This window comes from Chryseobacterium sp. PMSZPI, from assembly GCF_002835665.1.
Classification (GTDB): domain Bacteria; phylum Bacteroidota; class Bacteroidia; order Flavobacteriales; family Weeksellaceae; genus Chryseobacterium.
In genome coordinates this window covers 1-57,671 of sequence record NZ_PIZV01000004.1, presented here as the reverse complement: position 1 = coordinate 57,671, position 57,671 = coordinate 1, and the positions used below count along the sequence as shown (strand labels likewise).

At 35.0% G+C, this 57,671-nt stretch carries 50 protein-coding genes (1 of these 50 running past the window's edge); 27 read left to right on the top strand and 23 right to left on the bottom strand.

Annotation, left to right across the window (positions count from 1 at the left end; genetic code table 11):
* Positions 1 to 504: the 3' portion of a BtrH N-terminal domain-containing protein gene (locus tag CW752_RS01315; protein ID WP_101238001.1), read on the top strand. Its footprint begins 477 nt before the window's first position; 504 of the gene's 981 nt are visible here — the last part of the coding sequence; the start codon falls outside the window, past its left edge; its stop codon occupies positions 502 to 504.
* Positions 505 to 842: 338 nt separating this feature from the next.
* Here CW752_RS01315 and CW752_RS01310 read toward each other — a convergent pair whose 3' ends face one another.
* The 8 genes from CW752_RS01310 to CW752_RS01275 all read right to left on the bottom strand — a co-directional run bounded on the left by CW752_RS01310 (position 843) and on the right by CW752_RS01275 (position 11,256).
* Positions 843 to 2,258 carry an efflux transporter outer membrane subunit gene (locus tag CW752_RS01310; RefSeq protein WP_101238000.1) on the bottom strand — a complete coding sequence of 472 codons (1,416 nt, stop codon included), beginning with the start codon at positions 2,256 to 2,258 and terminating at the stop codon, positions 843 to 845.
* Between the two features lie 91 nt (positions 2,259 to 2,349).
* The gene (locus CW752_RS01305; RefSeq protein ID WP_101237999.1) at positions 2,350 to 5,496 is read right to left on the bottom strand and encodes an efflux RND transporter permease subunit; all 3,147 of its coding nucleotides are present in this window, start codon (positions 5,494 to 5,496) and stop codon (positions 2,350 to 2,352) included.
* Positions 5,496 to 6,680: an efflux RND transporter periplasmic adaptor subunit gene (locus CW752_RS01300; RefSeq protein WP_101237998.1), complete on the bottom strand. Its 1,185-nt coding sequence runs from the start codon at positions 6,678 to 6,680 to the stop codon at positions 5,496 to 5,498. The genes CW752_RS01305 and CW752_RS01300 overlap by 1 nt, the downstream gene beginning before the upstream one ends.
* Position 6,681: 1 nt before the next feature.
* A complete protein-coding gene (locus CW752_RS01295; RefSeq protein WP_101237997.1) occupies positions 6,682 to 7,137 on the bottom strand; it encodes a transcriptional regulator in 456 nt (151 codons plus the stop codon).
* Positions 7,138 to 7,253: 116 nt separating this feature from the next.
* Entirely contained in the window at positions 7,254 to 7,766 is a 513-nt protein-coding gene (locus CW752_RS01290; protein ID WP_101237996.1) for a GNAT family N-acetyltransferase, read from the bottom strand.
* 210 nt (positions 7,767 to 7,976) lie between these two features.
* Positions 7,977 to 8,204, bottom strand: a complete 228-nt coding sequence (locus tag CW752_RS01285) for a DUF2007 domain-containing protein (RefSeq protein ID WP_101237995.1) — start codon at positions 8,202 to 8,204, stop codon at positions 7,977 to 7,979.
* Between the two features lie 61 nt (positions 8,205 to 8,265).
* Positions 8,266 to 9,591 carry an L-lysine 6-transaminase gene (gene lat, locus CW752_RS01280; RefSeq protein ID WP_101237994.1) on the bottom strand — a complete coding sequence of 442 codons (1,326 nt, stop codon included), beginning with the start codon at positions 9,589 to 9,591 and terminating at the stop codon, positions 8,266 to 8,268.
* A gap of 114 nt (positions 9,592 to 9,705) precedes the next feature.
* Positions 9,706 to 11,256, bottom strand: a complete 1,551-nt coding sequence (locus CW752_RS01275; protein ID WP_101237993.1) for an aldehyde dehydrogenase family protein — start codon at positions 11,254 to 11,256, stop codon at positions 9,706 to 9,708.
* Between the two features lie 136 nt (positions 11,257 to 11,392).
* Here CW752_RS01275 and CW752_RS16785 point away from each other — a divergent pair, with 136 nt between their 5' ends.
* Positions 11,393 to 11,542, top strand: a complete 150-nt coding sequence (locus CW752_RS16785; RefSeq protein WP_027375119.1) for a histidine kinase — start codon at positions 11,393 to 11,395, stop codon at positions 11,540 to 11,542.
* Positions 11,543 to 11,610: 68 nt separating this feature from the next.
* Here the strand turns inward: CW752_RS16785 and CW752_RS01270 are convergent, their stop codons facing one another.
* From CW752_RS01270 to CW752_RS01235, 8 genes are all read right to left on the bottom strand, one after another.
* Complete coding sequence (locus CW752_RS01270) at positions 11,611 to 11,799, bottom strand: Arc family DNA binding domain-containing protein (protein WP_101238054.1); 189 nt, start codon at positions 11,797 to 11,799, stop codon at positions 11,611 to 11,613.
* Between the two features lie 82 nt (positions 11,800 to 11,881).
* Complete coding sequence (locus CW752_RS01265) at positions 11,882 to 12,748, bottom strand: SPFH domain-containing protein (RefSeq protein WP_101237992.1); 867 nt, start codon at positions 12,746 to 12,748, stop codon at positions 11,882 to 11,884.
* A gap of 207 nt (positions 12,749 to 12,955) precedes the next feature.
* A complete protein-coding gene (ccsA, locus tag CW752_RS01260) occupies positions 12,956 to 16,216 on the bottom strand; it encodes a cytochrome c biogenesis protein CcsA (RefSeq protein ID WP_101237991.1) in 3,261 nt (1,086 codons plus the stop codon).
* Between the two features lie 355 nt (positions 16,217 to 16,571).
* Entirely contained in the window at positions 16,572 to 17,768 is a 1,197-nt protein-coding gene (locus tag CW752_RS01255; RefSeq protein ID WP_101237990.1) for a serine hydrolase domain-containing protein, read from the bottom strand.
* A 385-nt stretch (positions 17,769 to 18,153) separates the two neighbouring features.
* The gene (locus tag CW752_RS01250; protein WP_101237989.1) at positions 18,154 to 18,654 is read right to left on the bottom strand and encodes a hypothetical protein; all 501 of its coding nucleotides are present in this window, start codon (positions 18,652 to 18,654) and stop codon (positions 18,154 to 18,156) included.
* A gap of 30 nt (positions 18,655 to 18,684) precedes the next feature.
* Entirely contained in the window at positions 18,685 to 21,741 is a 3,057-nt protein-coding gene (locus CW752_RS01245; protein WP_117614357.1) for a hypothetical protein, read from the bottom strand.
* 684 nt (positions 21,742 to 22,425) lie between these two features.
* Positions 22,426 to 22,926 carry a hypothetical protein gene (locus tag CW752_RS01240; protein ID WP_101237987.1) on the bottom strand — a complete coding sequence of 167 codons (501 nt, stop codon included), beginning with the start codon at positions 22,924 to 22,926 and terminating at the stop codon, positions 22,426 to 22,428.
* An 11-nt stretch (positions 22,927 to 22,937) separates the two neighbouring features.
* Positions 22,938 to 24,623: a hypothetical protein gene (locus tag CW752_RS01235; RefSeq protein ID WP_101237986.1), complete on the bottom strand. Its 1,686-nt coding sequence runs from the start codon at positions 24,621 to 24,623 to the stop codon at positions 22,938 to 22,940.
* 538 nt (positions 24,624 to 25,161) lie between these two features.
* Here CW752_RS01235 and CW752_RS01230 point away from each other — a divergent pair.
* The 5 genes from CW752_RS01230 to CW752_RS01210 all read left to right on the top strand — a co-directional run bounded on the left by CW752_RS01230 (position 25,162) and on the right by CW752_RS01210 (position 33,274).
* Entirely contained in the window at positions 25,162 to 27,723 is a 2,562-nt protein-coding gene (locus CW752_RS01230) for an FtsK/SpoIIIE family DNA translocase (RefSeq protein WP_101237985.1), read from the top strand.
* A gap of 65 nt (positions 27,724 to 27,788) precedes the next feature.
* On the top strand, positions 27,789 to 28,436 hold the full coding sequence (locus CW752_RS01225; RefSeq protein WP_101237984.1) for a LolA family protein: 648 nt from the start codon (positions 27,789 to 27,791) through the stop codon (positions 28,434 to 28,436).
* A gap of 109 nt (positions 28,437 to 28,545) precedes the next feature.
* On the top strand, positions 28,546 to 30,003 hold the full coding sequence (locus CW752_RS01220; RefSeq protein ID WP_101237983.1) for an LptF/LptG family permease: 1,458 nt from the start codon (positions 28,546 to 28,548) through the stop codon (positions 30,001 to 30,003).
* Between the two features lie 139 nt (positions 30,004 to 30,142).
* Positions 30,143 to 30,928 (top strand): hypothetical protein, encoded by a 786-nt coding sequence (locus tag CW752_RS01215; protein ID WP_101237982.1) that lies wholly within the window; start codon positions 30,143 to 30,145, stop codon positions 30,926 to 30,928.
* Between the two features lie 381 nt (positions 30,929 to 31,309).
* A complete protein-coding gene (locus CW752_RS01210) occupies positions 31,310 to 33,274 on the top strand; it encodes a PEP/pyruvate-binding domain-containing protein (protein WP_101237981.1) in 1,965 nt (654 codons plus the stop codon).
* A 122-nt stretch (positions 33,275 to 33,396) separates the two neighbouring features.
* On the opposite strand, the gene CW752_RS01205 is transcribed toward CW752_RS01210, so the two are convergent.
* The 3 genes from CW752_RS01205 to pyrH form a co-directional block, all read right to left on the bottom strand.
* Positions 33,397 to 34,455, bottom strand: a complete 1,059-nt coding sequence (locus CW752_RS01205; RefSeq protein ID WP_101237980.1) for a 3-oxoacyl-ACP synthase III family protein — start codon at positions 34,453 to 34,455, stop codon at positions 33,397 to 33,399.
* Positions 34,456 to 34,683: 228 nt separating this feature from the next.
* Entirely contained in the window at positions 34,684 to 35,238 is a 555-nt protein-coding gene (gene frr, locus CW752_RS01200) for a ribosome recycling factor (RefSeq protein ID WP_101237979.1), read from the bottom strand.
* A gap of 94 nt (positions 35,239 to 35,332) precedes the next feature.
* Complete coding sequence (gene pyrH / locus CW752_RS01195; protein ID WP_101237978.1) at positions 35,333 to 36,040, bottom strand: UMP kinase; 708 nt, start codon at positions 36,038 to 36,040, stop codon at positions 35,333 to 35,335.
* Positions 36,041 to 36,206: 166 nt separating this feature from the next.
* Here pyrH and porQ point away from each other — a divergent pair, with 166 nt between their 5' ends.
* The 5 genes from porQ to CW752_RS01170 all read left to right on the top strand — a co-directional run bounded on the left by porQ (position 36,207) and on the right by CW752_RS01170 (position 39,274).
* A complete protein-coding gene (gene porQ / locus CW752_RS01190) occupies positions 36,207 to 37,199 on the top strand; it encodes a type IX secretion system protein PorQ (protein WP_101237977.1) in 993 nt (330 codons plus the stop codon).
* A gap of 63 nt (positions 37,200 to 37,262) precedes the next feature.
* Complete coding sequence (gene cmk / locus CW752_RS01185) at positions 37,263 to 37,937, top strand: (d)CMP kinase (protein WP_101237976.1); 675 nt, start codon at positions 37,263 to 37,265, stop codon at positions 37,935 to 37,937.
* 96 nt (positions 37,938 to 38,033) lie between these two features.
* On the top strand, positions 38,034 to 38,384 hold the full coding sequence (locus tag CW752_RS01180) for a YtxH domain-containing protein (RefSeq protein ID WP_101237975.1): 351 nt from the start codon (positions 38,034 to 38,036) through the stop codon (positions 38,382 to 38,384).
* An 80-nt stretch (positions 38,385 to 38,464) separates the two neighbouring features.
* Positions 38,465 to 38,773 (top strand): phage holin family protein, encoded by a 309-nt coding sequence (locus CW752_RS01175; protein WP_047496002.1) that lies wholly within the window; start codon positions 38,465 to 38,467, stop codon positions 38,771 to 38,773.
* Positions 38,774 to 38,776: 3 nt separating this feature from the next.
* The gene (locus CW752_RS01170) at positions 38,777 to 39,274 is read left to right on the top strand and encodes a phosphoribosyl-ATP pyrophosphatase (RefSeq protein WP_101237974.1); all 498 of its coding nucleotides are present in this window, start codon (positions 38,777 to 38,779) and stop codon (positions 39,272 to 39,274) included.
* A 70-nt stretch (positions 39,275 to 39,344) separates the two neighbouring features.
* Here CW752_RS01170 and CW752_RS01165 read toward each other — a convergent pair whose 3' ends face one another.
* Positions 39,345 to 40,070: a TrmH family RNA methyltransferase gene (locus tag CW752_RS01165; RefSeq protein WP_101237973.1), complete on the bottom strand. Its 726-nt coding sequence runs from the start codon at positions 40,068 to 40,070 to the stop codon at positions 39,345 to 39,347.
* On the opposite strand from CW752_RS01165, the gene CW752_RS01160 reads away from it, so the two are divergent.
* Positions 40,056 to 42,656, top strand: a complete 2,601-nt coding sequence (locus CW752_RS01160; protein ID WP_101237972.1) for a BamA/TamA family outer membrane protein — start codon at positions 40,056 to 40,058, stop codon at positions 42,654 to 42,656. The genes CW752_RS01165 and CW752_RS01160 overlap by 15 nt on opposite strands.
* Here CW752_RS01160 and CW752_RS01155 read toward each other — a convergent pair.
* Entirely contained in the window at positions 42,653 to 43,270 is a 618-nt protein-coding gene (locus tag CW752_RS01155; RefSeq protein WP_101237971.1) for a vancomycin high temperature exclusion protein, read from the bottom strand. The two genes, CW752_RS01160 and CW752_RS01155, sit on opposite strands and share 4 nt — an antisense overlap.
* Positions 43,267 to 44,391, bottom strand: a complete 1,125-nt coding sequence (locus CW752_RS01150; RefSeq protein ID WP_101237970.1) for a ferredoxin--NADP reductase — start codon at positions 44,389 to 44,391, stop codon at positions 43,267 to 43,269. The genes CW752_RS01155 and CW752_RS01150 overlap by 4 nt, the downstream gene beginning before the upstream one ends.
* 33 nt (positions 44,392 to 44,424) lie before the next feature.
* Here CW752_RS01150 and CW752_RS01145 point away from each other — a divergent pair, with 33 nt between their 5' ends.
* From CW752_RS01145 to CW752_RS01090, 12 genes are all read left to right on the top strand, one after another.
* The gene (locus CW752_RS01145) at positions 44,425 to 44,985 is read left to right on the top strand and encodes a TlpA family protein disulfide reductase (protein ID WP_101237969.1); all 561 of its coding nucleotides are present in this window, start codon (positions 44,425 to 44,427) and stop codon (positions 44,983 to 44,985) included.
* A gap of 26 nt (positions 44,986 to 45,011) precedes the next feature.
* Complete coding sequence (locus CW752_RS01140) at positions 45,012 to 45,983, top strand: FecCD family ABC transporter permease (RefSeq protein WP_185117545.1); 972 nt, start codon at positions 45,012 to 45,014, stop codon at positions 45,981 to 45,983.
* A 227-nt stretch (positions 45,984 to 46,210) separates the two neighbouring features.
* A complete protein-coding gene (locus CW752_RS01135; protein WP_101237967.1) occupies positions 46,211 to 46,588 on the top strand; it encodes a GxxExxY protein in 378 nt (125 codons plus the stop codon).
* A 72-nt stretch (positions 46,589 to 46,660) separates the two neighbouring features.
* The gene (locus CW752_RS01130) at positions 46,661 to 47,584 is read left to right on the top strand and encodes an ABC transporter ATP-binding protein (RefSeq protein ID WP_101237966.1); all 924 of its coding nucleotides are present in this window, start codon (positions 46,661 to 46,663) and stop codon (positions 47,582 to 47,584) included.
* A gap of 165 nt (positions 47,585 to 47,749) precedes the next feature.
* Positions 47,750 to 48,202, top strand: a complete 453-nt coding sequence (locus CW752_RS01125) for a MarR family winged helix-turn-helix transcriptional regulator (RefSeq protein ID WP_101238053.1) — start codon at positions 47,750 to 47,752, stop codon at positions 48,200 to 48,202.
* A 52-nt stretch (positions 48,203 to 48,254) separates the two neighbouring features.
* Positions 48,255 to 50,648: a 3-hydroxyacyl-CoA dehydrogenase/enoyl-CoA hydratase family protein gene (locus tag CW752_RS01120; RefSeq protein ID WP_101237965.1), complete on the top strand. Its 2,394-nt coding sequence runs from the start codon at positions 48,255 to 48,257 to the stop codon at positions 50,646 to 50,648.
* Positions 50,649 to 50,730: 82 nt separating this feature from the next.
* Positions 50,731 to 51,195, top strand: a complete 465-nt coding sequence (gene tnpA, locus CW752_RS01115; RefSeq protein ID WP_101237964.1) for an IS200/IS605 family transposase — start codon at positions 50,731 to 50,733, stop codon at positions 51,193 to 51,195.
* Between the two features lie 105 nt (positions 51,196 to 51,300).
* Positions 51,301 to 52,479, top strand: a complete 1,179-nt coding sequence (locus CW752_RS01110) for an acetyl-CoA C-acyltransferase (protein ID WP_066695279.1) — start codon at positions 51,301 to 51,303, stop codon at positions 52,477 to 52,479.
* 36 nt (positions 52,480 to 52,515) lie between these two features.
* Complete coding sequence (locus CW752_RS01105; RefSeq protein ID WP_101237963.1) at positions 52,516 to 52,872, top strand: four helix bundle protein; 357 nt, start codon at positions 52,516 to 52,518, stop codon at positions 52,870 to 52,872.
* Between the two features lie 50 nt (positions 52,873 to 52,922).
* A complete protein-coding gene (locus CW752_RS01100; protein ID WP_101237962.1) occupies positions 52,923 to 54,698 on the top strand; it encodes an acyl-CoA dehydrogenase family protein in 1,776 nt (591 codons plus the stop codon).
* Between the two features lie 140 nt (positions 54,699 to 54,838).
* Entirely contained in the window at positions 54,839 to 55,159 is a 321-nt protein-coding gene (locus CW752_RS01095) for a hypothetical protein (protein WP_101237961.1), read from the top strand.
* A gap of 31 nt (positions 55,160 to 55,190) precedes the next feature.
* Complete coding sequence (locus tag CW752_RS01090; RefSeq protein WP_101237960.1) at positions 55,191 to 55,523, top strand: YegP family protein; 333 nt, start codon at positions 55,191 to 55,193, stop codon at positions 55,521 to 55,523.
* A gap of 52 nt (positions 55,524 to 55,575) precedes the next feature.
* Here the strand turns inward: CW752_RS01090 and CW752_RS01085 are convergent, their stop codons facing one another.
* The gene (locus CW752_RS01085) at positions 55,576 to 56,391 is read right to left on the bottom strand and encodes a T9SS type A sorting domain-containing protein (RefSeq protein WP_101237959.1); all 816 of its coding nucleotides are present in this window, start codon (positions 56,389 to 56,391) and stop codon (positions 55,576 to 55,578) included.
* Between the two features lie 267 nt (positions 56,392 to 56,658).
* On the opposite strand from CW752_RS01085, the gene CW752_RS01080 reads away from it, so the two are divergent.
* Both CW752_RS01080 and CW752_RS01075 read left to right on the top strand, forming a co-directional pair.
* Entirely contained in the window at positions 56,659 to 57,105 is a 447-nt protein-coding gene (locus tag CW752_RS01080; RefSeq protein ID WP_101237958.1) for a phosphohydrolase, read from the top strand.
* A gap of 8 nt (positions 57,106 to 57,113) precedes the next feature.
* Positions 57,114 to 57,671: M48 family metallopeptidase (locus CW752_RS01075; protein ID WP_145957847.1), on the top strand; the 558-nt coding region annotated here is incomplete at its 3' end.

Sequence of the window (57,671 nt, the reverse complement as noted above, 5' to 3'; positions counted from 1 at the left end):
GCTGAGAAAGGACCAATGTCTTCAAAAAACCTATACTATATCCTACAGAAAAAAAACAAAAGCTTTGATTTAAAAAAAGCAATATCTATAGCCATCAGGAATAATACAACTGAATACCTAAATCCCCCAATCACCAATGTTGCTTACAAAGGGATTTTGAAAACAAGTCATGAAATTATAAAATGGTTTAACACCAGTAAAGACATCGAGGGAGAATTTAAACTATCCGCCATGATGATGGAAAAAGCAGGAACAGGAGGTGCTTTGTTCAGAAATTTATATCGCGATTTTTTGAAAGAAAGTCATGAATTGCTTCAATTTGATCAACTAAAAACAGGATATGAAGCATTTGCAGAAATTGCAGAACTTTGGACATCTGTATCACATCTATTCGAAAAAGTAAGTCAGACAAAAGAACTACAATATATTCAAAAAGCATCAGATATTTTAAAAACGATATCGGACAAAGAAAAAAAAGCAATGGAAATCTTGGCAACATTATAAAAAACTCTTGCTCTGCCTTCTTTCAATGTTAAACAAAAAAAAGACTGTCTCCTATGTTTAGACAGTCTCTAGATTAATTAACCTGAATTCGGGATAAGAACTTTCAATTTTAACCAGGATGGAAGCTGGGAGCTTGAAGAAGGAAGTTATTCAGGGTATAAAGAACAGCTTTTTCCGTATTTTCATCTTTTTTAAACAATGATGCTACTAATTTATGGTAACCATCTATAGATGATGGGACTGACAGTAACTTCCAACCTCCCTCTTCCAGCTTCTAATAACCTAAATCATATTTTCTTAAACCGAACACCGAACTCAGGTTAATTACAAAATACTGTTTATTTCCAGCCTCCGCCTAAAGCCTGATAAAGCTCAACGGCAGCTTTCATTTTGCTGTATCTTGCATTGGAAATATTAAGTTCTGCATTTAATGAATTTACACTGGCATTTAATACTTCAAGATAATTAGCCATACCATAGTTCACCAATTCCTGAGAATAATCTACCGATTTCTTGTAAGCATCTAATTCTTTTTGTTTCAATTCAATAAAAGAATCCTGAACAGAAAATACTCTGATTGCATCAGAAACTTCTTTTCCTGCAGTAAGAACTGTTTTTCTAAAGTTCAGATAAGCTGTTTCCTGGTTAGCAAGGCTTACGTCATAATTGGTCTTGATTGTTCTTTTATTCAAAATTGGTTGTGCCAGCCCCGCAACAACATTGGCAAATAATGAATTTACGTTGAACAAATGATCTATATCTACTGATTGAAGCCCACCAGTACCTGTAAGCTTTAATGTTGGATAAAACTGAGCTTTAGCAGCATTCGTCAATTCAAAAGCATTCATTAGATTATATTCCGCTCTCATAACATCAGGACGATTGGCTAATAATTGTGCCGGATATCCTAACTTTAAATCAATCGGAAGTTGTTGGCCTTCTAAAGTAGATCTTGCAATAGTATGAGAGGGTTCTCCCATGAGAAGACTCATTGTATTTTCAAGCAACTGAATTTGCGTATCAATATCGATCAATAAAGACTTTGCATTGAAAACAAGTGCTTCACTTTGCTGCACTGCAACCTCGGTAAGTGTTCCGGAAGCTTTTAAAGCTTTAGTAGTTTCTAGATTTTTCTCACGTACAGCAATAGTTTCCGTAATAATCTTTTTCTGGGCATCGAACGTCAGCAACTGATAGTATGCCGAAGCAATGGAAGAAACAAGACTGCTTTTTACAGCTTTATGTGCAGCAACTGTTCCTAAGTAGGTCGCCAACTGTGCCTTCTCTTGTGCTTTCATCTTACCCCAGATATCAGCTTCCCAACCAAGACTAGCTGTAATATCAAACTGATTCACATAACGTCTTGACCCGATAATCTGTCCAAACTGGGTATTAATTGACTGAGTCTGGAAAGTATAATTGGGCCCAATCGTAAGTGTCGGCTGGTAAGCAGCTTTACTTTGTTTCAGATAAGCTTCTGCAGAATTGATACTTTCCAGCGCAATTCTGATATCCAGATTGTTCTCTAAAGCTTTGGTAATATGTCCCTGAAGAATAGGATCTGTAAAGATCTCTTTCCAGGAAATATTGGCAATGCTTGTACTGTCTGAAGGAAGCATATCAGTACGGTACAGCTTTTCGTCCACAACGTTCTTCGGTCTTTCATATTCCTTTCTGGCCATACAAGATGTAATGGCTCCCAATATGAAAACTGAAAAAGTTATTCCTTTTATGATGTTTAATAAACTCTTCATTATGTAAAATTAGAAGTTAGAGTTTAGAAGTTAGAAGTTAGTCTTTAGATCCATCTCTAATTTCTAACTTCTAATTTCTTAAATCTTGATTTTATTCTGCTAAATTGATTTCTTCTTTTTTAATAGGTTTGATCTTTTCCTGCAATGTTTCAAAAATCACATACAATACGGGAATTACGAAAAGTCCTAAAACAGTTCCGATCAATAGTCCAATAGCCGCACCGGTTGCAATCGATCTGTTTCCTACAGCTCCGATTCCATTTGCCAGAACTAACGGTAATAACCCACAGATAAAGGCGAATGACGTCATTAGAATCGGTCTTACTCTGGCCTTAGCTGCATTGATGGCTGACATTACAATGGTTTCTCCATGATGTCTTCTCTGAACAGCAAATTCGACAATAAGAATTGCATTTTTCGCCAGTAATCCCACGAGCATGATCAAGGCGATCTGGAAATAAATATTATTTTCCAATCCCATAATCTTCTGGCCAAAATAGGCACCCATTACCCCAAGAGGAAGAGAAATAATAACAATTAGCGGAAGAATATAACTTTCATATTGTGCAGAAAGGATAAAGTAAACGAAGATTAAACTCAAAGCAAAGATCAGAAGTGTTTGAGATCCCGAATTTAATTCTTCCCTGGTTAACCCTGTAAATTCTACTGCGTAGTTCTGGTTCAGGGTTTCATCCGCCACCTGCTGTACAGCAGCAATTGCGTCCCCGGAACTGTATCCATCAGAGTTTGCTCCTGTCACCTTTACTGAAGTAAACAAATTATATCGGCTAACAGATTGTGGTCCGTATGCTTTCTTTAATGTTACAAATTGTGAGATCGGAGACATGACACCTGATCCTGTTCTGACATAAAGCTGGTTCAGATTTTCAATATTCTTTCTGTTTTCAGGAAGAGCCTGAACCATTACTCTAAACTGCTTACCATACTTTGTAAAGTCGGCAGTATAAATACCACCAATATACCCCTGCATAGTAGCCAGAATGTCATTCACAGAAACCCCAAGCTGTTTGCTCAGAGGAACATTAATTTCCATCTGATACTGAGGATATTTAGTATTGAATGAAGTCTGTGCAAACTGAATTTCCGGTCTCTGCATCAGCTTACCGATGAATTCATTGGTTTTGTTATCCAAATCCGCATATTCTCCACCTGATTTGTCCAACAATACCATTTCAAAACCTGCACTGTTACCAAATCCCGGTACACTTGGTGGTTGGAAAAATACCACTTTAGCATCAGGAACAGAACCTACAATTCCAAATAATTTTTTGGTGATATCTTCAGAAGTCTGTCCATCTTTTTTTCTTTCTTCGAATGGTTTTAGTTTAACGAAGGCAAGACCGTTGTTACTTCCGTTTCCTGATAAAAATCCTCTTCCTGTAGAAATCGTCACATTCTGTACTCCCGGAACTTTCAATGCTTTGGCCTGAAGTGTTTTTAAAGCATTATAAGTTCTTTCCATGGAAGCTCCCGGAGGAAGCTGAACATCTGTAAAGATAATCCCTCTGTCTTCTGTAGGTACAAAACCTTTCTTCATACTACTGCTTGCCCAGAATAAGATACCTCCGGTAACAGCAAAAATAATCAAGGTTACCCATTTATGTCTTAACAGGAAAACAAAACCTCTTCCGTAACGTTCAGTAGTTGTTTTAAAAGCAATATTAAACTTATAGAAAAACTTCTGTAACAGATTCAAATTTTTATACTCTTTATGATGTTCTTCGTGAGGTTTGAGGAATAATGAACATAAAACCGGACTCAGAGTTAATGCGTTAATAGCAGAAATGATGATTGCTATGATCAGGGTAATACCAAACTGCTGGTAGAATACCCCTGTAGGCCCCGTAATGAATGTCACCGGGATAAATACTGCGGCCATTACCAAAGTAATAGAAATAATCGCCCCTGTAATTTCATCCATTGCTTCAACCGTCGCTTTTTTAGCATCAGAAATACCATGTTCCATCTTCGCGTGTACGGCTTCGACGACCACAATAGCGTCATCCACTACAATACCAATAGCCAACACCAAAGCGAACAGAGTTAATAAGTTTAATGAGTATCCAAATAGGTTCAGGAAGAAAAAGGCTCCTATAATAGATACCGGAACTGCAATAGCCGGAATCAAGGTAGACCTGAAATCCTGAAGGAAAATATATACCACAATAAATACCAGGATGAACGCCTCAATAAGAGTATGTACTACCTTTTCAATAGAAGCATCCAGGAATTCATTGGTATCGAAGTTGAAAGTATATTTAATTCCTTTAGGGAAAGTACTTTCGGCCGATTTCAGATAGGCTTTGATATTTTTAATAATTTCCTGTGCATTAGATCCCGGTGTCTGGAAAATCCCCATACTGATGGATGGGTTGTTTCCATTCTCTCCAATACCCGTATAAGACTGTCCGGCTAATTCTACTTTAGCAACATCTTTCAACATTAGGTTTTGTCCATCTTTAAGTGCTTTAATGATGATATTATCATATTGTGCTTTATCGTTGAACTTTCCTACGTATTTGATAATGTATTCAAATGAGCTACCACTGTTTTGTCCGATAGAACCGGCAGCGGCTTCTCTACTCTGTTCATTGATAGCATTGGTAACATCGGTAGGAGTAACTCCGTAAGCAGCCATTTTTGCCGGATCCAACCAGATTCTCATTGAGTAGTTTTTCCCTCCGAAAACGTTGGCGTCCCCTACACCATTAACCCTTTTCAGGTTAGGAATAATATTGATATTCAAGAAGTTTTGAAGATACACGTCATTTAAATCCTTATTTTCAGAGTAGAAAGACATATACATCAAGGCACTTGTTTGTTGCTTTTGCGTTACAACCCCTGAACGGGTTACTTCCGCAGGCAGCAAAGGTGTAGCTCTGGCAACACGGTTCTGTACGTTTACTGCAGCAATATCCGGATCAATTCCTTGTTTAAAGAATACCTGAATATTGGCAGAACCATCATTTCCTGCAGAAGAAGTAATATAATCCATACCTTCTACCCCGTTGATTTGTTCCTCCAAAGGAACAACAACACTCTTCATTACAGTTTCCGCATTGGCTCCCGTATAGTTTGCGGTAACACTCACTGTAGGTGGCGCAATATCAGGATACTGTGTAACCGGTAACGAGACTAGTCCTAAAATACCGAGAATCACAATCAGAATTGAGATTACGGTAGATAAAACCGGTCTGTTAATAAAGTTTTTTATCATTAGAATTTCGGTTTTATTGATTGAACTAGACTATCCATTTTAATAGGTTTCGGTTTTACGGCAGTTCCCGGTTTTAATCCTCCAGTACCTGCCGCAATAACTGTTTCTCCTTTATTAACTCCTGATTTCACAAGAGCCATATTGTCGATTCTGTCGATCACATTAATCACAACGTTTTTAGCTGTATCTTTCTCCACTTTGTACACATAAACAATACCTTGTTGTTCGTAAGTAGCACTTTCCGGAACTACCAATACATTATCATATCGTTGTGGGAATCTGATGGTTCCACTGTTACCGTTGCTTAATAATTTCTGAGCATTGGAAAACCCTACTCTGAATTGAATGGTTCCTGTCGTAGGATCAATCTGGCCTGTAATGGCTTCTATTCTTCCTTTTTCAGGATATAGACTTCCATTCGCTAATTGAAGTTCAACCATTGGAAGGTTTTTGATCTTTTCAGGCATGGAAGCACCTGGTACTTTCTCAAGGAAATCAAAATATTCTTTTTCATTCATGGCAAAGTAAGCGAAGATCTGAGAGGTATCTGAAATCGTTGTCAGAGGAGTCTGATCAGAGGGTCCTACCAAACTTCCTACTTTCAACGGAAGTTTTCCAACAACCCCTGAAATAGGAGCACGAATGATAGAATATTCGATATTGGCTTCTACTCCTTTATAATTAGCTTCTGCCTGTCTTTTGGCAGCCTGCGCCTGTTGTAATTGGGCTTGAGCCTGGGCCAGTTGTGCCTGAGCAGTTTGAAGCTGTACATTACTGATGATATTTTTCTGAACCAAAGGTTTTAGTTTATTCACTTCAACCTGAGCAGCGTTTACAGAAGCCTGAGCAGCTGCAATGGTAGATTCAGCAGCGCCTATTCCTGCTTTGGAAGCGGCAGCATTTTCGTTCAGGATATTGGTTTCTAAACGGAACAAAGGTTGTCCTTTGGTAACATATTGTCCTTCATCTACCAATACCTGGGTGATATACCCTTGTATTTTTGCACGTACATCATTGTTTACCCTACCCTGAATGGTAGCCGGAAACATCTGATAACCCACTATATTTTTAGACTCCACAGAAACAACAGGGTACGGCTTGGCACCATCCTGTTTTGGAGCTTCTTTTTTGCAGGCAGTCAGAGAAAATGCCGCAATAGAAAGTATAACTAGCTTATTATTCATTTTATAGTTTATTAAGAGATTCCTGAATATTTTCTATGTTTTTATTTAAGAGTGCTTTGTAGTTTTCTATTCTTTCGTTGTATCCATCGTCGTTACTTTTTTTAAAATTGTTTAAATCATCTAATAGTTTTAGCTCGTCCTTCATCTTTTGGACAATTTTTTCGAATCGAATTTTCTTGTATTTATCATTGATGAAAAAATACCGTTTCCGCTCATCCATCTTGTTATGATCTACGATGAGTTGTGCATTTAATAATAGCGAAAGGCTTGTGGAAACAGAGCTTTTGCTCGCGGAGAGCACTTCAACAAACTCGTCAAAAGTAATTCCTACTTTCTCATAATCGAAAAGAAGATAGGAATAAATTTTTGAAGCTAAAGGAGGTAAGTTGAACACAGTGCCATAGAATTTTACGGCATCCTGGAAAATTTTTTCATCAATTTCTATACTTTGGTGCATAATATAAAAATTTGAACAAAAGTAAAAATTAGTTCAGAACCAAACGAACAAACCTGATAGAGTTTATAAATAAAGGCCGTTCTAAAAATTCAATGAAAGTTGATTTAACTTTTGGCTTAAATAATAATCTTCTCAAAAGCTTTTCTCATTCCGTCTCTTAAAAGTACTTCTCCACAATAAGAATATCCTTTGCTTTCAAGAATTTTTAACATGGCTATATTATCATGGTTGGTATCTACCTTTACACTTTGAATTCCATGAGATTTTGTAAAATCCTCGATATGATCAAATAATTTTTTCACCATCCCCTGCCCGGCAAACTTTTTATCTACAGCAACTCTGTGAACCACTACAAATTCGCCATTGCTCAACCAGGCTCCTTCTATTTTGCTATAGGCAGGCTCATCATTTAAAATTAAAGCCGCATAAACTCCTGTTTCTCCATCTATCGTAAGGACATAACCAAATCCTTTGGCGATATCACTTTCTACGGTTTCAAGATTCGGATATCCGTTTTGCCATTGTGTACTTCCATCCTGTTTTCTTCTTTCAATAGATTGTTGGAGAATTCCCCAAATAACGTCCCTGTCATCGATTTCCGCTTTTCTTAGTTTAATTTCTGAATTCATTGTTTGTTAGATTTTAGATTAAAAAATGGCAAAAGGTTAAAGCCGTAGCAATGGATTTAGAGAAGTTTTCTTCCTATCAAAAACCCTTCGCTATTTAATTCTTTAATCTTTAATTATTTAACGACTATTTGATCAATTAAAAAACCGAAAATTAATATGAATTAATTTTCGGTTTGAAGTAGTAAAATTTAAAATTATGAAATTGTTTTATTAATTTTCATTTTGTTGAAGAAATGCATCAATAATTTCAAATGCTTTCTTTTCATCTTCTAAATCTACCATTACCTTTAACGATGTTGCTGTAGGTGTTGTGGTAAATGTAAGATATCCATTTTCAACTGTATTTGTAATTTGTGCATCATCTAATTTAGACTTAACCAACTGAATCTCTGAAGGGTTATCACTTTCAAAAACCGATACTCTCGTACTTCTTTCCATATTCTAATTGTTTGAGTATCTAAATGTACAATGTTTTTTCGAAAATTACAAATCTTTAGTTTTAAATTTTATTAATATTATTTTCTATTTTGTCTAATGCTAATTGAATTTCTTCTTTAGAAACATTCAGATGTGGTCTGAAGCGTAAAGACTGATCACCACAAGGTAAAATAATCAATCCATCCTTGAAAAGTTCATTCATCAATTGATTTCTTTGTGCTGCAGTTGGCAAGTCGATAGCACACATTAAACCTCTTCCTCTGGCATTGGAAATTTTCTCAGGATATTTTTCTGCAAGGCTTTTCAGATTTTCTAATAAGAAGTCACCGACAACTCTTGCATTCTCAACAAGATTTTCTTTTTCAATAACTTCCATTGTCAATTGGAAACGAAGCATATCAATAAAGTTTCCTCCAAACGTGGAATTAATTCTTGAGCTTTCTCTGAAAACATTATTCGGAATTTGGTCAAACTTTTCTTTATTGGCCAATACTCCACAAACCTGTGCTTTTTTACCGAAAGAAATGATATCCGGTTTTGCCGTAAAGTGTTGGAAAGCCCACATTTTACCTGTAATTCCTATACCGGTTTGAACTTCATCGAAAATAAGTAAGATTTCGTTGTCATCACAGATTCTTCTTAATCCTAATAAGAATTCATCTCTAAAATGATTATCTCCTCCTTCGGCCTGAATTGGCTCAATAATGATACATGCCACCTTATCGGGATGCATCAAAATAGCTTCTTCAATCTGTACTAAAGCCAGGTTTTCATTTTTGATAGTTTCTTCCAGGTTCTCTTCTGTGATTGGGAACGTTAATTTCGGATTTAAAATTCTCGGCCAATTAAACATTGGGAAATATTGGTACTTTCTAGGATCGGAAGTATTCGTTAAACTTAACGTATATCCGCTTCTCCCGTGAAAAGCTTGTTTGAAATGAATACAGATTCCGGCTTCCTGCTGAATTCCTTTTTCAAAATTTTTGCGGGTCTTCCAGTCGAAGCATGCTTTCATTGCATTCTCAACGCCCAGAGTTCCGCCTTCGATAAAGAAAGCATATTGTAATTCTTCAGGAATCACCACTCTTTCGAATACTTCTAAAAAGTGAGCATATTCTTCTGAATAAACATCTGCTAAAGTAGGTTTGTTCACAGCCATTCTTCCCAACCATTCTGATCTTTCTACAAGATATGGGTGGTTGTATCCAACTGATGCTGATGCGAACATAGAAAACATATCCAGATACTCTCTGTCTGTAAGTTTGTCATACAGCCAAGATCCATGGGATTTTTCAATATCCATCACGAAATCGAAACCGTCTGCCAAAACATGTTTTCCTACCGTTTCTTTTACTTTATTTGCTTTTATATCTAGTGTTTGTTCCATAATAAATTGTTGTGTGATTTAATAAGTGAATGATTAAACATCAAGTGAATGACCTTTAATCATTCAGGTTATTAATTTTTATTGTTTTTTTGTGGGTGCGCTTCAATTAAAGCTTTATAAATCAAATTTAATTCCTTGTGCTAAAGGAAGTTGTGCTGTATAATTTATAGTATTTGTTTGTCTTCTCATATAGTATTTCCAAGCATCAGATCCGGATTCTCTTCCTCCTCCGGTTTCTTTTTCTCCTCCAAAAGCTCCTCCGATTTCAGCACCGGAAGTTCCAATGTTTACGTTAGCAATACCACAGTCTGAACCTGCATGAGAAAGAAATAACTCTGCCTCTCTAAGGTTTTGTGTCATAATTGCTGAAGAAAGACCTTGTGGAACATCATTCTGAATAGCAATGGCTTCTTCCAGCGTTTTGTATTTGATTAAATATAAAATCGGTGCAAAAGTTTCATGCTGTACTATTTCGTAAGCGTTTTTCACTTCGGCAACGCAAGGTTTCACATAGCAACCTGATTCGTATTCTTTTCCGCTTAGAACACCACCTTCAACAACGAATTTTCCTCCTTCTTTTTTACATTTTTTAATTGCTTCTTCGTATTGGTTTACTGCGTCAGTATCGATCAATGGGCCTACGTGGTTCTTTTCATCCAATGGATTTCCGATTTTCAACTGTCCATAGGCTTTTGCCAGTCTTGTTTTTACTTCATCATAAACGCTTTCATGGATGATCAATCTTCTTGTAGAAGTACATCTTTGTCCGGCAGTTCCTACAGCGCCGAAAACAGCGCCGATGATAGACATATCGATATCAGCTTCTTTCGTGATGATAATGGCGTTATTTCCTCCTAATTCAAGGATAGATTTACCGAATCTTTCTGCTACTTTAGAAGAAACCATTCTTCCCACTCTTGTAGATCCCGTGAAAGATACCAGAGCAACTCTTTTATCATCCACCAGTTTCTGGCCAATCTCGTGATCTGATACCAATACACTTGAAACTCCTTCAGGAAGATTATTCTCCTTCAAAACCTCCGTCATAATGTTTTGACATGCAATAGCACACAATGGTGTTTTTTCTGAAGGTTTCCAGATGGTAACATTTCCACAAATCCAAGCTAGAGCGGTATTCCATGACCATACGGCTACCGGAAAGTTGAATGCTGTAATAATCCCCACCACACCAAGCGGATGGTATTGCTCATACATTCTGTGACCAGGTCTTTCCGAATGCATTGTATACCCCTGAAGCTGTCTGGAAAGACCTACTGCAAAATCACAGATATCGATCATTTCCTGAACTTCTCCAAGTCCTTCCTGTAATGATTTACCCATTTCATAGGAAACAAGCTTTCCAAGGTCGTCTTTATATTCTCTTAATTTTAGGCCTAATTGTCTTACAATCTCTCCTCTCTTAGGAGCCGGAATCAGCCTGAATTCCTGAAATGCCTTTTGAGCAGTTTCAATTACTTTGTCATAATCACTTTCTCCGGAAGTCTTTACTTTAGCAATCAATTTACCGTCTACAGGAGAGATGCTTTCTATTGTCTTTCCTGAAGCGAAATATTTTCCGCCCACTGAAGTACCTTTATTTTCTTCTTTGATACCTAAATTTTTAAGTGTTTTTTCGATTCCGAAATCCTTTACTTTTTTTGACATAAAATCTTACTTTTCGTTCTCTCTAAAGATAAAAATATTATGCGAACCTCAAAACTTTAATTTTTTAACTTGTTTTTTATTTGGACTAATTATAAACATGCTTATCTTTGTAGGGTAATCTTTTTGATATTCACCAATGGAAAATTCACAAGAAAATAACTCAAAGCTTAAAAAATGGTTCAAACGTGTCGGATGGGCAGGGCTTGCTTTCTTTACCATCAAAGGCTTGGTTTGGCTTGTCATATTTTACTTCGGAGCAGACACTCTTCAGAGTTGTATTAAATAAAAAAGCAGAGAAAAAATTTCTCTGCTTTCTTTTTAAAAGTTAATTGAACGGTTATTGATTGTATCAAATTATTCTTTCTTTTTTCTCCCGGCATTTACTAAGCTTTGATGCAGCAGGTATTCAATTTGTCCATTCACACTCCTGAATTCATCATTGGCCCACTTTTCAACGAGCTTATAGGTAGATTCATCTATCCTTAAGACAAAGGATTTTTTTCCTTTGTTTTCCGAAGTGTTCTGAGCTTTTTCTGATTTCATTATTCTTGTTTTTGAGGCAAGATGCATTGATTATACTCCAGATTTTTTATTTCAATACATCCGGAATGCCTGATCGTTATGATTAATTATACAGTGTTCCTGCATTCAACACTGGTGTTGCTGCTTTTTCACCACAAAGAACCACCATTAAGTTGCTTACCATTGCTGCTTTTCTTTCATCATCAAGCTCAACGATATTTTCTTCAGAAAGTTTTTTCAATGCAAGGTCTACCATTCCTACAGCTCCTTCCACGATCTTAGTTCTCGCCGCTACAATTGCTGTAGCCTGCTGTCTTTGAAGCATTGCTCCGGCAATTTCAGAAGCATAGGCCAAATGAGATATTCTTGCTTCCTGAATGACTATTCCGGCCTTTGAAAGACGGTCTGTAAGTTCCTGTTCCAAAATAGAATTGATTTTATCACCACCTTCTCTCAAAGTAATAGGAGCATGATCATCTTCTAAATTATCATAAGGAAAACTCATTGCTAAATGGCGTACTGCTGCCTCACTCTGCATCTTTACGAAGTCCGAATAACGCTCAACATCAAAAGCAGCCTTGTAAGTATCTCCTACTTTCCATACGATAACCACTGCAATTTCAATGGGGTTCCCCATTTTATCATTTACTTTCAAAGTTTGTCCCTGCAAGTTTTCAGAACGTAGTGACATTTTTTGCGATGAATACAGGGGATTGATAAAAAACAATCCATTATCCTTTACTGTTCCCACATATTTCCCAAAGAAATTCAACACTCTGGAATGATTAGGCTGAATAATCATAAGTCCTTTTAAGAAAAAGCAAGAAAGTAAGAAGGATAGCATGGCAATGATAACATATACCACACTCTGGTCAACTCCGGTAATGAAAAAGTAAACCGAAACGACAAATAAAGCCAGACAAATCACCAAGGTAAGATAGCCTGACATGGGTTTTAATGTTTTTTCCATAATTTAATTTGATATTAATTTGATATCGTAAAGATAGTAATGAATTTTGAATTATGAAACATAAATGATCTGTTATTCATAATTTCCTTAACCCGAGTTAAGGTTATTTTAATTAGAAATCGTTTGTACGTTTCTGATATCCCCTTCAATCCACAAAAAAACCCGAAAAATGAATTCCGGGTTTTTATTATTATATGTTTGAAATTTTTATTTCTTCGTTAAAACTTTAAACTTGAAATATGAAACAGCTGACAGTGTAAGCATTGTTGCCAATCCGATATATACCCAAGCCGGAACCGGAACCGGATCTCCTGCTGCGTATGAGTGAAGTCCGCTTAAGTAGTAATTAACTCCAAAATAAGTCATTACCATTGAACAGAATGCAAACATTGTTGCTACGTGGAATGCCCATCTGCTTCTCAAACCAGGTACTAACCTCATGTGTAATACAAATGCATAAACCATAATTGAGATGAAAGCCCAAGTTTCTTTCGGGTCCCAGCTCCAATATCTACCCCACGATTCGTTGGCCCAGATTCCCCCTAAGAAGTTTCCTACTGTTAGTGCAAACAATCCGATCGTTAATGACATTTCAGAAACGATTACCAATTCTTTCAAAGTGGTATCATGATGAATTTTATACGTCTCTTTATTTGAAATAATATAGAATATCAGAGATAATACGGCAATGATCATCGATAAAGCAAAGAAACCATAACTTGATGTAATAATCGCTACGTGAACAATCAGCCAGTAAGATTTCAATACCGGAACCAGTGGTGTAATCTGCGGGTCAAGTGCTGATCCTCCGTGTGCAAATCCCATCATAATTACCGCTACCATAAATCCTGCAGCAGGAATTAAAGCATTGGCATTTCTATACAAAAGAAGACCTGCCGTGATTCCGACCCATGAAATAAAGATAATCGCTTCATATCCGTTACTCCAAGGCGCGTGACCAGAGATATACCATCTTGCCACAAGACCCAGGAAGTGACATAAATATCCCACAAGACCAAGTACAATAATAACCTTGATTGCTTTATTTAATGTCTTATTTGGCTTGAATAATTCTACAAAACCTAAGATCAAAAGAAGCCCCCCAATGATAGTATAGAAGATCAATAATTTGAAGTTAATATTCACCTTATTCATGAATACTTCAAGGTCTACTTTTGATTTTGCAGGAACAACTGCTTTCCCCCATTTTTGCTGATAGTCTGAAAGCTTTGCCAATTCTGCATCTGCTTTGCTCCAGTTTCCTGTTTTTTGTGCGGTAAGAGCTTCTGCAAAATATGGTCCCATTACCTGCTGGGATTCCATATCCGGTTCAAATTTTTGATCCAGCCAGGAGTGCCATGTATGATTCGCATCATTTTTCACAGGAACAATTCTCATAAACTGTCCGCTGAAAAATTCATTGAAAATTTGTACTCTTTCGTTTACAGCGATTACTTCTTTGTCGTAATTCGTTTGCTCAGCCGGTTTTTTACGAAATGCCGTATTGTAGTCATGCTCTAAAATATAAGTCAGATTTCCGTTGGCATCAGCAGGGAAAAGGTTCATCAATGATGTATACCCGTCTTCATCTGCTTTTGTTTTATTTTTTAGCTCGTCGCCACCTTTAGTCCCAACTTTAATAATCGGAACCATAGTCCAGCTCGGAGTATCAGTGTTGATAGAAAGGAACCATTGATTGGCTGTAAGAGACTTTCCATCTGTTCCTTTAAACTCATCTTTCTTATATAGTTTTCTTAAAATATCTAATGCTTCGGTGTTGATCGGAACAATTCTTCCTTCAAAATTTTGTACCAAAAGATATCCGAATTTGTCTGCATGCTCTTTGCTGATTTTGTTTCTTGCAATGATTTCATCAGGAGAGATTGATCTCATTTTACCCATTGGAGTCGCCAGTGAATTTTGCTTTGGAGCAGCACCGTCTAATGGCTGGGCATGTGTATGGTTTTCACCTTCTACATGAATATGTTCTCTGCTTCCGTCAGTGGTTCCGTGCGTTTCAATCTTCTGAGCGTTTAAACCTAAACTTAAGAACAATAGAAGTACTGTTGCGGCTTTTGTTTTCTTTTTATTGGCATCAATAAGCATTTTATTAAGTTTCCAGAAGTGAGTCCCTTTCCAGAAGAAGATCACAAACATTCCCAGGAATAATAATCCGTATCCGATATAAGAGATCAAAGTCCCCCAATAATCGTGGTTTACGGAAAGTACGGTTCCCATTCTATCCGGGTCAAAGCTTGATTGGAAGAAACGATATCCTTTATGGTTAAGAACGTGGTTCATATAGATTTTATAAGGAGTTTCTTTACCTTCATCGATGATTTTCACATGGCTTTCATAAGCACTTGGAGATGAACTTCCCGGATACGTTTCCATAACGAAGTCATCTAATTTTAATGCAAAAGGTGTATTGTATACTTTAGGTCCGAATCCAACCATAATGTTTAATCCGTCCATCGTAACCTGCTTATAAGCATTTGGGTTTCCTTTTTCAACAGAAAGATCAACAATTTGTTTTGTTTTTGGTCCCTGAAGCTCGATTTGAAGCATATCCGGAACATTCACATCTTTCTTTCTATCTCCTTCAATAGCCATTAGTCTTCCTTTTTTAAGACCTTCGGGAACAACTAATTTTAACTCATTGATGGTATATAAGCTTCTCAATGCCAAAGGCTGAAATTCATCTTTCTTTGTACTTCCGGTAGCTTGTGTTGCCATTGTCATAAAACTAGCATCTACAGGTGTTTTGATAAATAATTGCCCTCCTTCATTTTTAAATTCTACAGCTCCTTCAATCGCTCTGTTGAACGTTACCAAAGTTCCGTTGATAGATTTTGTTTCTCCCGGCTTGATATAAATATTCTGTCTTCCGGTATTTCCTGTAGAAACCAAGTGAAGATATTCAGTACCGTTAGGTTCAGCAACCAAGCTGTCTTTTTTTCTTTGAATATATTCCTTCGCAAAAACTTTTATTTCTTTTCCGTGGAAGTCATATGTTGCTTTAAAATCTTTGTGTAGCGGAGACATCAGATAAGGAACATCCTGATAATTAAGAACATCTCCTTTTTCCTCAACCTGGATCTTAAAGAAATTCTTATCCGTTACAATTTCATTGGAGGTCTCTCCTTCCCTGATGTGCATTGTACCTTCAAAACTGATGTATCTGGTAATGGCACCACCGATAAAAATGAATACAAAGGCAAGGTGAAAAACCAAAACCGGCCACTTGTCTCTTTTCCATAGCCGATATCTTCCGATATTTCCTATGAAGTTGAGAATGAGCAGCACCATGATTAATTCAAACCATTTTGCCTCATAAATTAATGCTTTTGCTGTAGGAGTTCCGTAGTCGTTTTCTAAGAACGTTGCATAGGCCATCGCGAATGCATACACCAGTAACAATACAGCCATTGTCCTGGTTGAGATAAGAATATCTTGGAGCTTCTTCATGATTTAATTATACTTGACTTGCAAAAATAAGGATGATAAACCACAAAGGCGGTAAAAAAAGCTGTTATTTGTCATTTTGGTCCCTGTTTTACTTATTTTGAATCGTTCTTAATAAAATAATAAACAATAGAAAAAAATCAATTTTTAAAACAAAAGAGATTCAGATTCATTATACCTATCTCCGTAATTGAAGCACTCTATTTCGCAATATTCATTTAACACATAAAACAGTCAAAAACAACAAGTTAAAAACATCTGTTTAATTTATAATTTTAAAATAAATAACGGCTTGAATTTTTAACCCTTTGAAAAACCTACTTTTTGGTTGGTTAAATATATACACATCTGTTTTCTCTTACTTTGTAAATTGAGGAACAAAAAACCGATCCCATTCATACACCCGGGCAACACTATTACAAATTTCAAGCATTAATTCCGGGTTATTGCTATTGGTCATAACTACTACTCCATATCCTTTATCCAAACTTCCATATGAAGCACAAGTAAAACCCTCATTACCACCATTATGATTAAAATAGTAAGCACCGTTTTTATACCGATGAAATACGCCTAACGCCACCTTACTTTCGTTATAATTGACCACAGGAGTAAATCTTTCTTTCATATACTTCCGAGATAAGACTTTTTCAGATTTACCTTGCAGTGTCAGTTGACACTCAATCATATATTTAGCCAGATCTTCAGGAGTTGTCCAAAGTCCGGCTGCTGAAAATTCCGGATACAGATGATACTTACCTTTCACTTTCTTTCCGTCACTATAATACCCTGAGGCAATATTCAAAGTATCATTTCTTACAGAATATGTGCTATGGCTCATTTGCAGAGGGTTGAAAACTTCTTTTTTCATAAATTCCTCATATTCTTGTCCACTGGTATCCGTAAGGATAAGCTGAGAAATAACAGTCCCACCCCCTGAATAATCAAAAGCAATTCCCGGCTCTTTTATAGAGCGAACAGCTTTAGAATTTGCGGGAAAAGCTCCGTTTAATACCTGAACAATATCGGGTATTACAACCGTCCTTTCATAGCCACCAAAACCGGAAACACCCAATCCTGCAGAATGACTCAAGAGGTTTCTTGAAGTAATGATTTTATTTTTAGAAATACTGTCGTAAGGAAACTTCCAGCTTTTAAGATAATTATTAATATTTTGATCCAGATCTATTTTTCCTTGCTGTACCAGTTTCATAAATCCTAAACTATTGATCGTTTTACTTATGGAAGCCGCCTGAAACAATGTATTAATATCCGCCTTTCTATTTTCTTCTTCATCGGCGTATCCATATGCTTTTGTCCATTCTATTGCATAGTTATTGATGACTGCGATACTTACCCCTTTTACATGAAGCTCTTTCATTCTTTCAAGAATATTAAAAGCCGGTACTTCTTTACTTCCCGAAATCACTGATGGGCTTAATGAATTTTCTACTTTTCCAATTTTATGTTTAACCTCATCACTCAGTTCCTGAGCAGACAACAAACCAAAAAAGGCGATAAAGCAGAATGTTGAAACAATTTGTAGAACTTTCATTATCAATAAATTAATTAAATTATTTCCATGCACAATTTAATCATTTCATCAATTCATAAATAAAAAATTCTATAAATATTACAAAGCAATTGATAGAAATTATTTTTCTAAAGAAATCTTTTTCCTGATTTTACTTAATACTGGAGTCTTTTCCATTTTTCTTTTTTGTTGTGCGTTAATAGATACTAGCGAAATCAAGCTGAGACATAAAATCAACATATTTCTGAATGTATTTTCCATTGATAAAATTGTTTAGGCTAAAATTGCAGAACTCCTACTTTCTGACCTTTGAACTAGTTCAAAAAACAACATCAATAAAAAAAGCCGGAAGAACATTCTCCCGGCTCGAATAGTCAATCAAACCAATAATTAAACTATTAATAAACTATTTCCAATAGCTCCATTTCAATCCATCAAAAACCGCCATACTTTTACTGACCGTATCATAGCATATCATCCCGGGATATGGACTCTTTACATTAGTATGAGGCGCGGCTATCTTAGGAAGAATAAGCGCTTTATTTGACGATTCTAATACCAAAACTCCCGGAGCAGTTGTTGTATTTGCTCCCATAATGATCCTGTTTTGTCCCGGAATTTCTTCCCCGGTATTGAACACGGCATTTGTAATTGACCCTTGGTCACTCAACAAAACCCATGAAGACTCAACATTCATTTTTAAAGTTTTATCATTTTTATCCATTAAAAGAGTTCCTCCAACGGCATCTGTAGGAAGTGTTTCCACAATAGGCAACAGAATACCTTTTGTTGTATTGGCAGGAAAGTCCAAAAGACCATCTCCATCTACCTGAGCTTTTTCAACAGCAATCTGTGCCGATACTACTCCCGTATAAAACAATGTTATTATTACAATAATTTTTTTCATTTCGTTTTTTTAAAATCATTATCGAAAATCCTAATCATTACAAGATCTCGTAATACATTTCCATACTGTCCCGTTGTACAGTTTAAAGCACTTGTCTGTAGTATCGTAGATCAGCATTCCTTCAATTGGTTTAGCAATACTTCCTGAAGTTGTTCTTGTAATCACCATCCCTTTGTTTTTTGACTCAATAGCAATAAAACCGTTAGGAATATTTCCCGGCCAACCATTTTGGATACCGGAATATCCTGTAATACCTACTTTTGTAAATCCATCAGGAGTTCCGGTTAAAGGGTCTTTAGTACAATACTCACACAGAGCAATATCAATAATATTTGACGTAATTGCACCTCCGTTACCACAAGGACTATTAGGAGCCAATTCCACTTTGAAGAAGTTAAATAAGCTTGTATTATTACTATTGGTGTAAGAATCATTAATATTCACTACCATTTCCACATAGCTGGTTCCTGTCGGAATTTTCAAGTCTTTTAAATGTAAAATCGTTCCTCCTATAGGATCTACTACCGGAGTTCCCGTTAGCCCACCATTAAGAGTATAGCTCTGCACACTTTGCCCATATTGTAAGTCTTCTTCCAGAACAGCTCCATTTACATCTGCGCCGGAATTATTTTCAATCATCAGTTTATAAGTAATCTGCTGGCCATTCTTACTACATGCAGTGCTTGTTGTTTTGGTTAATTTAAATTTTGATGTATCTACATTTGCTCCCTCCAATACCTGAAGCGGTGATGTCTGGAAGCCGGGAGTTGCAGGATCACCATCGCTATTATAAGTATTTCCGTTCACCGTAAAAGACCCTTGAGTCTGATACGTTGTGCTTACGTTAGCTGTGGGTTTTACGTTGATATAAATTGTATGATCTCCCGGAGGAATAACAAGATTATTCAATGAGAATAAAGTTCCTCCATAAGTCGGCTGAGGAGAATTGGCAGGCAATTCTACATCATTATATGAATTGGGAACATAAGCTAGTCCTGCAGGGAGTGTATTATTAATATTAATTGTTTTGGAAACTGCATTGTTATTAATAATTCTCATCATCATAGTAGTTTCGTTACACGCAAAAATAGGATTAGTTGTAAATGACTGATACATATACATATTATCCGGATTCGGGTCTGGGTTGGCTGCACATTCAAAAGTCATCTGTCCCCAAGCTAGAGAACGAAGAGTTTTCAATGTGTTGACTCTTTCCACCCTACATTCTATTTCTATTCTCTGCACCGGACGATCAAAGACAATATTAGCAGTAGAATATAAATAGGTAAATCCTCTGAAAGGTCTTGTTCCGTGTAAGGTATTGTCCGGATCTATCCTGAAGGTCGTGTTATTATTAACAGGATAGCCATAAGTTACTTTTGGCTGTACCACTACTCCGTCACAATATCCTTTAACGGTAAAAAAGTTGGCATTATTCAGATATTTATTAATATTAGAAATCTGGAATCTTGCTTTAACCGCTTGATTCAATTCTACAGAGTGCTTCACAACGACATTGGTATTATCATATCTACGGGTAAGCATCCATGTTCCTCCAATCCAACTTGGATAGGCTCTGGGAGCATATTCTACACTAGGATCTGCGGAATAGTCTGATTTCATTTTAACGATTCTAAGTTCACCTTGCGACGTTGTTCCCAGTAGAATGTTGGAAATCTCGTTATTATCACGAGCAACCTGTCCTCCATTGGCCCAGGCTCTTCCTGTATCAAACTGAAATACCTTTCCTCCTGTACATTGTTGGCAGGTACCTTGTGCAATCTCTCCGGCAAATGTAATGTACTTATTAGCAGGAAAATTATAATTAAAAGTAACTTTACCATTAACAATAACTCCGGGAACTTTTACCAGATTGGTGGTAAAATTAGGATCATCCGCCACCATCATAAATATATTACTATTGATTGCATATGATGAAAGATCGGCCTGAAGCCATGTAGTACCGGTATCATTTACTTTTTCAACCTGCCATACCCTTTGGATCCTTTTTTTATCACCCTTGGGGTTTAATGCAGAAGGAACATCTAACAAACTTGTAGAGGTATTATCATTATCTCCAAATAAAAGGAAAGTTCTATTTTGTACAAAAGATGTTCTGCTTCCATTCGCATTGGCAGAAGTGAAATCATTATTGTTAGCAACAGTAAGTATGGTTCCGCTGTTAATACTATTGGATACCCTCTGATCCAACGCTGAACCGTCATCGTTTGCTAAACCAAAAATATTATTATTAAAACTACTATTTCTTGCAGAATTCCATGCTACAGTAGTACCATCAGAAGCTATATAGTTTTGAGGCTGGGATAATGTAATTCCATATTTAATAGCTAAATAAGAACGAACTCTAACTTTTTCTGCTGCAGTGAGTTCTCTCTGATAAGCAACAATTTCACCCATATCAGCAGCTGCAATTTCCGGTTGCGAGCCTAATATCGCTCCTCTGGCAGTATTACTCGTAAAACTCGCACTAGCCATTTGTGTTCTTCCATCCAATCCGGCAGAAATGGAAGTTGTAGTTCCTGCAAAAGGGTAAGAAAAATCTACCATATGCAGTTTATTCAATGTTCTGGCCAGAGTAAAATTTCCTCCGGCTACCGGATAGAGTTGCACAGCCGTATTACTATTGGTATTATTGGTTGCTACAGGGATGTTAGCATTAACTAATGCTGCTCCTGTTGTAGTTCCTCCAAATCCCAGGTAATCCTGATATCCTGAAAGATCCTTAGCACTTATCATCAGGAACATTGTATTTCCTATATTATTAGCTATGTATGGTCCATTGGTCGGAACCACCATAAATTTTGCCTGTGCCGGCATATTTACAGGGCCAAAATCAACGCTTGGATTAAAATTATTTTTGGGAGATGCAGCAATTAAGGAAGGCATCCTTGTCGCATTCAATTGTGTAAAAGTATTCCCTGATCCTGATCGGTCTGTCCACGAGCTTGGGGAAAATCCATCATTGGCTTTGAGCCAGATCCTCAATTCTGAGTTTACACCACCAGGTGACTGACCCCAGAGTATACAGCTCAGCATGAATGGAATCGAAAATAATAGCTTTTTCATATGTTGTTTTTAGATAGCTCTTTAATGGTTTTTACATGATATGTATAGATAGGTATTCAGACATCATGAATTTTATTATTCATGATGAAATAAAAGTCATTTCAAATCGATCAATAGCCACAGCTTACTGATTATCCGTACTCATTCTCAATTTTCAACTATAATATAGGCATACCTCATATGATGGTAAAAACCATACTGGCATATTGGCACAGAAGTGCGAAGAATCCTTGTGTTTTTTCTCATTTGTTGTGTTTGTGTTAATTATTACTTTATTTTACTAATCCTCAATTGAATTTAAAACGCAATAAAGCAATACAATAAACATTAATATATTCTGCAAATATAAGTCTTGTATTTTGATAAAACAATAGTAATTTATTAAAAAACATAAATAATAATCATTTTATAACCAAAACAATTATAAATTCATCAAACAAAATAAAAAACAATTTTAACATAAATTAATCTTATTTTATTTATTCTCCATTTTTTTAAATTCAAAAACATTTAATTTAAATTTAATTAGACTTAAATGTTATTTTTTTTCACCCAAAAAATTTGAATAACAATTGATAAAATCGCACAGGTTGGTATTAATCACAATAAGAAAGCATTTTCTTCTCATTAAAAAATGCCGAAAAATATTTTTCCCGGCATTTTTTGTTTATTTAAATATTATTTTTATTTCCAATAGCTCCACTTCAATCCATCAAATACTGCCATAGTTTTACTTGCAGTATCATAACATATCATTCCAGGGTATGGATTTTTAACATTAAGATGAGGAGAGGTTATTTTAGGAAGTATAAGTGCTTTATTGGAAGACTCCAATACCAAAACTCCCGGAGCATTTGAAGCAGTAGCTCCCATAATGATTCTGTTTTGTCCCGGAATTTCTCCATTTGTATTAAAAGTAACAGCAGAAACAGATCCTGGATCACTTAACGGAATCCAAGCCGATTCTACGTTCATTTTCAAAATTTGATCATTCTTATCCATTAAAAGCGTCCCACTGGCAGCATTGGTGGGAAGAGTTTCCACAATAGGTAACAATATACCTTTGGTTGTATTGGAAGGAAAGTCTAAAAGACCATCCCCTTCAACCTGTGTCTTTTCAACACCAATTTGTGCATAGATTATTCCTGCAGAAAACAATGTTAGGGTGGCAATTATTTTTTTCATTTTTTCATTTTTTAATTATTACAAGACCTTACGATGCAATTCCAACTTGTGCCATTGTAAAGCTTAAAACATTTATCTGCTGTGTCATAAATTAACATTCCTTCAACCGGTAATGCAATGTTATTTGAAGTTGTTCTGGTAATAACCATTCCTTTATTCTTTGACTCAAGCGCCATAAACCCATTAGGAATATTTCCGGGCCAGCCATTTTGCACATTGGTGTAGCCAGTGATCCCTAATTTTGTATAACCGTCCGGAGTCCCTGTTGCAGGATTTTGGGTACAGTAAGTTTGAAGGTTAATACCAACTGTGAAATATTTATTACCGGGAAACGCATAGTTAAATACTGCTTTTCCTCCTGTAACACTGGTGGCAGGAATCATTTGTACATTTTGTGAAAATCCACTATCATCAGAAACTATCATATATACTTTATCTGTAGCAACAATACCACTATAACCTGAAAGATCAATCTGAAGCCACGTAGAAGCAGTATTATTTATTCTTTGGGCTAACCATGCTCTTTGAATCGTTTTTCCCGCCACAGAAAAATTAGTAAGGGTTGATGACTGATTGTTATTATCACCTATCGTCAGGAAAGTATTATTCTGAGGAAAACCAAGTCTGCTTGGATCAGCATTAGGTAAAACAAAATTATTTGTAGTAGATACCGTAAGAATGATATTGTTTTCAGCATTAATACTATTAGATACGACTTGATTTAAAACTGAGCTATCATCTTTTGCTAAACCAAAAATATTATTATTGAAATTGGTATTGAGTGTAGAATCCCATGTCGTAGTCAGGTTAGAAGAAATATAATTCTGGGGCTGTTGTAAAGTAACTCCATACTTAATAGCAAGATAGGAATTGACCCTCTGTCTCTCTTCGGGAGTTTGCGTTCCCGAATATAAAATAAATTCTCCAATCTTGTCTCCTGCTAATGATGTACTTCCATTACCACCGTCATTATCCATTAAAAGAACCATTCCCGGATAATTGCTTGTAGAAGAAACATTATTCGATGGTTGTCCAAATGCCAACCCATTATTATCAAAAAAATAATGGGTATTGCCTCCTGAAATATTATTGTAATAAGACTGAATACTCGGAATATTACTTCCAACAGTATTGATGGTATTTGTACCAAAAAACACATCCCCGGATTCTTTTTCATTATAAAACTCGGGACGGTTGTTTTGTGTTCCAAAAAATGGGGATTGCCATATGCCCGCTATTGCCCCTGTATTAGAATTTCTTGTTGTCCCATTCATCACAAATACAGTTCTGTAGACAGAAGAAACATTCCTTGAAAGGTGGGTATACGAAGTAAGTGCGTTGGTTGTATTGTCGGGAAAACCCGAAGGGAACTTATATCCTGATCTATACCCATTCGTACTTACAATTTGAATAGCCGGATTAAAGTTAAAGCTTGGAATAGCCATTGCTGCCCTGTAAACTGGTCTTGCCCCAACGCCCGGATCGGCATAATAGCCTGGCATCCCTTGATTGGCAATTCCATTTACTCCTCCCGTTTTTTGGTTCTCCCAAATAGAAACCTGTGTATTGTCTGTTGTCGTACCTGTACCTGCATCCGCCTTTACCCATATTTGTAAATTACCGGAAACCCCACCGGGAGATTGCGCCCATAGTGCATAATTGCTCAACAGAAATACAAAAAATAACTGCTTTTTCATTGATGTATTTTATTAAGTTCGTGTCTGTTTCAAATCAGTATATCCTATTATTAAGGATGAACCGGTTGCAAAGAATAATGTGGTGGAATATGGAAACTATTTATCTCTTAATGTAGACAAATATATGTTATATTTTTTCAACAAAAGATGAAATACCATCTTAAAACAATTGATAAAATCCATGATTTAATTAAAAATAGCCACAATTTGACAACAAAATATAAATTATCATTTATAAATTTAATTATTGTAATTTTTGTTATTAATTATTTTCTTTATAAAATATTTTAATAAGAATTTTCTCTTCTATTAAAACCTGCTTTGTGAAAAAATAAAAATCAATTAATATAATTTAACAGGTCTGAATTTGGTTAAACAAAAAAAATAACCTTACTTTATTTCAACCAATAGGATAACGAAAAATATTTTTTAATCAATTTTAAATAATCGTAGTAAAAAGCGGGAATTACAAAATGTTTTTTGAAGAAAAAAGATTCTTTTAGTATTGAAAAAACATTAAATTTGCCACATTGATATTATGGATAAAAAGACACAAAAAAAACAGACTGAATCGCCTGAAAAAGGCAGAATTTTATCAAAGCCACGTATCTTTTTCGGGCTTACCTTTATACTTTTTTCTGCTGTTCTTACCTTCTCATTCATTTCATACTTAATGAATTGGAAAGCAGATCAAAGCCAGGCAGGAACAATGCTTGATAAAAGTATAAAATCTTCTAATATTTTTGGAAAAGCCGGTGACTGGCTGGGGAATATTTTTATATTTGAAAGTATTGGTATCGCCTCTTTCATCATTGCTTTTTTATTCCTTGTCGTAGGAACCCTGATTCTTAAAAAGAAAATATTCAAACCTTGGAAAACAATTGGTCATTCTTTGTTTTTTATTTGCTGGCTTCCTATTTTCATGGGTGCCCTTACAAAAGGACAAGGTGTTTTAGGAGGGGTGTATGGATATCAAATCATGGATTATCTTAATGCTATTATCGGAAGTGTGGGTCTATGGACTGTTCTTGCAGCTAGTATTATTCTATATTTCGTTTTAGAATTCAATCTTCGTCCAAGCTCTATCAAAGCAAAACTTAATAAGATTAATGAAAATACCATTGGAAAAGTAAAATCTATGATGCCGGATTCTGATCAGGAATTTGAGGCCGATGAAGAATTGGAAGAAGAAGTTGAAAAAACAGCTCCTAATGTTACAGTAACTGATGATACTGATAATCGTTCTAATCAAAAAGTAAAAACACCTGAATCTGTAAATATTCCGAAAGGTTTTCCTGAAGTTCAGCCTGTTACCAATATCGAAACCATTACAACTCCTAATCATACTTCTTTTGAAGGAGAGCCCAAAGAGGTTGCTCAACCGGTTAGTTTACATCTTAACACTAAGCCTGGTATCCCTGTTTCTACTCCGGAAGAAGCTTTTGACATCAGACCTTCAACTCCTCCTTCTTCCGTTCCTGCTCCATCTCCTGCACAGGAAAACATTAAATTCAACGTAGAAGTAGCACCTGTAATAGATGTTTTAGATGATTCTGACAGAAAATCACAGGAATTGATAGAAAAACATGGTTTATATGATCACAAATTAGACCTTGCCAATTTCCAAATGCCAACCGTTGACTTATTAAAAGATTATGGTAGCGAAGAAATCTCCATCAATAAAGAAGAATTGGAGGAAAATAAAAATAAGATTGTTGGACTTTTAAAGAACTTCAATGTAGGAATTGCAGAAATCAAGGCAACGATAGGACCTACTGTTACATTATATGAAATTGTTCCGGAAGCGGGAATCAGAGTTGCAGCCATTAAAAAATTACAAGATGACATTGCGCTGAATCTTTCCGCACTAGGAATTAGAATCATTGCACCAATGCCCGGAAAAGGAACAATCGGTATTGAGGTTCCAAGAAAAAATCCAACCATGGTTTCTATGCGTTCTGTAATTGCTTCTCATAAATTTCAAAATACGGATATGGATCTGCCGGTAGTTTTCGGAAAAACGATTTCCAACGAAATATTCATGGCCGATCTTGCAAAAATGCCTCACTTATTGATGGCAGGAGCAACAGGACAAGGTAAATCCGTAGGGATCAATGCAATCCTTACTTCCCTTCTTTATAAAAAGCATCCAAGTGAATTGAAATTCGTTATGGTAGATCCTAAAAAAGTAGAACTTTCTTTATATTCTAAAATCGAAAGACACTATTTGGCCAAACTACCGGATGCGGATGAAGCGATCATTACAGATACTAACAAAGTAATCAATACCCTGAATTCATTGTGTATTGAGATGGATACCCGATATGATCTTCTTAAAAATGCTTTCTGTAAAAACTTAAAAGAGTATAATAAAAAATTTGCTGAAAGAAAATTAAATCCTGAGAACGGACACCGTTTCCTACCTTATATCGTTTTGGTAGTAGACGAATTTGCCGACCTGATCATGACTGCCGGTAAAGAAGTCGAACTTCCAATTGCCAGATTAGCTCAGCTTGCAAGAGCCGTAGGAATTCACCTTATCGTTGCAACGCAAAGACCATCCGTAAATGTAATTACAGGTATGATTAAAGCCAACTTCCCTGCAAGAGCTGCTTTCAGAGTAATTTCAAGTGTAGATTCAAGAACAATCCTTGATTCTCCGGGAGCAGATCAGTTGATCGGTAAAGGGGATATGCTTTACTTTAACGGTAATGAAATTTTAAGACTTCAATGTGCTTTCGTAGACACTCCTGAGGTAGAAAGAATTGCAGAATATATCGGTGAACAAAAAGGATATGCATCAGCATTCTTACTTCCGGAATATGTTTCTGAAGACTCTACAAGTTCAGTAGGAACTTTTGATCCTAATGAAAAAGATGCATTATTTGAAGAAGCAGCAAGAATTATTGTCTCTACTCAACAAGGCTCCACGTCAATGCTTCAAAGACAATTGAAACTAGGATACAACAGAGCCGGAAGAATTATGGACCAACTGGAAGCAAGTGGTATTGTAGGAGGATTCAATGGAGCAAAAGCCAGAGAAGTGCTCATCAGTGATCTTCATTCTTTGGAACAGTTTTTGGAAGATTTGCGTAGTTAAAAGGAAAACTCGAGGTTTTTAACCTTTACAGTTTGAAAATGTCTAAAGATTATTAAATAAAAAAAATGAAAAATATTATTTCAAAAGTTATATTAGGAAGTTTTGTTGTAGGTGCAGTAGGTATGGCGAATGCCCAAAAAATTGACGCAAAAGCTAAAAAGATATTGGATGATATTACAACCAACTACAATTCTAAAAAGAATTCTTACTTCAAATTTTCTTTTGGAAGTGGCCTTAATGACCAGGTTACCAAGACCGAACCGGGAATTTATTACGTAGCCGGAGACAAATATAAACTGAAGATCATGGATACTGAACAGATCTTCGATGGAAATAAAATCTATAACATCAATGCTGATGATATGGAAGTAACCGTTGCAAAACCTAACGGAAACAGTGCTATGTTCTCCCCTATCAATTATCTTACCTCTTATAGAAATGATTATAATGTAACTTATAATGGTAAAAAAATGGTGAATGGCGTTAATGCAGACTTTATTAAACTTACTCCTGTAAAAGCCAACGGGATAAAATTTGTTTATCTGTTTGTAGACTCTGCAAAAAAACAAATGGTAAAACTGGAACAACACGGAAACAACAAAGATGTTGCAGTAATCGCTATTAAAGAATATAAAGAGAACCAGGATTTAGATCCTAATATGTTTGTTTTCGACAAAAATAAGTTTAAAAACTACGTGATTACAGAACTTTAGGACGTGAAAGTAATTTGCAAATCAGAAAATTTGCATTTTAAAGTTAAAAAAATAACAAAATATAAAAGCCGCAAGTAAAACTTTGTGGCTTTTTGATTAATTTTGGCGCATGTTAAAAATACTAGACCGATATATCATAAAAACCTTCTTTGGACCGTTTTTCTTTATATTCAGCGTATTGTTTTTCATTTTTATTGTAAACATTATCTGGGTTCAATTGGGGCAGTTTATGGGAAAGGGATTAAGCTACTGGCAGATCATTAAACTTCTTTTCTATCTTGGGATAAGCGTAATCAGTATGGTATTACCACTCACCATTCTTTTGGCAAGTATTATGTCTTTTGGAGAATTTGGAGAGCGATATGAACTTGCTGCCATGAAAGCGGCAGGAATTTCTTTAACGAGGGTAATGACACCTTTACTGGGAGTTGCAACAATACTGGCAATCCTACTCTTTTTCTTTTCCAACAATATCATTCCTGATTTTCAGAAGAAGGCGAAAAATATGCTTTTCAATATTGCGCAGACAAAGCCTGCCCTGAACTTTACGGCTGGACAATTTATTGATCAGATTCCTAGTTATCTGGTAAAGTTTGATAAAATCTATGGAGAGAATGCAGAAAACCTTGAAGGAGTTTTTGTTCATAAAAAAGCAAGCACCTATGAAAACCAGCAGTCGATTGTTGCAGAGAAAGGAAAATTTGTTCCTGCAGCCAATAGTCATTTCTTAAAGCTTGAATTATATAATGGCTACATCTTTGAAGACAATTTCGCAGGAAAAGGAGAAAATGTAAGATTAAAACAACCTGATCAGGCCATTAAATTTGATACATTGGTTTCTCACTTTGATGTCAGTGAAATCATTGATAAAGCCATTGAAGAAGAAAAAATCACTGACGATTACCGTTTTCAGACCTATAACCAACTTAATCAAACAATTGCCAAAAGCAAAAAAGAAAACCTGCAGTTCTTCAATAATGTAGGAACAGATATTCTGAGCCAGACTAATTCCGTTGTTGAATATATGGATAAAGGGAATAAGCACAAAGCTACTCCCAAATCTCAAATAAAACTGGATACCATAAAAGGAGATAAAAAACTGGAAATTATTTACAGTTCTTATAATAGATTAGAAAACCTGAAAACGTCAATAGAGACAAAAAAGAATGAATTCAGTACCAATGTTAAATACTTCAGTAAAGTAGTTATTTATCAACAAAGAATTGTTTCTTATTCGGTAACCTGTATTATCTTCTTTCTGATTGGTGCCAGTTTAGGTTCTATCATCAGAAAAGGAGGAATGGGACTTCCTGTGATCATAGCCATCATTATTTTCATTATTTTCTATGTGATGAACGTAGGTGTGGAAAATATGTCATGGAGCGGAAAAATGAATCCTTATTTAGCTGCGTGGCTACCTAATTTTATTCTTTTTCCTTTTGGAGTATGGATGACCTTTAAAGCCCTTACGGATTCACAATTATTTGACGCAGAGAAATACAAAGCTTTATTTAAACCTATTACAAAATTATTTGTTAAGAGCAAGGAACATAAGAGATATCAATAATATTGATTTTCAAAATAATATTCATTTAAATTAAAGATTCAGAACTCTCTGAATCTTTTTTTTATTAATTCATATTCAAATTTCCATCGAATATTATTTAAATAAAAAAATTATATTTGCGAACATTTAAACGATAACCATGAAGAAATTATTACTTATTGGCCTGTTCGGACTTGTTTCCATGAATATGCATGCTCAGGAGCAAACAGAAACTTATAACGGCCAAAAATACGGATACATTATTGATAAAGCCGGAAAGAAGATCGAAGGTGTTGTATCTCTACACGGAAGTTATTTAAGTCCTTGGCAAAACCAGCTCAAAGTACAATTTGCTGCTATCGCTGATATTGATAAGGCAAAAAATAAAATTAAATTTAAAACTTACGATCCGGACGATATCAAAGAATATATGTTGTATGAAGGTGATACTCCTAGAGTATTTCAGTCTGTAAAATATTCAAATATGAGAGAAGCTTTAAACAGCTCCGAAAGTTCAACAGGATTAGGCGCAGGATTCAAAGCTCTAAATAACCTGTCGAGAACCTCGCAATTTGCAGAACTGGTAACAGAAGGCAAAATTACGGTTTATAAAATTTATGGCTATCCAACATCCGTTACAGCCAATACCGCCAATGGTATCTCTCAATCGGAATCAAGGAGATTAAGTGAAAATCCTAATTATATTTACTCGAAAAAAGGTGGGAAAATAGAAGAACTCACACCTGCCAAAGCCAAGATTATTATTGCCGACTGTCCTTATACCAAAGCCAAAATAACAAAAGGAGAATATGGTTCTTTAAAGAATGAAGAGAAAAAAAGAACAGGACTTGGAAAATTCATCAGGGATGAAATCAGCAATTCAATGACCGATAAACTTTCATTGATCAACGAGGTTATTTATGATTACAATGAAAATTGTAAATAATATAAACTAAAGCAGAAAGAGGCTGTCTAAAAAGTGTCATTCTGAACATAAACTGAAAGTTTACGAACGTAGTTCAGAAATGGAGTGAAGAATATCAAATAACTGATCATCAATGAGATTCTTTTGAACTGCGTTTGCAGACCTTCAGTCTGTGTCAGAAATCGAAGATTCGACGTAGTCAATGACAATGTCCAAAATTATTTGACTTTTTAGACAGTCTGCTTTTTTTATTTTCAAAAGATTGAATGTTAATTTATGCTGACACCCCTACTCCATAAGTATAAATTATACTATCTTTTGATTTAATACAAAAATTCTCTTATTGGTGATTAATTTTCTATATTTGATTTAGAATTATTAAAATAATTATCCACAACAAATATGGCAATTGATTTATATAAGGCAGCAACAAAATCTTTAGTAGGAAATAAAGCATTTAATTTAATGAGAGTCGCTAAGGCGGGAATCGCTGTTCCACCAGGATTTGTCGTTAATAGTGCTGAAAATCTTTCAGATAAAGAACTTATAAAATTGTATGATAAATTTATATCTCATGGAAAAGTTTCAGTTAGGTCAAGCTCCGATAAAGAAGATGGAGAAAAGAAATCAGCAGCAGGTATTTATAAAACATTACTAGATGTTTCTTCTGATGAAATAGGGATATCGCTTCAAGCAGTAAGAGAATATTCTAAAAAAAGTAAAAATATTCCCGTGATTGTACAAAAGCAGATTGATTCAAAGATGTCTGGAGTGGCTTTTTCAATAAATCCAGTTAATGGAGACAATGATATTTACATTGAATACAACAAAGGACGATGCGAGAATATAGTGTCTGGAAGCATCATCCCCAAAACGGTTTCCTTAAAAAAGAAATCTTATGAAGATAATGGAGACATCCCATTAACATTATATGAATACATAATTCGTCTTGAGATGATTTTTAAAGAGGCAGTAGATATTGAATGGTGTATAGACCATGACGAAAAAGTATGGATATTACAGTGTAGAGCTATAACTGTGATCCCATCTGATTCTTTTCGATATGCATGGTCAACACACGAACCACTTTGGGCAATGGAGCAGGCTTTTAAAACAAGATGTGAAGATGAGGAAAATGAGAGTAGTGAACTTTATCTTCATAGGGAAATTATTTATAGCAGAGGTTTAAATGGAGTGTTTGATTGCTACATTGGGTTGAATGACCACATTTCAGCACTAAAATATTCAATGAAAGTACTTTCTAAACAATATGATTACATTGATCCCATTGAATGTATTGAACGTCCAAAATCATTTTCAAAAGATACTGCTGTTGATTACTTCAGAATGCTATCATCACATTACTGCAAATATATCCGATATTATATGCGTTCAGAACCTATTGTAACCGACATCATTGAAAGAAAGTTATTATTAAGGAGGTCTCATAATGAAATTGCAGGGCTGTTATCAGCTGGTAACGATGACTTAATGTTTCGTGAACAAGAAGACTTTTCATCTTTAAATGACAGTAGCGATTGCAGTATACTTAACCACATCAATAAATACCCTTACCTTGCTATTAACTACAAAACTAAAAAAGAAATGATAGAAGGAGTGAGAGGACAGTATAAAATAAAAGATAAGGATAAAGACAAGGAGGATAATTTTCAATTGACCCAGGATAGTGATTTAATTTTTTTAAAAAAATTATCAATTGAAAGAATGAATGTAAAGAAAGGTTGGGCTGGGGTTTATTTTTACATGTTGGAACTAATGGAGTGGATTTATGAAAACTACAATGTATCTCAGAGTGATTTATATCAGTATTATCTTACTGATGACATCGTGGCCCTAATCAAAAACAATATTAAGCTATCACAGACAGAGAAAAATAAAAGGAGCCTCGGTGTGTTAATGAAAAGAAAGAAGAATAAACAAATGACACCGCACATTTACTTTGGTAAATCCTTTGAGAATAACTATTCACCCACACCATTATCAAACAGCATCCTTGTTGGAATACCATCTCTAAACAGAAATGTACATGGAATTGTGAAGGTAATTGATTATAAATCAATAGTGGAACCTCATGATTACATTGATAAAATAATTGTCACGGAAATGACGCAACCTAATATGGTAGCCCTATTCAGAAAATGCAAAGGGATCATTACAGATGAAGGAGGGATATTGTCACATGCTTGTATACTATCAAGAGAATATGGTATTCCTTGTATTGTTGGAACATCAAATTCAACTAAAATCCTCCAAGATGGGGATGAAATTATCATGTGGGCGGATGGCCATATTTCTTATGAACAGACTCCAGAATTCATAGAATCAGCGCAACGATTGAAAAAATAGGTAGTGCTTGTAAGCCCCCCTATCCTGAATATCAATCGTCAGCCGATGGGGCATTTCGACGTAGTCAATTATTAAACTTTTGGAGACAACCTCTTTTAAAATTATATTGTATAAACAATGTTTTAAAATTGATAAACAAACGCATTGATATTCATTCCGGCTCCTACAGAAGCAAATAAGACAACATCTCCCTCTTTAATCTCATGATTTTCTAGCTCCCCTTTTAAAATCATAGCCAGTAACGATGGAATTGTTGCCACACTACTGTTACCTAATTTATGAATAACCATAGGCATTATATTCTCCGGAACCGGGGCACCGTATAATTGATAAAGTCTGTTGATAATCGCTTCATCCATCTTTTCATTAGCCTGGTGGATAATAATTTTGTTAATTTGCTCGATACCATAGCCACTATCATCCAAACATTTTTTCATTGCTGCAGGAACGTTCAGGAGGGCAAATTCATATATTTTTCTCCCATCCATCTTAATATACCTTGTATCGGGGCATTTTTCATTATTATATGACTTCCCAAAATACAAATAGTCTTTCTCATTCAATGTATATGAAGCTGATAAATGAGACTGAATTCCTAATCCTTCGTTACTAACTTCCAACACAGCAGCCCCTGCTCCATCAGCATAAATCATACTGTCTCTGTCATGAATATCCACAACACGGGAAAGTGTTTCAGCACCAATCACCAGACAACGTTTCGCAATTCCGGATTTAATAAAGGCATTGGCTTGTATAACTCCTTCAATCCAACCCGGACACCCGTATAATACATCATAGGCAACACAAAAGTTATTTCTTATTTTTAATAAATGTTTAACCCTCGCAGCAAGACTAGGTACCATATCAGACTGAATAGTTCCAAAACGGACATCCCCAAAATTATGGGCAAATATGATATAATCCAAAGTCTCAGGATCTATTCCTGAATTTTCTATTGCCGCCTGAGCTGCTAAAAACCCCAAATCTGAAGTAACCTGTGTGCTATGTGCATATCTTCTTTCTTCAATGCCGGTAATTTTTTTCAATTTATCTGTAATGCATGCATTATTCTCCTTTAATAACATTCCTTCTTCATTTAGAAAAACATGTTTATCAAAAAATAAATTAGTTACCGTTTCAGATGGAATATAGTTTCCCACACCAATAATCTTTGCCATCACTTTAATGTTTAATTTCCTGTTTTAATAAAATTTTACAGAAATAGTTGTATAGATATGAATAATCAACGTTAAATTGTATTATTATATTGCAGCAATTATTTTATTATTAAAAAAACATCAATGCTTAGCACAGCAATAAAATGTATTGATAAGTGGATCAGGATATTAAAAAGAAAAGAGGTTTCCTTTCGGGAAACCTCTCTTTAGTATTTTTTCAAAAACTGAAAATTATACTTTCATAATTTCAGCTTCTTTTGTTTTAAGATGCTCATCGCAAAGCTTAACATATTTATCTGTATACGTCTGGATTTCTTCTTCCACACCTTTTACAATATCCTCAGAAACACCTTCAAGCTTTTTAAGTTCTTTTAAACCATCCTGTCTTGCGTTTCTAACCACGATTTTTGTCTGCTCAGCTTCTCCTTTAGCTTGTTTTGCCAGCTCTCTTCTTCTCTCTTCTGTTAAAGGTGGTACATTAAGGATAATGTTTTCTCCGTTGTTAGAAGGTGCAAAACCTAAATTTGAGTTGATGATCGCTTTTTCAATAGCATTGATAGCTGTTCTGTCCCAAGGTTGAATAGAGATGGTCATTGCATCCGGTACAGAAACATTGGCAACCTGATTGATGGGAGTCATAGCTCCATAATATTCAACCATTACATCCTGAACCATTGCTGTAGAAGCACGTCCTGCTCTGATTCTTTGAAATGCGTGGTCAAGGTGTTTTACCGCAGCGTCCATGTCCTGTTTTACAGATTCTAATATTAGATCTAATTCTTCCATTATTATAGTATAGTTTGATAAATTACACATTAATTTAATGATAAATGATGATTGATAAATGACAGATAATATTGTCTATTTTATCGTCCAGTATCTATAAATCAACCAGAGTACCAACATTTTCTCCTTCCACGATTTTTAATAAATTTCCATCCTTATTCATATCGAATACAATAATAGGTAATTTATTTTCGTGGCTTAAAGTAAATGCCGTCATATCCATTACCTTAAGGTTTTTCTCAAATACTTCATCAAAAGATAATGAGTTGTATTTTACAGCATCAGCATTCTTTTCAGGATCGCTATCATAGATTCCGTCTACTCTGGTTCCTTTTAGAATAACATCAGCTCCAATTTCGATGGCTCTTAACGTTGCTGCGGTATCTGTTGTAAAATAAGGGTTTCCGGTTCCTGCTCCAAAGATCACTACCCTCCCTTTTTCAAGGTGTCTTACTGCTCTTCTTTTGATGAAAGGTTCCGCTACCTTATCCATTTCGATGGCAGACTGAAGTCTTGTTTTGATTCCTGCATCTTCCAATGCTCCTTGCAATGCCATACCGTTGATCACAGTAGCCAGCATTCCCATATAATCTCCCTGTACTCTGTCCATTCCTTTTGCAGCACCTGCCACTCCACGGAAAATATTTCCTCCTCCAATGACGATCGCTACTTCACAGCCCTTATCTACCACTTTCTTGATCTCAGTTGCATACTCCTGCAATCTTTCGTTATCAATACCGTATTGTCTGTTCCCCATTAAGGCCTCACCACTAAGTTTCAGAAGGATTCTTTTATATTTCATCTTTTATTTTTAATAACTTTTTAATAGAGTTGATTCTCTCAAATTTGATTTTGCAAATATAATCATTAAAAATATTGATAAAAGAAAAATATTTAATTAGAAATAATGTCAGAAATATTTTGAAAAGTACGAAAAAGGATTATTTTTGCATTAATTATAAATTGAATTGAAGAAAATTATCATTTTTTCATTATTTCTATCAGGAATTGTTTCTTATGCGCAAACAGGAACAAATGTTTATCCGTTCTTAAATGTACCTGTATCTGCAAGACAAGCTGCTCTGGGTGGTGATGCAATTTCTATAAGAGATTATGATGTTTCCTTTGCGATTGCAAACCCTTCCTTATTGAATAAAGACTCTGATAAACAGCTATCAGTAAATGCGACAGCCTATCTTGCCGATTCTAAGTATGGTACTATTGCGTATGCCAAAGATTTTGAAAATGGCCATATGGCAACCATCAACGCCAGATATATGAACTATGGAAGTATTCCAAGAACAGATGAGAGTGGTTTCGAAAATGGAGAATTCAAAGCTTCAGATATTGCTATAGGTGCAGGATATGCTTACCAGTTTGAAGAAGACTGGACCATTGGTGGAGGGCTTAATTTCATTACTTCAAAAATTGATAATTACACTTCTTCTGCCATCTCGGGAACAGCAGGAATCACATATCATAACAAAAAGAACAAAGAAGTACTTTCTCTTGTATTACGAAATTTCGGATTCCAATTGAAATCTTTTAACGGAGTACGAGAAAACCTTCCTTTCAGAATTGATTTGGGCTTTACCAAAACTTTAAAAAACTTCCCTCTTGCCATCACTATTACAGCGCATGATCTCCAAAAATTTGATATTTCTTCAGAATATAATATTGACGGACAAAAAGTAAATGCCGGCAGAAAAATTGCAGACCACTTCTCTTTAGGTGCAGAATTGTTCCCTGAAAAGAATTTCAATATCAGACTGGGATATAACGTAAAAAGAGGAAATGAACTTGCCGTAGCAGATCAAAGAAACTTCTCCGGACTCTCTGCAGGATTTGGAATTAAAGTTTCAAGATTCCGTATTGATTACGCTCATATAAGGTATCACAACTCATCGAATGTCAATCAGATAGGAGTCTCCATGGACCTTTCCAGCCACGCAGGAGAATAAATCATCTCCTTAAATTTTCTTAAATAGTCTTGATTTTTAAGAAAAAATCTTGACATTTGCAGTATGAAAAAACCTGTAATAGCTATCGATGGGTACTCGTCTACCGGAAAAAGTTCTATTTCTAAAATCATTGCCGACACTTTAGAACTTATTCATATGGATACAGGAGCTCTTTACAGAGGAGTTACCTGGTATGCATTACAGCATTGCCTGGATGAAAATGGTAATATTGACCTGAAGTCCTTATTTACTTCATTACACCAGATCAATCTTGAATTTAAAAATAATAACGGAATACTTGTTCTTTATCTTAATAATACCGATATTTCTAAAGAAATCCGCACCAATATAGTCTCCGACAATGTAAGTCTTGTAGCCAAGCAAAAAGAAGTAAGAGATTTCTTATTACAATCTCAACGTTCTTTGGCAGAAAAAGGAGGCGTGATTATGGATGGACGTGACATAGGGACAGTAGTTCTGCCAAATGCAGACTATAAATTCTTCCTTACTGCCAGTATTGATGAGAGAACCAATAGAAGATACCTTGAGCTAAAAGGCCTGGGAATTGAAGCTGATAAAGAACATGTAAAACAAAATCTGATCGAAAGAGATAAGATTGACAGTGAGCGTGAAATAGCCCCTTTAAAGCAGGCTGAAGATGCCATCGTCATCGATAACTCCAATTTAACCAAAGAACAAACAATAGAACTTATCCTGTCTTATATTCAAAAGATTTAACAATTTTTAATAGGCTTAAAGCCCCTTTTGGTATACAAATTGTAAGTTTTATTACTATAAAAAACTAATCTATTATTAATTATTAAAAAACTTAAAATGTCTAGAAAAGGAAAAAATACAGCAGGTATATTGGCAGGACTTCTTGCAGGTGCTGCAGCAGGTGTAATCTTAGGAATGCTTTATGCACCGGAAGAAGGTAAAGAAACCAGAAAAAAAATCAAAACAAAAGCTAACGATCTTAAAGATCAGGCAAAAAACAAATACGGAGAGGTTTCTGAAAAAGTGAAAGACCAATACGGCAATATTTCTTCAACCTTTAAAGAAACAGCAAACAATGTAGCACATACTGTGAAAGACGGATATGATAAATACAAAGATCAGATTGTTTCTAAAACTGCAGATGTAGTAAAAGATGTAGAGGCGGAATTGAACGATCTAAAAAAATAAGTAATTTATCTTTTTTAAGTAAATTACAAGAAGGAACTTTTGTACGAAAGTTCCTTTTTTTGTAACTTTAAAAAAAAACAATGATAGAAACTATTAAAGAATATGCCTCGAAGAGAATAGATCTTCTGAAAATTGAAGCTACTGAAAAGTCGTCTCTTTCTGCCGGGCTCATCACCTACTTTGTAGTACTGCTTGTTGCTTTTGCTTTTTTTATTATCCTGTTCAATTTTGGAATTGCTTTTCTTATTGGTAAAGCGTTGGATAATTATTCTTACGGGTTCTTGATTGTTGCTGCATTTTATGCTTTAGTAATGGCTTTTGTCATTGCCTTCAAAAATAAGATTGTCAATACTGTTGCAGACCAGGTTATTAAATTTTTAAATCATTAAACAATGAGCAGAAAGTACGAAAGCATAGAAGAATTAAGAAGAAAGAAAAAATTACTGAAAGATGAGATCAGTGATTTGGAAAACCTTCTTACCTTCAAAAATACAAAAGAAAGTTTAAGCGCATTTACTAATGGTTTATCAGATCAGTACCTTCAGGAAAAAATAGATGAAGACGGTGACGAAAAAGTGGTACTTAGAAAAGATGTCATTGCTAAACAGCTTACTTCAGAAGTAAAAGACCTGCTTATTAATAAAAATACAGCAGTGGGACTTGCAAGCACTGCCTTCAAAGGAAATGTTACCGACAGCCTAATTAAACTGGGGGTAACAGCGTTGGTAGGAAACTATGCCAAAAAAAATATGAAAAGCTCTAACTGGAAGAAAAAATTAATTGGGGCCGCTTTAGTATACCTGGCTCCTATCGCACTGAAATATGTCCGAAAAAAAATGGAAGTATACCAGAAAAATAAAAGCGTTTCCAGTATGGAACAGCTGATATAAGGAATTAGGGCTTAGGATTTAGGAAATAGTGATATTCTATTCCCTAAGCCCTAATTTCTAACTCTATTCCCTATTTCGAAAATAATTGCCCTAAAATAATTCCCGCCGCCATTGAAACATTTAAACTTTCTGTCGACTGAGATTTTCCGAATCTTGGAATACTAATTGATTTTTGAAGAAGCTTTTCTGTTTCCGGTCTCATGCCATTTCCTTCGTTACCTAAAATAAGATTGATTTTTCCGGGCTTTTCAAAAGTATAAATATTCTCTCCTTCCATATCCGTTCCGATATTCACATTCTCCGTTGCAGAAAGATATTCAACAAGATCTGTATAAACAAGATTCACTCTTGTAAAAGATCCCATAGTAGCCTGTATTACTTTTGGATTATAAAAATCCACAGTGTCTTCACTACAGATGATTTGTTCAATTCCAAACCAATCTGCTAATCGGATAATTGTACCTAAGTTCCCGGGATCCTGGATTCCATCCAAAACCAATTGAATTTCTTTATCCTCCATTTTTTCTTCCTCGGCCAAATAACATACTGCCATAGAATCTTTTGGGGTTTTAAGGAAACTAATTTTTTTTAACTCATTCTCAGAGATATGAGTAATTGGGGTATCAGTACGGTCCAATTTTTGTGGATCGGTTGATAATATTTCTTTAACTTTAAAGTTAGAATTAAAAAGTTCACAAATGATTTTATTACCTTCAACCAAAAACAAATTGTATTTTTGTCTGAACTTCTTTTTATCTAAAGATTGTAAAACTTTTATTGTATGAGCTGTAAGCATTATAAGAATTCTCCTCAAAAATATTATAAAATTATCTCATTTGCAACATTTGTTGGCCTCCTTTATGCTTGTAGTACAACAAAAAAAGTTCCGAATGGCGAATATCTGCTTACAAAGAACAATTTCGAATTCGAAGATAAGAGAGAATTTTTCGATGAAGAACTAAAAGATTATGTTCAGCAAAAGCCTAATAAGAAGCAACTTCTTTTCATGCCATTAGGCTTGTTATTTTATAATATGGCCAATCCGAAATACGATACCATCCTCAATGAGTATATGACGTATCCCGGAGAGATGAGAAATCAGAAACTAAGGGATTCTTTATTTCTTAAATATAATATGAAGAGCAGTGTAGGAAAAAGCCTTCTTTTCGACCGTATTCTACACAATTGGGGAACTCCGCCGGTTATACTGGATCAGACCAGAAGTGAAAAAAGTGCCGAATCTATCAAGAAAAGGCTTATCTACAGAGGATATTGGGACCCGGAAGTAAGTTACAAGCACAACCTGGATTCTTCTTCTAAAAAAGCAGCTGTCAATTATTTCATTAAACATAACGAGCCTACCATTATCAAAGATTATTATTACAATATTCCTGATCTTGGAATTAAAGGCTATTATACATCCAATCTTGATAAAACTTTAGTAAAGTCCAAACAGGTTCTCGACCAAACGGTTCTTGAAAAAGAGGTTTCGAGAATTACAGAACTTATGAGAGAGTTCGGATATTATAAATTCAACAATCTCAATGACGAGGTATATTTTGTGGCTGACTCTCTTAAAAGCAAAAAAAATGTCCCTCTTACCCTAGAGATTCATAAGGATTCTTTGGATACCCCTTACAAGGTTTCAACTTTTGGAAATATCGACGTTGCCATTGTGGATGAACCAGGTGATTATCCTAAACACACCACTAAAGATAGTTTAAGAAGAATCAGGTTCCATACGATGAATAAAAATTATAAAATATCATCATTATGGCGAACCATTATTGCAGATAGCAAACAGACTTTTGATCAAAAAAAACTGGATGTAACCAAAAGAAATATTTTGGCGATGAACAATTTCAGTATTGTAAAGGCAAGGGATTCCTTAAGACAAGGAGGAATGTCTGCACCCAATGACAGTATTGTAGATGTTTTATATGTACTAAAGCCTTTGCCAAAATATGAGCTTAAAGTTGGTTTGGACGGTAATTATTCTCAGGTACTCAATCTGGGGATCTCTCCTTCTGTAGACCTTACGACAAGAAATGTTTTTAAAGGAGCTGAAAACCTGTCTACCAGTCTTTCAGGAACATTTGGATCCATCAAAAGTACAGAGGACCTTAGTAAAAGGGCTTTGGCATATGAGATATCGGCTCAGGTATCACTTGCCTTTCCGAGACTGTTGTTACCTTTCAATTATTATCGATTTATTCCTAAAAGATATACTCCTACTTCATCCATTTTGCTAGGTTCATCTATTCAGACTAATATCGGTCTCGGAAGGGTCAATTTTAATACCGGATTGAATTATCAGTTTAATGTTAATGATCAGGTTTATCACAAGCTAACGCTATTCAACACGCAAATCAGTTTGACCAAGAATAAAAATGCCTACTATGATTATTTTGTGAATGACAGGGTTATAAAAGATGCCATGTTAGCAGATTATTTTGCCTATAGACCTAAAATTGGAACTGCTTTTGCAAACGGACAAATTAGTCTAGATACAGTTTCTCAGGATATTCTGGAAGACGCAGACTATCAACAGCAGCTTAATCAACAAGGCAATGATCTTTTAACTACATTCAGAGGGAGTCTTATTAATAAGGAAAGACAGACGGAAGATGTTCTTATCTCTTCGATGATCTACAATTTTGTATATAGTGAAATTGGTAAAAAAGATTATCCAAATGCCTTTTACTTTAACGGAAAAGTAGAACTTGGAGGTAATATCTTAAGTTTATTCAATAAAAAAAGTAATGATGGAGGGATTGTTTCAGGACCGCAAAAGACCATTTTTGGAATTCCTTATGCACAATTTATAAAATTTGATGTTGATGCAAGAAAGTACTTTAAATTCAACGGCAACCAGACTTTAGTTCTTCGTCAGTTTATTGGCGTAGGGGTACCTTATGGAAATTCCAGAGATATGCCTATTATTAAATCCTACTTCAATGGAGGTTCTAACGATATCAGAGCTTGGGTAGCATTCGGTGGATTAGGCCCTGCTGCCTCTCAGGTAGATGAAAGAATACGTGCTTACATGACGAATGATGTAAAGCTTACGACCAACATTGAATATAGAATTCCGTTTAATAGCATGTATGAAGGAGCTATATTTACGGATATGGGGAACATATGGAGTCTTCGTAATCATGAAGATGCTCATGATGATCAATTTAAATTTGGCAAATTCTTAGGACAGATGGGTATTGGTAGTGGATTTGGATTGAGGGTAAATGTTGCTTATATTACTTTCAGACTGGATCTTGCTTATAAAATTTATGACCCTAACAGACCTGAAGGAGATCGATGGAGATTCAAAGATTTCCAACCTTTTAAACCTACTGTAAATATCGCGTTCGGATATCCTTTCTAATCCGGAGAAACGCCTAAAATAAAATATACTACAGCAATCACGCGGGCGAGGATTTCCCTCGCCTGATTTCTGTAAAAACTTTCAGGTTTGGTGACATCCTGGGCATCAAAACCTAAAGCATTCATATCATTATTTCTTGCAAAAAACAGAGCACGAAGATTATGATATCCCTGAGATACAATAATCACGTTTTTCTTTTTATAAACGTCTTTACAACGCAAAATACTTTTGTATGTATTGAAACCTTTGGGATCTTCTACAATAATATCTTCCGGAACTCCTTCCTGATTCACCAGATAGTTTTTCATCGCAGCCGGTTCATTATATCCTTTACTCTTTTCCCCGCTTACAATAATCTTTTTGATTTTTCCATGATGGTAAAGAAGTGCTGCCGCATCCATTCTTTTGGTAAAATAAGGATTAGACTGCCCTGATTTCATTTTAGGAGAAGTTCCTAAAACTAAAGCAATTTCCCTTGGTGGTATTTTGGATATCTTGGTATAAGTACGGCCGTTAGTCAATCCAAAAACCCAGATATTACAGAGGCATATCAATAGAATTCCCAGCTCTATTGATATGAAACTTAAGTTAAATATGTTCTTAATAATTCTCAACTAAGATCAAAGTTAAGCTTTATTTTTTTACTTTTCACAATAGACATACAAGCCAGTATATGCCTCTGCTTCTCTTCTTTCTCCGTAAGATACTCATTCTCCAACAGTTCCACCTCTCCTTCTTCCAGTAAACATTCACAACTTCCACAAATTCCCGATTTGCAGGAGTAAGGTACAGGAAACTTCTGAATAAGAAGCTGTTGTAATATTTTATCTTTATTGTCCGGCAATTGTGTTGAGTAATTTTTTCCCAACATTGTAAATTCTACTTCAATATTTTCAATGTGAGGAAATTCTACTTCTACAGGGTAAATATCATCATTAAACTCCTCAAACAATTCAAAATGAATATTCTTTTTGGGAATTCCATGATGGTAACAAGCATTGGCTAAGGTTTTGATCATCTCCCCTTTTCCACAAATCAAAACTTCATCTACCGCATCCCAAATCGTAGATTCTTCATCAGTATCATCCAAATGTAAAATTTGATTGATAATGAGATTTAATTTTTTTTCGTCTAATCTTCCATAGAAAAACTGATCAGCCGTTTTTTCCTGCGAGAAAAAGTAAAAAATCTGAAGTCTGTCTCCACATGTTCTGGCAAGATTGTCCAATTGCACTCTATAGGTCAAATCTTCCGAGCTTTTATTCCCAAAAAACAAAAACAATCTCGTTCTTGGCTCATTATGAAGAATATTTTTGAAATGACTTAAAATCGGTGTAATCCCAATTCCTGCAGCAAATGCAACAATTGTTCTGAATTCACTTGGTTTGGTCACTAAGGTAAATCTTCCCGCAGGCTCACTTACAAGTAGCACATCTCCAACGTTGTAATTTTTAAATAGCTGCGCTGTAGCTCCTTTCGGTGAATTTACTTTTATTCCCAAGCTTATTTTTCTTTCATACGGGGCTGAAGTCATCGAATAATCATTAATAACCTCTTTACCATGTGATTGAAATTTTACACTGACAAATTGCCCTGCTTCAAACTTAAAATGATCTTTCAAGCTCTCCGGAATTTCAAACTCCAGAGAAAAAGTATTTTTGGTCAGCTCTTCCTTTTTCGCTATTTTTAACGGATGAAACTGTATCAGTTTCCCTTTATAGATTTGTTGTTCCATAACTTCAATTCAAAAATAGATAAAAAATAATTTATGAAGAAGATAATTTTATCAGCGTTGATCCTAACTGCACTTTACAGCTGCAAAAAAGAAGGCCAAAAAACAGATGCTAATGCAACGACAGATTCTCTTTCTGTAGTTCAAGATACAAATACTGAAACAAGTACCTATATTCCGAAAGAACTTTCTCCTGAAAATGTAGGACAACATTTAGCTAAAAATAATGATACATTGTACGTAACTAATTTTTTTGCTACATGGTGTGGACCGTGTATGAGAGAAATCCCAAGTTTTAAAAATAAAATGCAGGAGCTAAAAGATAAACCTGTAAAATTCACCTTCATCAATCTTGATGAAAAAGCTGATTGGAACGGAGCTGTTAAAAATTTTGTTGTAGAAAACAATCTTGGTAAAAATGTGATTTTATTGGACGGACAAAAATTGGATCAAAACTTTTTCTCTAATAATTTCAAGCAATGGGACGGAGGTTCTATTCCTTTCACTTTCATGAGAAAAGGGAATAAAACAGACGAATATTTGGGAATGATGACGGAAGAAGTATTGAATTCAAAAATTGAAACTTTTTTAAAATAAAAATATCCGGACCTTTTTCCTGAATCATGTCAAAAAGATTTAAAATCCTGTGTTTATTATTAATGATTGCAATTATTGTAAGCGCAATGATCAATCTGAATACAGGATTTTTAAGTTTAAATTTTGAGGATTTTTTCCAAAACACTTCTCATAGTCAGATTGCTGAAATCCGTATCAACCGTGTATTGGTAATGTTATTAGCCGGCATTTCTATTCCAACCTCAGGCTTTCTGATGCAGGAATATTTTCAAAATCCATTAGCCGGACCGGATATATTGGGGATTACTTCAGTAGCCAGCCTATCAGTGGCATTTTATATATTTTTTTCCCACGATATCCCTCTTCCGGAATTTTTGCAAAATAGTTTTTTAAGCTTATCGGCTATCGGAGGAAGCTTATTGCTGATGCTGGTGTTATTATCTATGTCTAATAAGTTTCAGGATAAATCGTATCTCATTATTTTTGGATTTTTAGTATCTGCTTTTGCAGGAGCTATTGTTTCTCTACTTCAATTTTATGCGGAGAATCAAAGTCTGAAAAACTATATTTTATGGTCTTTCGGAGCCAATAATATGGTCACCAGGAATCAGATTTATGTATTATCTATTTTAGTATTGATTGGATTATTTTTCTGTTTCAAATCTATAAAACCGTTAATTGGGAATTCTCTGGGAACTTCATATGCACAAAGTTTAGGAGTTAATTTAAAGCACTTAAAACTTCTAATCATAGCAGCTTCTTCCCTACTTTCGGCTTCTATCACAGCATTTTTGGGGCCTATTTTATTCATTGGAATTATTGTTCCGCATTTCTGCAGATTGATCTTTAATCCATCCAAACTTTGGCAACAATGGATACTGAATATGTTTTTGGGAATGCTTATTATGTTATTTTTCTCAGTCATTGCAGAGAAAACGCAAATCCCACTGAATGTAATAAGTTCTGTATTTGGAATCCCTGTGATTCTAGGAATGCTTTTGAAGCAAAATAAGGTTTGATTTTTTGTTGATAAACGCAAAGACGCAAGTTTTTTACCTATATCATGCTTTAGGGCGCAAGGATTTTATCTCAGATAAAATTTAGCAACGCATAAAATTATCCATTCCCCTTACTGAAAATCTTTGATTTTCTTGCGCCTTAAAAATATGCGTAATACATAATAAATCTTTTGCGTCTTTGCGTTTTTCCAACAATTCATTACATTTATATATTAAAACACACATAAATGACAGAAAATGAATTATCAAGAGTGGTTTTTGATGCAGGCTTAAAAATTCATAAAAAGCTTGGAGCCGGTTTATTTGAACACGTTTATGAAGAATGTATATTTTATGAACTTACCCGATCAGGATTTTTAGTAGAAAAACAAAAATTACTCCCTATCATATATGAAGATTTAAAGATCGAAAATGCTTTCAGATTAGATATGATTGTAGAAAATAAACTAATTTTAGAAATAAAAACTGTTGATTATATAAATTCTATTCATAAAGCACAGCTTTTAACCTATTTAAAAATGACAAATTGTAAGCTAGGCCTACTTCTTAATTTTCAATCTGATGTTTTCAAAAATGGAGTAACAAGAGTCGTTAATTATTTATAATTAACCAAGTCCATTGTTTTTAAAACAGTACTTTTGCAAAGCATTTACGCCTGCATTTAATCAATTTTAAATATGCACCTACAGATCAAACAAGCTAATATCGGATACAATAAAGCATTAATTTCAAATGCTAATGCAGATTTAAAACTAGGTGATGTATGTTTGTTGATTGGCAATAACGGTGTAGGAAAAACCACCCTGATTAAATCAATCCTCCACCAGATTCCTTTGCTTGATGGTGAAATTCTAATCAATGATAAAAATGTAAAAAAGCTTTCTGTAAAAGAAATCGCTGAGAATATTGCTATTGTTTTTTCAAAATCAGTCATTCCACAGCATTATACAGTTGAAGATCTCATTTCGCTCGGAAAATATATCTATTACCCTTTTTATTTTGAATTAAAAAAAGAAGATCGCGAAGAGGTTTCCCATATTATTGAAGAATTGAATCTTATCCAATACAAATCTACCCTCCTTAAAAATCTTTCAGACGGAAATCTTCAAAAAGCTTTTATTGGACGGGCTATAACCCAAAATGCTCCCATTATTATTCTGGATGAACCCACAACGCATTTGGATGAAAAAAATAAGATTATTATCCTTAAAACTCTTAGAAAACTGGCTAAAGAACAAAATAAGCTTATTCTATTTTCTTCTCATGACTGGAGACTCGCTAAAGAGTTTGCAGATAAAATATGGTATATCAATGCTACACAACTACATGCCGGGATTGTAGAAGATATTTTACTGAAACATGAAGAACTCACCAATGCTTCTTTATTTCAAATGAACGAGAATTTTATAGCTCCACATATTGTAGCACCGAAGGTTTACAAAGAAATGTTGTATTCTTTGCTTCAAAAAAACTTCTCAAAAGACCTTTCTTTCCTTCATTTTGAGTTCCAACACAAATTTTGGATAATTACTAACGATTCCACGAAACAACAATGTGAATCTTTTGAAGAAATCATCAATTTCGTTAAAAACATTCATTAATACTTTATTTTCATTACACATTCCATATACTATGCATGCATAATATTATGCTAGTCATATAATTTAATCTACTTATTATCAGCTTATTAACAAAATTTAACGTTAGTAAATATTATGCATGCATAATATTTACTAAATTTGGGTAAAACCATTTGCGCATCAATGATGGATAATAACAAGGAAAAAATAGAAAACGTAGATTTAATTTTAAAACAGACCTGGTTGGCTGTTTCAAAAATGTATACAGAATTGGCTCAGGAACACGATTCTACAGCTGTACAAGCTCTAACCCTTCTTAAAATTGATCCCAAAGAAGGGACCCGAAGTACTAATCTTGGACCTAAGATGGCTATAGAACCTACATCTTTAACAAGAATCATTAAACTTCTGGAAGATAACGGATATATCTATAAGGAAAAGACCACTACCGATAAAAGAGAGGTGATCATTAAGCTTACGGATAAGGGGTTAAACTCCAGAAATATGTCAAAGGAAGTCGTTGTCAACTTTAATAAAAAGGTGATGGAAAAGATTGCTCCGGAGAAAATGGAAACCTTCAAAGAGGTAATGGCCGAAGTCATGAAAATAGCTAATGAATTACTCAATAACAGAAAATAAGTTATCATAAGCATATGATTACTTATGCCCAATAAATAATAAAAATTTACATATGAAAAGAAGAATCAAACATGTAACGGTTCTTGGTTCAGGAATTATGGGAAGCGGTATCGCGGCTCACTTCGCCAACATCGGTGTGGAAGTGTCACTTTTGGATATTGTCCCTTTTGAACTGACCGAAGCTGAACAGAAAAAAGGTTTGACCAAGGAAGACAAGGCAGTAAGAAACAGAATTGCTTCCGAAAACTTTGAAAAACTTAAAAAAGCAAGTCCTGCACTTCTTTATTCACCAAAGTTTGCAGATAGAATCAAAGTCGGAAATTTCGATGATGATTTACAAAAAATAAAAAATACAGACTGGATTATTGAAGTAGTAGTAGAAAGACTTGATATCAAAAAGTCTGTATATGAAAAGATTGAACAATTCAGAAAACCGGGAACATTAATTTCTTCTAATACATCCGGGATTCCAATTCATCTGTTAACAGAAGGAAGAAGCGAGGATTTCAAAAAATATTTTGCAGGAACACACTTCTTTAACCCGGTAAGATATCTTCCTTTATTAGAAATTATCCCTACAAACGATACAGATCCTGAAATCATTGATTTCTATATGAACTATGGAGCAAAATTCTTAGGTAAAACAACTGTTTTAGCAAAGGATACTCCTGCTTTCATCGCCAACAGAATTGGTGTATTCTCAATGATGGATCTTCTTCATAATGTACAAAAACTAGGACTTACTGTTTCCGATGTAGATAAATTAACAGGTCCTGTTATCGGACGTCCAAAATCTGCCACTTTCAGAACAGCTGACGTTGTAGGTCTTGATACTTTGGTAATGGTAGCCAATGGTGTTCGCCAAAGTGGTGCCGAAGCTAACGATTTTAACGATGTGTTTGCTCTACCTGGCTATATCCAGAAGATGATGGATAATAAATGGCTAGGTTCAAAAACGGAACAAGGTTTCTACAAGAAAGTGAAAAATGCAGAAGGAAAATCTGAAATTCACGGATTAAACCTTGATACATTGGAATATGAACTACAAGGAAAATCTTCATTCCCTACTCTTGAATTAACAAAGTCAATTGATAAACCAATTGACAGATTCAAAGTATTAATTGGTGGCAAAGATAAAGCAGGTGAATTATACAGGAAATCTTTAGGAGCCCTATTCGCTTATGTTTCACATAAAGTACCTGAAATTTCTGACGAAGTTTATAAAATAGACGACGCCATGAGAGCCGGTTTCGGATGGGAAAACGGTCCTTTTGAAATTTGGGATGCAGTAGGCGTTCAAAAAGGTATTGAACTGGCTAAAGATGCAGGCTACGAAGTCTCAGACTGGGTTAAAAACGTAGAGACTTTCTACAAAGTGAATGATGAAGGGCAAAGCATTTACGTTGATAAAAACTCAGGAACATACAATAAAATTCCTGGACAGGATGCATTCATTATCCTTGATAATATCAGAAAAAATAAAACACTTTGGAGCAACTCCGGAGCTTCTATTGAAGATCTAGGAGACGGAATTATCAACTTTGAGATCCGCTCAAAAATGAACTCTCTTGGAGGCGAAGTTCTTGACGGATTAAACAGAGCTATCGATTTAGCAGAAAAAGAATACGATGGATTAGTAGTCGGTAATCAAGGTGCTAATTTCTCTGTAGGTGCTAACCTCGCAATGATCCTAATGATGGCTATTGAGCAAGATTGGGACGATTTAAATATGGCTATCGCTTACTTCCAGAAATCAATGATGAGAGTACGCTACTCCTCTATTCCTGTAGTAGTAGCTCCTCACGGAATGACTTTAGGAGGTGGTTGCGAAATGACCATGCACGCAGACCGAGTAGTAGCCGCAGCAGAAACTTACATCGGATTGGTAGAAACCGGTGTAGGCGTAATCCCTGGTGGTGGTGGTACTAAAGAACTTACTCTGAGAACTTCAAGAGAATTCCACAACGATGATGTTAAAAACAACAGACTTCGTGATGCATTCATGAATATTGCAATGGGTAAAGTAGCCACTTCTGCCTATGAAGCTTATGATATGGGAATCCTTGAAAAAGGTAAAGACATCGTTTCCGTAAGCAAAAACAGACAAATTGCAGAAGCTAAAAAAGTAGCAAAACTATTGGCAGAGCAAGGATATACTCAACCTATCGAGCAAAAGGTAAAAGTTCTTGGTAAAGATGCATTAGGAATGTTCTACGTAGGAACAGACCAAATGTTAACAGGAAAGTATATCTCCGAACACGACAAAAAAATTGCAGACAAACTAGCCAACGTAATGGTAGGTGGAAATTTATCTGAACCAACAGTTGTTACAGAACAGTATTTATTGAACCTTGAAAGAGAAACATTCCTTCAACTTTGTGGTGAAAGAAAGACTTTGGAAAGAATTCAGTACATGTTACAAAATGGAAAACCATTAAGAAACTAAAGGGAGCTCCGTAGGAGCGAACTGTTAATAGAAATGAATAATATAAAAATCAGAGCCTCGTAGAGGCGACCTGTTAATTTTTATGGCCAATACCTATACACAAATTTATATTCAAATTGTTTTCGCAGTCAAAGGAAGACAAAATCTGATTTCAAAAGAAAACAGAGAAGAATTACATAAATTGATTACAGGCATTGTTTCCAATAGAAATCAAAAATTATTCGCTGTTTTTGCAATGCCTGACCATGTTCATATTCTTGTAAGCATGAATCCTACAATATCTGTTTCAGATTTAGTAAGAGATATTAAAGCGGGATCATCAAAATTTATCAATGAAAAAAGATGGATAAATGGAAAGTTCAATTGGCAGGAAGGTTATGGAGCTTTTTCTTATTCTAAAAGCAGTGTTGACTCGGTTGTAAAATATATTTTAAACCAGGAAGAACATCATAAAAAGAAAACTTTTAGAGAAGAATATCTGGATTTTATGTCAAAATTTGAAATAGAATTTGATTCAAAATATTTATTTGAATGGATTGAAGATTAACAGGTCGCTCCTACGGAGCTCCACCAATTGCAAAACAATAGATCTATAAACGGTTTACCTCTACGAGGCAAAAATCTTTCAAAAACAATTTAATTAAACAAACAAATGAAAACAGCATACATTGTAAAAGGGTTCAGATCAGCGGTAGGAAAAGCTCCAAAAGGTTCTCTACGCTTTACTCGTCCCGACGTTATGGCAGCTACTGTTATTGAAAAATTAATGGCTGAGCTTCCGCAATTAGATAAAAACAGAATTGATGACCTTATTGTAGGAAATGCAATGCCTGAAGCAGAGCAAGGATTAAACGTAGCTCGTTTGATTTCCTTAATGGGATTGAATACAGATAAAGTTCCGGGAGTAACAGTAAACAGATATTGTGCTTCAGGAAGTGAGGCTATCGCTATTGCATCGGCTAAAATTCAGGCTGGTATGGCGGATTGTATCATCGCAGGTGGTACAGAATCCATGTCTTACATTCCGATGGGAGGTTATAAACCTGTTCCCGAAACGGATATTGCAAAAACAAATCCTGATTATTATTGGGGAATGGGTTACACTGCAGAGGAAGTAGCAAAACAATATAATATTACAAGAGAAGAACAGGATCAGTTCGCTTTTGAATCTCATATGAAAGCTTTAAAAGCGAATCAGGAAGGTAAATTTGCCAATCAGATTGTTCCGATTCCTGTCGAATATAATTTCCTGGATGAAAATCAAAAACTTCAGACTAAGAAATTTGATTTCTCTGTAGATGAAGGACCAAGAGCTGACACTTCTTTGGCAGGACTTGCTAAACTTAGACCCGTATTTGCCAATGGAGGAAGCGTAACAGCAGGAAACTCATCTCAAATGAGTGACGGAGCTGCTTTCGTAATGGTAATGAGTGAAGAAATGGTAAAAGAATTAGGTCTTGAGCCAGAAGCAAGATTAGTGGCTTATGCTGCTGCAGGACTTGAGCCAAGAATCATGGGAATGGGACCTATCTATGCTATTCCAAAGGCTTTGAAACAAGCAGGTCTTGAATTAAAGGACATCGATTTGATCGAACTTAATGAGGCTTTCGCTTCTCAATCTGTTGCTATAAAAAAAGAATTAGGTTTAAATCCTGACATTTTAAATGTAAACGGAGGAGCTATCGCTTTAGGTCACCCACTGGGATGTACGGGAACAAAACTTACCGTTCAGCTTCTTGATGAAATGAGAAGACGTGGCAATAAATATGGAATGGTTTCTATGTGCGTAGGAACGGGACAGGGAGCAGCTTCTATTTTTGAATTGTTATAGACTAAAAAGAGTAAAGAATAAAGAGCAAAGACTATAATGAAACATAACTTCAAACATCTTAACATCTGGAAACTTTCCATTGAACTAGCTGATGAAATTTATGTTATTACAGATAGTTTTCCAAAAAATGAAGAATTTGGACTTAAATCTCAAATTAGAAGATGTTCAGTTTCTGTGGCTTCAAATATTGCAGAAGGTTCAAGCAGAAGTTCAAATAAGGATTTTAATCGTTTTTTGGAAATAAGTCTTGGTTCTCTTTATGAATTACAAACACAAATTATTATTTCGGGTAACAGAGATTACCTTGAAAACTCTAAAATTGAAATAATAGAAAATAAAATCACAGAACTACAGAGAATGATTTCTGGCTTTCAAAAGAATTTAACATTGTAAGTCTTTATTCTTTTCTCTTTGTTCTTTAATCTAAAAAAATAAAATAATATATGGCTACATTAAAAGGCGGGGAATTCCTAATCAAGCAAATTCCTGCAAACGAAATTTTCAGCATTGAAGAACTGAATGAAGAACAAAAAATGCTTCGTGACTCTGCGAAGGAGTTCATAGATAGAGAGGTTGTGCCTCAAAGAGAACGTTTTGAAAAGAAAGATTATGCTTTCACTGAAGAGACCATGCGTAAGCTTGGTGAAATGGGAATGTTGGGAATTGCAGTTCCTGAAGAATATGGAGGTTTAGGAATGGGCTTTGTAACAACAATGCTTGCTTGTGACTATCTTTCCGGAACTACCGGTTCATTAGCAACAGCTTATGGAGCACATACGGGAATCGGAACTTTACCTATCGTTCTTTATGGAACTGAAGAGCAAAAGAAAAAATATCTTCCGGATTTAGCTACAGGAACAAAATTCGGAGCTTATTGCTTAACTGAACCCGATGCCGGCTCTGATGCCAATTCAGGAAAAACAAGAGCTAAGCTTTCTGAAGACGGAAAACACTATATCATCAACGGACAAAAAATGTGGATCTCCAATGCAGGATTTGCCGATACTTTCACATTATTTGCTAAAATTGATGATGATAAAAACATTACTGGTTTTGTAATCAATCGTTCGGAACTTGAAAATCCTGAAAGCTTAACTTTCGGAGAAGAAGAACACAAATTAGGAATTCGTGCCTCTTCTACTCGTCAGGTTTTCTTCAATGATATGAAAATTCCAGTAGAAAATCTTTTAGGAGAAAGAAATAACGGTTTCAAAATCGCTTTAAATGCTTTGAACGTTGGTCGTATCAAATTAGCTGCTGCTTGTTTAGATGCTCAAAGAAGAATTTTAAACCACTCTATCCAATATTCTAACGAAAGAAAGCAATTTGGAGTTTCTATTTCTACTTTCGGAGCCATCAGAAAGAAAATTGCTGAAATGGCAACAGGAGTTTTTGTAAGTGAGGCAGGTTCTTATAGAGCTGCTAAAAACGTTCAGGATAAAATTGATGAATTAGTAGCCGGAGGAATGGACCACCAGGCAGCTGAACTTAAAGGAGTTGAAGAATTTGCTGTAGAATGTTCAATTCTTAAAGTATTCGTTTCTGACCTTGCCCAAAATACTGCGGATGAAGGAATCCAGGTATATGGCGGTATGGGATTCTCTGAAGATACTCCCATGGAAGCAGCTTGGAGAGACTCAAGAATTTCAAGAATCTATGAAGGTACCAACGAAATCAACAGATTACTAGCTGTAGGAATGCTGATCAAAAGAGCAATGAAAGGTGAATTAGACCTTTTATCTCCTGCGATGGCAATCAGCAAAGAATTGATGGGTATTCCTTCATTTGAAGTTCCGGATTATTCTGAATTCATGAGTGAAGAAAAAGCAATTATTGCTAATCTTAAGAAAGTATTCTTAATGGTTTCCGGAGCTGCTCTTCAAAAATATATGATGGACATTGAAAAACAACAACATTTATTATTAAACGCTTCTGAAATTCTTAATCAGATTTATATGGCAGAATCTGCCGTATTAAGAGCTGAAAAGCACTTCTCTCCTGATTCTGTAGAAGCAGCTATGGCACAGCTAAATCTTTATAAAGCTGTTGAGAAAATCACTGTTGCTGCTAAAGAAGGAATCATTTCATTTGCTGAAGGAGATGAACAAAGAATGATGCTTTCAGGATTAAGAAGATTCACTAAGTATACCAATAATCCAAATGTAGTAGCTTTAACTGAGAAGGTTGCAGCTCATTATATTGAAAAAGGAGCTTATTAGTCTTTATAACATAAATTTTGATTTCGGCGTCTCAGTTTTGAGGCGCCTTTTTTATTAATATATTTTATGACGTTGAAGCCTTTTTTAGAATTATTAAAAATTCAAAAAAAATTATTAATTTTAATGTTAAATTAATACACATGAAAAAAAGATTATTATTCTTAATGTTATCCTACGTCACTATTAGTGCACAAACAATAAGAAAACCTAAGCTTTTACCTAAAACGGATACGACCAAAACAATCAACAATAATCAATCTCCTGGAAAAACCGGAATAAATTCCGATAAACCTTTAAAAGAGCTTTATAAAATAGCGACCTTCAAACCAAAGGATACGGGAATCTATATGGCATTAAAAGAGCCTAAAAAAGAATATTCAAAATATAAAATATTAAATTCCGCCATTCCTGAAAAATCAAAAAACAGTATGAAAAAGGTATCACCGGTACCATCCAAATAAAATCACAATAATCAATCTAAAAAAAATTATTATGGGAAAATTTATTATTTCAAAGAGAAGCAATGGTGACTTCCAATTCAATCTCAAAGCAGGAAATGGACAAGTGATATTAACCAGCCAGGGATATAGTACGAAATCATCCTGTGAAAGTGGTATCACTTCCGTTAAGACAAATTCACAAGAAGATTCAAAGTTTGAAAGAAATACCGCTAAAGACGGCAGATGCTATTTTAATCTGAAAGCAGGAAACGGACAAATTATTGGAACAAGCCAAATGTATGAATCTGAAAACGGAATGGAAAACGGAATAGAATCTGTAAAAAACAATGCTCCACATGCTTCTATTGAAGAAGAAAGTCATTAAATAAAAAGGGATAGCCCAACAGCTATCCCTTCTTGTTTTTATAATCAAAGCACTATTTTTTGATAACTTTTTGAATGTTTATTCCTTTTTTTGTTTCAATTTTAATAAGGTACTCCCCTGATTCCAACGAAGACATATCTATTTTTTTATTTTCATTGAGTACAGTTTTCACAAATCGTCCCGTCATATCAAAAACCTCCGCAGATATTATTTTTTCAGGTGACTCTATAGTAAGCTGATTTTTAACTGGGTTAGGATACACTTTAACCGTTTGGTCAGATTTTGAAGACTCGGAAACTCCTAGTACAGATCCTGTCGCGACTTTTATATCATCTATACGCAACTGATTACCACCACTTGACTGAAAGTTTCTAAAACATAATCTAATTGCCTGCCCCATATAATTGCTGGGAATATTGATGGATCTGGTAACAAATGTGGGTAACTGTACCGTGTTTCCAGCAGTATTTAATATTTCTTGGAAAAGAGGAGCCTCCGTTCCTTGAAAAGTAGCATTATTACCTAATATATACACTGCATAACGTACGGTACTTCCAGAATCATCAGTTGATGCTCTAAAGGATAATACTGTATTACTCGTTGGCAGTTGAATATTACGTGAAGTTAATACATTATCTGTATTGCCGTCCACAAATGAGGTAGCCACATTGTTTTGACTGGGCCCCACATTCCAAGTATGCCATGAATAATTGTTTCCATCTCGTTCTGTAACAGTCCAATTAGTACCTGGTACGCCAATTGCTCCGAGCTGCTCTCCCTCAAAATTTTCAAAAAAGATAGTATTCTGAGCATGAGCAACTGTTCCCATAAGAACACAGCTGATTAAAGAAAATAATTGTTTTTTCATATTTTTTTCTTTAAAATTAAATTTTATTTAATAATAATACAATAGAAATATTAAAAACATAACTAAAAAACTAACAACATGCTGATTTAATTAAAATAAAATTAACAAACAATAACTTTAATTGATTATTTACTACATTAATGAATAAAATTATAATAGCTTACAATCTCTTTAAATAGGATATAATATTTGTATAAAAATAATTTCTATAAAAGTGCTCTATTTTTTAAGTCATTTTTTATTTTTGTATTCTATTTTCATAGAAAAATGACAAAAGAAGAATTATTAAATAGGGCCATAAAAATCGCTGATAAAGCGCATAAAGGACAAACCGATAAATACCATGCTCCCTACATTGCACATGTAATGCGCGTGATGGAATATGGCAAAACCATGGATGAAAAAATCGTAGGAGTACTCCATGATGTTGTAGAGGATCATCCCTTAGAATTCAGTCTTGATTATTTAAGAACAGAAGGCTTCCCTGAATATATCATCTTTGCCATCAGCTGCCTGACTAAATTTGATCCTGAAGAAGATTATGATGAATTTGTCAAAAGAACAGAAAGATCTCCCCTTGCCGTAGCGGTAAAACTCAATGATCTTCGTGATAATATGGACCTGAGAAGAGTCAACAGAGAACTTACCCCTAAAGATATCAAAAGGTTTAACAAATATTTAAAAGCATATCGTTATCTGATAGAAAAATATTAATAAAGCACATGACTAATAACCTGCCTAAAATTTCATCAGCTTATCAATCTAAGCTAACTTCGGCTATTATATCAGTATCATTTTTTTTTCTGATCTATCTAGCTCTTATCCTTGTCTCCCTCCTGATGGTTTTCTTATTGGGATATGGTGCAATAAAATTATTAAGTATCAATGTCAATTATTTGACTCTGATTGGAGCAGGAGGACTATTCAGTGTAGGGGGTTTTGTGTTTATATTTCTCGTTAAGTTTATTTTTAGAAAAAATAAATATAATACCAGTCATTTAATAGAAGTAACCCGTTCTCACCAACCTGAACTTTTTCAAATTATTGATGAAATTGTGGCGGAAACAAAAGTGCAGGCTCCTAAAAGAGTTTTCCTTTCACCGGATGTCAATGCCAGCGTTAGTTATAATTCAGTTTTCTGGAGTATGTTTTTACCGGTAAAGAAAAATCTGACTATCGGTATAGGGCTTGTAAATTCAACAAGTGTAGGAGAATTAAGAGCAATTCTGGCACATGAATTTGGACATTTTTCCCAAAGAAGCATGAAAATCGGAGGCTAT

What these genes read in the sequence shown, in the direction of transcription:
- CW752_RS01310 (WP_101238000.1), bottom strand. Translation starts at nt 2,258, where the DNA reads ATGAAGAGTTTATTAAACATCATAAAAGGAATAACTTTTTCAGTTTTC.
- CW752_RS01305 (WP_101237999.1), bottom strand. Translation starts at nt 5,496, where the DNA reads ATGATAAAAAACTTTATTAACAGACCGGTTTTATCTACCGTAATCTCA.
- CW752_RS01300 (WP_101237998.1), bottom strand. Translation starts at nt 6,680, where the DNA reads ATGAATAATAAGCTAGTTATACTTTCTATTGCGGCATTTTCTCTGACT.
- CW752_RS01295 (WP_101237997.1), bottom strand. Translation starts at nt 7,137, where the DNA reads ATGCACCAAAGTATAGAAATTGATGAAAAAATTTTCCAGGATGCCGTA.
- CW752_RS01290 (WP_101237996.1), bottom strand. Translation starts at nt 7,766, where the DNA reads ATGAATTCAGAAATTAAACTAAGAAAAGCGGAAATCGATGACAGGGAC.
- CW752_RS01285 (WP_101237995.1), bottom strand. Translation starts at nt 8,204, where the DNA reads ATGGAAAGAAGTACGAGAGTATCGGTTTTTGAAAGTGATAACCCTTCA.
- lat (WP_101237994.1), bottom strand. Translation starts at nt 9,591, where the DNA reads ATGGAACAAACACTAGATATAAAAGCAAATAAAGTAAAAGAAACGGTA.
- CW752_RS01275 (WP_101237993.1), bottom strand. Translation starts at nt 11,256, where the DNA reads ATGTCAAAAAAAGTAAAGGATTTCGGAATCGAAAAAACACTTAAAAAT.
- CW752_RS16785 (WP_027375119.1), top strand. Translation starts at nt 11,393, where the DNA reads ATGGAAAATTCACAAGAAAATAACTCAAAGCTTAAAAAATGGTTCAAA.
- CW752_RS01270 (WP_101238054.1), bottom strand. Translation starts at nt 11,799, where the DNA reads ATGAAATCAGAAAAAGCTCAGAACACTTCGGAAAACAAAGGAAAAAAA.
- CW752_RS01265 (WP_101237992.1), bottom strand. Translation starts at nt 12,748, where the DNA reads ATGGAAAAAACATTAAAACCCATGTCAGGCTATCTTACCTTGGTGATT.
- ccsA (WP_101237991.1), bottom strand. Translation starts at nt 16,216, where the DNA reads ATGAAGAAGCTCCAAGATATTCTTATCTCAACCAGGACAATGGCTGTA.
- CW752_RS01255 (WP_101237990.1), bottom strand. Translation starts at nt 17,768, where the DNA reads ATGAAAGTTCTACAAATTGTTTCAACATTCTGCTTTATCGCCTTTTTT.
- CW752_RS01250 (WP_101237989.1), bottom strand. Translation starts at nt 18,654, where the DNA reads ATGAAAAAAATTATTGTAATAATAACATTGTTTTATACGGGAGTAGTA.
- CW752_RS01245 (WP_117614357.1), bottom strand. Translation starts at nt 21,741, where the DNA reads ATGAAAAAGCTATTATTTTCGATTCCATTCATGCTGAGCTGTATACTC.
- CW752_RS01240 (WP_101237987.1), bottom strand. Translation starts at nt 22,926, where the DNA reads ATGAAAAAAATAATTGCCACCCTAACATTGTTTTCTGCAGGAATAATC.
- CW752_RS01235 (WP_101237986.1), bottom strand. Translation starts at nt 24,623, where the DNA reads ATGAAAAAGCAGTTATTTTTTGTATTTCTGTTGAGCAATTATGCACTA.
- CW752_RS01230 (WP_101237985.1), top strand. Translation starts at nt 25,162, where the DNA reads ATGGATAAAAAGACACAAAAAAAACAGACTGAATCGCCTGAAAAAGGC.
- CW752_RS01225 (WP_101237984.1), top strand. Translation starts at nt 27,789, where the DNA reads ATGAAAAATATTATTTCAAAAGTTATATTAGGAAGTTTTGTTGTAGGT.
- CW752_RS01220 (WP_101237983.1), top strand. Translation starts at nt 28,546, where the DNA reads ATGTTAAAAATACTAGACCGATATATCATAAAAACCTTCTTTGGACCG.
- CW752_RS01215 (WP_101237982.1), top strand. Translation starts at nt 30,143, where the DNA reads ATGAAGAAATTATTACTTATTGGCCTGTTCGGACTTGTTTCCATGAAT.
- CW752_RS01210 (WP_101237981.1), top strand. Translation starts at nt 31,310, where the DNA reads ATGGCAATTGATTTATATAAGGCAGCAACAAAATCTTTAGTAGGAAAT.
- frr (WP_101237979.1), bottom strand. Translation starts at nt 35,238, where the DNA reads ATGGAAGAATTAGATCTAATATTAGAATCTGTAAAACAGGACATGGAC.
- pyrH (WP_101237978.1), bottom strand. Translation starts at nt 36,040, where the DNA reads ATGAAATATAAAAGAATCCTTCTGAAACTTAGTGGTGAGGCCTTAATG.
- cmk (WP_101237976.1), top strand. Translation starts at nt 37,263, where the DNA reads ATGAAAAAACCTGTAATAGCTATCGATGGGTACTCGTCTACCGGAAAA.
- CW752_RS01180 (WP_101237975.1), top strand. Translation starts at nt 38,034, where the DNA reads ATGTCTAGAAAAGGAAAAAATACAGCAGGTATATTGGCAGGACTTCTT.
- CW752_RS01175 (WP_047496002.1), top strand. Translation starts at nt 38,465, where the DNA reads ATGATAGAAACTATTAAAGAATATGCCTCGAAGAGAATAGATCTTCTG.
- CW752_RS01170 (WP_101237974.1), top strand. Translation starts at nt 38,777, where the DNA reads ATGAGCAGAAAGTACGAAAGCATAGAAGAATTAAGAAGAAAGAAAAAA.
- CW752_RS01160 (WP_101237972.1), top strand. Translation starts at nt 40,056, where the DNA reads ATGAGCTGTAAGCATTATAAGAATTCTCCTCAAAAATATTATAAAATT.
- CW752_RS01165 (WP_101237973.1), bottom strand. Translation starts at nt 40,070, where the DNA reads ATGCTTACAGCTCATACAATAAAAGTTTTACAATCTTTAGATAAAAAG.
- CW752_RS01150 (WP_101237970.1), bottom strand. Translation starts at nt 44,391, where the DNA reads ATGGAACAACAAATCTATAAAGGGAAACTGATACAGTTTCATCCGTTA.
- CW752_RS01145 (WP_101237969.1), top strand. Translation starts at nt 44,425, where the DNA reads ATGAAGAAGATAATTTTATCAGCGTTGATCCTAACTGCACTTTACAGC.
- CW752_RS01140 (WP_185117545.1), top strand. Translation starts at nt 45,012, where the DNA reads ATGTCAAAAAGATTTAAAATCCTGTGTTTATTATTAATGATTGCAATT.
- CW752_RS01135 (WP_101237967.1), top strand. Translation starts at nt 46,211, where the DNA reads ATGACAGAAAATGAATTATCAAGAGTGGTTTTTGATGCAGGCTTAAAA.
- CW752_RS01130 (WP_101237966.1), top strand. Translation starts at nt 46,661, where the DNA reads ATGCACCTACAGATCAAACAAGCTAATATCGGATACAATAAAGCATTA.
- CW752_RS01125 (WP_101238053.1), top strand. Translation starts at nt 47,750, where the DNA reads ATGGATAATAACAAGGAAAAAATAGAAAACGTAGATTTAATTTTAAAA.
- CW752_RS01120 (WP_101237965.1), top strand. Translation starts at nt 48,255, where the DNA reads ATGAAAAGAAGAATCAAACATGTAACGGTTCTTGGTTCAGGAATTATG.
- tnpA (WP_101237964.1), top strand. Translation starts at nt 50,731, where the DNA reads ATGGCCAATACCTATACACAAATTTATATTCAAATTGTTTTCGCAGTC.
- CW752_RS01110 (WP_066695279.1), top strand. Translation starts at nt 51,301, where the DNA reads ATGAAAACAGCATACATTGTAAAAGGGTTCAGATCAGCGGTAGGAAAA.
- CW752_RS01105 (WP_101237963.1), top strand. Translation starts at nt 52,516, where the DNA reads ATGAAACATAACTTCAAACATCTTAACATCTGGAAACTTTCCATTGAA.
- CW752_RS01100 (WP_101237962.1), top strand. Translation starts at nt 52,923, where the DNA reads ATGGCTACATTAAAAGGCGGGGAATTCCTAATCAAGCAAATTCCTGCA.
- CW752_RS01095 (WP_101237961.1), top strand. Translation starts at nt 54,839, where the DNA reads ATGAAAAAAAGATTATTATTCTTAATGTTATCCTACGTCACTATTAGT.
- CW752_RS01090 (WP_101237960.1), top strand. Translation starts at nt 55,191, where the DNA reads ATGGGAAAATTTATTATTTCAAAGAGAAGCAATGGTGACTTCCAATTC.
- CW752_RS01085 (WP_101237959.1), bottom strand. Translation starts at nt 56,391, where the DNA reads ATGAAAAAACAATTATTTTCTTTAATCAGCTGTGTTCTTATGGGAACA.
- CW752_RS01080 (WP_101237958.1), top strand. Translation starts at nt 56,659, where the DNA reads ATGACAAAAGAAGAATTATTAAATAGGGCCATAAAAATCGCTGATAAA.